Origin of the sequence: Actinomadura macrotermitis (assembly GCF_009604375.1) — a bacterium.
GTDB classification, from domain to species: domain Bacteria; phylum Actinomycetota; class Actinomycetes; order Streptosporangiales; family Streptosporangiaceae; genus Spirillospora; species Spirillospora macrotermitis.
In genome coordinates this window covers 1-56,121 of sequence record NZ_WEGH01000004.1, presented here as the reverse complement: position 1 = coordinate 56,121, position 56,121 = coordinate 1, and the positions used below count along the sequence as shown (strand labels likewise).

Here is a 56,121-nt window from a genome sequence, read left to right as displayed (position 1 = left end):
TCTCCTGGGGAGTGTGCGAGGTCCCCGGCTGGGGCCACCAGATGGAGCCCGCCCGGGTGCTCGCGGAGATGGCGGGCCTCGGCCTGGCCGCCACCGAGTCCGGGCCCGACGGCTTCCTGCCCGCCGCCGCCGCGGACCGGACCGCGCTGCTGGCCGCGCACGGGCTGAGCCCGGTCGGCGGCTTCGTCCCGGTCGTGCTGCACGATCCGGGCCGCGACCCGCTGCCCGAGGTGCGGCGGGCGCTTGAAGGCTTTGACATGGAACGTTCCAACTCGGTCCGGCCGGTGCTGGTGCTCGCCGCGGCGCACGGCCTGGACGGCTACGACGAGCGCCCGGAGCCGGACGAGGCGGGCTGGGCCGCGCTGCTGGCCAACCTGGACCGGATCGCCGGGCTCGCCGCGGCGGCCGGCGTGCTGGCCGTGCTGCACCCGCACGTCGGGACCATGGTGGAACGGTCGGGCGAGGTGCGGCGGGTGCTCGACGGCTCGGGCATCCCCCTCTGCCTGGACACCGGCCACCTGCTGATCGGCGGCACCGACCCCGCCGAGCTGGCGGCGCGCGAACCGGGCCGGATCGCGCACGTCCACCTCAAGGACGTGGACGCCGGGCTCGCCGAGGAGGTCCGGCACGGCCGGCTGTCCTACACCGACGCCGTCCGCAAGGGCGTCTACCGCCCCCTCGGCGGCGGCGACGTGGACATCGCGGGCACCGTCCGCTCCCTGGAGGCGGCCGGCTACCGCGGCTGGTACGTGCTGGAACAGGACACCGTCCTGGACCGCGAGCCCGGGCCCGGCGCCGGACCGGTCGCGGACGTGCGCGCCTGCCTGGACTTCCTCGCCGGGATCGGCGCATGACCGGCGCACTGGACGTCATCACGATGGGCCGGGTGGGGGTCGACCTCTACCCGCTGCGGTCCGGCGTCCCGCTGGAAGAGGTCGAGACGTTCGGCCGGTTCCTCGGCGGCAGCGCCACCAACGTCGCGGTCGCCGCGGCGCGGCACGGCCGCAGCGCCGCGGTGATCACCCGGACCGGCGCCGACCCGTTCGGCCGCTTCGTGCGCCGGGCGCTCGCCGAGTACGGGGTGGACGACCGGTTCGTCGCCGACGTCCCCGGCCTGCCGACCCCGGTCACCTTCTGCGAGCTGTTCCCACCCGACGACTTCCCCCTCTACTTCTACCGCTTCCCCAAGGCCCCCGACCTGGAGATCCGCGCGGACGAGCTGGACCGGGCCGCGATCGAGGCGGCCGGCGTGATGTGGGCGACGGTGACCGGGCTGTGCGCCGAGCCGTCCCGGACCGCGACGCTCGCGGCCCTCGGCCTCCGGCCGCGCAGCGCGCTGACCGTCCTGGACCTGGACTACCGGCCCATGTTCTGGGAATCGGCGGAGGAGGCGGGCCGCTGGGCGGACGAGGCGCTCGAGCACGCCACGGTGGCCGTCGGGAACCTGGCCGAATGCCAGGTCGCGGTGGGCGAGCGGGAGCCGGTGCGCGCCGCCCGCGCGCTGCTCGACCGGGGCGTGCGGCTCGCGGTGGTCAAGCGCGGCCCCGAGGGCGTGCTCGCGGTCGCCGCGGACGGCGAGACCGTCCAGGCGCCGCCGGTGCCCGTCCCGGTGGTCAACGGGCTCGGCGCCGGCGACGCGTTCGGCGGCGCGCTCTGCCACGGCCTGCTGGCCGGATGGGAGCTGCCCCGCGTCATCGGGTTCGCCAACGCCGCCGGCGCGCTCGTCGCCTCGCGCCTGGCCTGCGCGGCGGCCATGCCCGCGAGCGACGAGGTGACGGCACTGATGAACGGAGCGAAGGCATGAGCGTGGACACACGGCGCAGCGGCGACGGACAGGCCGGGCCGCCGGCCGCGCCCCCAGCCGCCGGCCGGTACGCGGAGCTGGCGGAGACCCGGGCCTTCCGCCCCGGGGCGGTCGCCGAGGCCGCCGCCGCGCGGATCCGCCGCCCGGCGCTGCTCGGGCCGTCCGGCCGGCTGATGCTGCTGGCCGCCGACCACCCGGCGCGCGGCGCGCTCGCCGCCGGCGGCGACCCGCTCGCGATGGCCGACCGCGGCGAGCTGCTCGACCGGCTGTGCACGGCGCTGGAGCGGCCCGGCGTGGACGGCCTGCTGGCCACCCCCGACGTGATCGACGACCTGCTGCTCCTCGGCGTCCTGCACGACAAGATCGTGATCGGCTCGATGAACCGCGGCGGGCTCATCGGCGCGTCGTTCGAGATCGACGACCGGTTCACCGCCTACGACGCGGACGCGATCGCGGCGGCCCGGCTGGACGGCGGCAAGGTGCTGCTGCGCATCGACCACGCCGACCCGGCCACCGCGGACACGCTGGAGGGCTGCGCGCGGGCGGTGACCGCGCTCGCCGGGCACGGGCTGATGGCGCTGGTCGAGCCGTTCGTCTCCAGCCGCGTGGACGGCCGGATCCGCAACGACCTGAGCCCCGAGGCGATGATCCGGGCGATCTCGATCGGCGCCGGGCTCGGCGCGACGTCCGCGCACACCTGGCTGAAGGTGCCGGTCGTGCCCGACATGGCGCGGGTGATGGCGGCCTCGACGATGCCCGCGCTGCTGCTCGGCGGCGAGGTCTCCGGCGACCCGCGCGCCACGCTCGACAGCTGGCGGCGGGCGCTGCGGTTGCCGACCGTGCGCGGCCTGGTCGTCGGCCGGTCCCTGCTCTACCCGGCGGACGGCGACGTCGCCGGCGCCGTGGACGCGGCGGTGGAGGTGCTGTGAACACACGACTGCACCTGCCGGCCGGCACGGCGGCGGCCCCGCCGTACGCGCTGCGGGTCACGCCGGAGGACGCCGGCTGGACCTACTGCGGGCTGCGCGTCCTGGAACTGCCGGAGGGCGGCGGCGAGCACGGGTTCGACACCGGCGACTTCGAGATGATCGTGCTGCCGCTGGCCGGATCGGGCACGGTCGGGTGCGACGGCGAGCGGTTCGAGCTGCGGGGCAGGCGGGACGTCTTCAGCCGGGTGAGCGACTTCGCCTACGTCCCGCGCGACGCCCGCGTCACCATCGGGGGCCGGGGCCGGTTCGCGCTGGCGGCCGCCCGCTGCGAGCGGCGGCTCGTCCCGCGCTACGGCGCCGCCGGGGACGTGCCGGTCGAGCTGCGCGGCGCGGGCCCGGCGAGCCGCCAGGTGAACGACTTCGGCTCGCCCGCGGCGTTCCCGTTCGCCGACCGGCTGATCGCGTGCGAGGTGCTGACGCCCGGCGGCAACTGGTCGTCGTTCCCGCCGCACAAGCACGACGAGGACCGCCCCGGCGAGTCGGTGCTGGAGGAGATCTACTACTTCGAGGTCGCCGGCGAGACCGGCATGGCCTACCAGCGCGTCTACGGCGGCCCCGACCTGCTGGCCGAGGTGCGGTCCGGCGACGTGGTGCTGGTCCCGCGCGGCTGGCACGGCCCGTCGATGGCGGCGCCGGGCCACGACCTGTACTACCTCAACGTCATGGCCGGGCCCGGCCCGGAGCGGGCGTGGCGGATCTGCGACGACCCCGCGCACGCCTGGATCCGGGACACCTGGCCGGGGCAGCCGGTGGATCCCCGGCTGCCGCTGACCTCACCGGAAGGACGATCATGAGACTGACGGCCGGGCAGGCGCTGGTGCGATTCCTGGCGGCGCAGTGGAGCGAGCGCGACGGCCGGGAGCAGCGGTTCTTCGCGGGCTGCTTCGGCATCTTCGGGCACGGCAACGTCGCCGGGATCGGGCAGGCGCTGCTGGAGTACGACGCAGACCTGCCGTACCACATGGCGCGGAACGAACAGGCGATGGTGCATACCGCCGCGGCCCACGCGCGGATGAACGACCGGCTCTCCACCCTGGCTTGCACCACGTCGATCGGGCCGGGCGCTACCAACATGGTCACGGGTGCGGCACTGGCCACCATCAACCGGCTCCCGGTGCTGCTGCTGCCGGGAGACGTCTTCGCCGGGCGCGTCGCCAACCCCGTCCTTCAGGAACTGGAGGACCCGCGGTCCTACGACGTGTCGGTCAACGACTGCTTCAAGCCCGTCTCCAAGTACTGGGACCGCGTCAACCGTCCCGATCAGCTGCCGAGCGCGCTGCTCGCGGCGATGCGCGTCCTCACCGACCCGGCGGAGACCGGCGCGGTCACGCTCTGCCTGCCGCAGGACGTCCAGGCCGAGGCGTGGGACTGGCCGGAGGAGCTGTTCCGGCGGCGTGTGTGGCGGATTCCCCGGCCGCTGCCCGAACCGGACGACCTGGCCGAGGCGGCCGCGCTCCTGCGGGCCGCCGAACATCCGCTCATCATCGCGGGCGGCGGCGTCATCTACTCCGGCGCGACCGAGGAACTGCGCGCGTTCGCCGAACGCACCGGAATCCCGGTGGCCGAGACGCAGGCCGGAAAAGGCTCGCTGCCCTGGGACCACCCGTGCGCCGTCGGCGCGGTCGGGGCGACGGGGACGACGGCCGCCAACGCGCTCGCCCGCGAGGCGGACGTCGTCGTCGGGATCGGCACCCGCTACAGCGACTTCACGACCGCGTCCCACAGCCTGTTCCAGCACCCCTCCGTCCGGTTCGTCAACGTCAACGTCGCCCGCTTCGACGCGGTCAAGCTCGGCGGCGCCACCGTCGTCGCCGACGCGCGGGAAGCGGTCCGCGCACTGGACGCGGCGCTCGGCGGCTGGACGGCCCCGGCCGGCCACCGCGCGGCCGCGGGCGAGCTGGCCCGGCGGTGGAACGCCGTCGTGGACGACGCCTACCGGCACGACCACGGCGCGCCCCCCGCCCAGACGCGGATCATCGGCATCCTCAACGAGGAGTCCGGCCCCCGCGACGTGGTGGTGTGCGCGGCGGGCTCGATGCCGGGCGACCTGCACCGGCTCTGGCGGACCCGCGACCCCAAGGGCTACCACGTCGAGTACGGCTACTCCTGCATGGGCTACGAGATCGCCGGCGGCCTCGGCGTCAAGATGGCCGACCCGTCCCGCGAGGTGTTCGTGCTGGTGGGCGACGGGTCCTACCTGATGATGGCGCAGGAGCTGACCACGGCCGTCGCCGAGGGGATCAAGCTCGTCATCGTCCTGGTCCAGAACCACGGCTACGCCTCGATCGGCAACCTGTCGGAGTCGGTGGGCGCGGACCGGTTCGGCACCCGGCACCGGGTCCGCACCGGCACCGGGCTCGACGGCGACCCCATCCCGGTCGACCTGGCCGCCAACGCGGCCAGCCTCGGCGCGGACGTGCTCCGCGCGTCCGATCCCGCCGGGTTCCGCAAGGCGCTCCGCGAGGCGATCGCCGCGCCGCGCACGACGGTCGTCCACGTGGAGACCGACCCGCTCGCCCCCGCCCCCGGCGGCGGCGCCTGGTGGGACGTGCCGGTCGCGGAGGTGTCCGGGCGCGCGGAGACGCGGCGGGCCCGCACCCGGTACGAGGACGGCAAGAAGGCCCAGCGCCGCTACCTGTGAGAGGAAACCGATGAGCTTGATTCAGCACCGGATCGGCGGCGTCCCCGTCGGCGGCGGCCGCACCCTGCCCGTCCACGACCCGGCGGCGGGCGCGCCGGCGGGCGAGGTGGTCCTCGGCCGCGCGGCCGAGGTGGAGGCGGCCGTCACCGCCGCCGCGCGCGCCTTCGCGACCTGGCAGGAGGTGTCGCTGTCCCGCCGGGCGCGGGTCATGTTCGCCTTCCGCGACCTGCTCGAACGGCACGAGGACGAGCTGGCCCGGCTGGTGACCGCCGAGCACGGCAAGGTCCTGGACGACGCCCGCGGCGAGATCGTGCGCGGCCGGGAGGTGGTGGAGTTCGCCTGCGGCATCCCGCAGGTGCTGAAGGGCGAGTACTCCGACCAGGTCTCCTCCGGCGTCGACGCGTTCTCGTTCCGGCAGCCGCTCGGCGTCTGCGCCGGCATCGTCCCGTTCAACTTCCCGGTCATGGTCCCGCTGTGGATGCACCCGATCGCGATCGCCTGCGGGAACGCCTTCGTGCTCAAGCCGAGCGAGCGGGTGCCGTCGGCGTCCGGCCTGATCGCCGACCTGTACGCCGAGGCGGGGCTGCCGGACGGGGTGTTCAACGTCGTGCACGGCGACCGGGAGACCGCCGACGCGCTGATCACGCATCCGGGCGTGGCGGCGGTGTCGTTCGTGGGGTCCACGCCCGTCGCCCGGCACGTCCACGCGACCGCGACCGCCGCGGGCAAGCGGGTGCAGGCCCTCGGCGGGGCCAAGAACCACGCGGTCGTGCTGCCCGACGCCGACCTGGAGCAGGCCGCCGACCAGATCACCGCGGCGGCCTACGGGTCGGCCGGGCAGCGCTGCATGGCCATCTCGGTCGTGGTCGCCGTGGGCGCGGCCGCGGACCCGCTGGTCGACCGGCTCGCCGAGCGGGCCCGCGCGATCAAGGTCGGGCCCGGCACCGACCCCGCCACCGAGATGGGCCCGCTGATCAGCCGGGACGCGCGGGCGCGCGTCGCCGGGCACGTCGACGCGGCCGAGAAGGCGGGGGCCAAGGTCGTCGTCGACGGCCGCGGGCTGCCCGGCCCCGGCTTCTACGTCGGGCCCTGCCTGCTCGACGAGGTCGGCCTCGGCACCGCCGCCTACCAGGAGGAGATCTTCGGCCCGGTCCTGATCGTGCTGCGCGCGGAGACGCTGGAGGAGGCCATCGCGCTGGTCAACGCCAACCCGCACGGCAACGGAACGGCGATCTTCACCTCGTCGGGCGAGGCCGCGCGCCGGTACCAGCGCGCCGTCCACGTCGGCATGGTCGGGGTCAACGTCCCGGTCCCGGTGCCGATGGCGTTCTACTCCTTCGGCGGCTGGAAGGCGTCGTTGTTCGGCGACACCCACGTCCACGGGCCCGAGGGCGTGCGCTTCTACACGCGCGCCAAGGCGGTCACCACCCGCTGGCCGCGCGAGACGGCCCTGTCCGGCGCCGGCGCGATGGCCTTCCCCACGGCCACCTGACCGCGTGCCGCCCGGCCGGTCTCTGGCATCATCGGGGGCATGCCACCACGTCCCGGGTTCGCCGCCGAGCGCCGCCGGCGGCTGCTGGAGCTGGTCCGCGCGAACGGGGCGGTGGCGCTGCGCGACCTGGCGGCGTCCCTGCAGGCGTCGGAGGCGACCGTCCGCCGCGACCTGCGGGCGCTGGAGGCCGAGGGCCTGCTGGACCGGCCGCGCGGCGGCGCGATGGCGCCGGGCGGGCTGTCGCGGGAGCCGACCCACCGGCAGAAGGCCGCGGTCGCCGCGGCGGAGAAGGCGGCGATCGCGCGGGCGGCGGTGGAGCTGGTCGACGAGGGCGACGCCATCGTCGTCGGGGCGGGCACCACCACCCGCGAGCTCGCCCGCGCGCTGGCGGGGTTCGGCACGCTCACGGTCGTCACCAACTCGCTGCTGGTCGCCGGCGAGCTCGCCGAGGCCCGCGGCGTCGAGGTGGTGGTGACGGGCGGCTCGCTGCGCGGCTCCATCCACGCGCTGGTGGGCGGCGCGGCCGAGCAGTCGCTGGCGGCCCTGCGGGTGCGCCGCGCCTTCCTGTCGGGCAACGGGCTGACCGCCGAGCGCGGGCTGTCCACGCCGAACATGATGGTGGCCGGGGTGGACCGGGCGCTCGCGCACGCCGCCGAGGAGGTGGTCGCGCTGGTCGACCACACCAAGGTGGGCGTGGACACGATGTTCCAGACCGTCCCGGTCGAGCGGATCGCGCACCTGGTGACCGATGCCCGCACGCCCGCCGCCGGGCTGGCCGCGTTCGCGGACGCCGGGGTCGGCGTCCGGGTCGCGCCCGTCAGCTGAGCCGGCGGGCGCCGGCCGCCGGCGCGACCCGGTGTGCCCGCGGCGGCTCCCAGCCCCGGCCGGCGTAGGCGGCGCGGACCGCCGCGAGCACCTGGTCCGCCCGATCGGTCCGGGCGAGCAGCAGCACCGAGCCGCCGAAGCCGCCGCCGACCATCCGGCCGCCGAGGGCGCCCGCCTCCAGCGCGGCCGCCACGGTCACGTCCGCCTCCGGCCAGGACACCTCGTACCGGTCGCGCAGCGACGCGTGCGAGGCGGTGAGCAGCGCGCCGAGCCGTGCGCCGGGGTCCCCGGCCGCGCCGCGCAATAGCCCCGCGGCCGCCTCCACGCGCGCGTTCTCGGTGACGACGTGGGCGACCCGGCGGCGCAGCGCGGCGTCCGGCAGCGCCGCCAGGGCGGCGGGCAGGTCGGTCACGTCGCGCAGCGCGGGCACGCCGAGCAGCCCGGCGGCCCGCTCGCACTGGGCCCGGCGGGCGGCGTACCCGCCGTCGGTCAGCGCGTGCGCGGCGCGGGTGTCGACGACCAGCGCGGACAGCCCCGCGAGCGGCAGCGGCACCGGCTCGGCCGCCCCGCTGCGGCAGTCGAGCAGCAGTGCGTGCCCCTCCTCGCACCGCAGGGACGCCGTCTGGTCCAGGATTCCGCAGGGCATCCCGGCGAACCGGTTCTCGGCCTGCTGCACCAGCAGCGCCAGTTCCGGGCGGCCGAGGCCGACGCCGTACAGGTCGCACAACGCGAGCGCGGCGGCGCACCCGAGGGCCGCCGACGAGGAGAGCCCGGCGCCCTGCGGCAGGTCGGCGTCCACCAGCAGGCTCGCCCCGCGCACGCCGTGGTCGCGCAGCATCCAGGCGACGCCCGCCGGGTAGGCGGCCCATCCGCCCGGCCGGCCGGGCTCCAGCCCGGCCACCGGGACGGCGACCGTCGCACCGCCGGCCTGCCGCGAGCGCAGCTCCAGCATGCCGTCGTCGCGCCGGCCGGCCGCCACCGTCACCCCGAGGCCGATGGCGAAGGGGAGCACCAGGCCGTCGTTGTAGTCGGTGTGCTCCCCGATCAGGTTCACCCGGCCGGGCGCGCGCCACACGGCCGACGGGGGCCGGCCGTGGACGGCGGTGAACTCCGCGATGAGCGACACGAAGGGCCTCCTTGGGGCGGCGGGGACGGCCAGGGGATTCTGTCAGAACCGATCAATAGCTGTCACAATAGGGGCTGCTGCCCTGCTATGGTGAGCGAAGTTGACGGAAAATGATCGATAGTGAGCGGCCAGCGCGCACCGGCCGCACGGAGGGACGGCGTCCGATGCCGACCGAGACCGACCACGCGGCGGCCGCCGCACGGCGGGGCCCCGGCCCGGCCCGCACCGCCGTGCAGCTCGCCGACGGCCGTGAGCTGCTCTATTTCGACGACGTGCCCGGCCTGGACCGCTCGGCGCCCGACCAGCGCGTCCTGCCCCCGCACGCCCCGCGGTCGGAGGTGCGGTACGACCCGGTGCAGGGGGAGTGGGTCGTCGTCGCGGCGCACCGCCAGGACCGCACCCATCTGCCCGCGCCGGGCGAGTGCCCGCTGTGCCCGTCGGCGCCAGGACGGCAGACCGAGATCCCGGCCTCCGGCTATCACGTGGTCGCGTTCGAGAACCGTTTCCCCACCCTGGGCGGCCCGCCTGCCGGCGGTCGATGCGAGGTCGTCTGCTTCACCGACGACCACGAATCGTCCTTCTCCCGGCTGACCGACCGGCGGCTGGAGACGGTAGCGCGCGCTTGGACGGACCGGACCGTGGAGCTGTCCCGGCTGCCCGGCGTCGAGTACGTGTTCGTCTTCGAGAACCGCGGCCCCGAGATCGGGGCGACGCTGCAGCACCCGCACGGCCAGATCTACGCCTTCCCCTACCTGCCGGCGCGGGTAGCGCGCGCGCTGGACATGGCGCGCGCATACCGCGCCGAGCACCGCTCCTGCCTGTTCTGCTCCGTCGTCGCCGCCGAGGAGGCCGCCGAACGGGTCGTCGCCCGCACCGACGGGTTCGTCGCGTTCGTTCCCGAAGCGGCCCGCTGGCCGTACGAGGTCCACATCTACCCGCGCCGCCACGTCGGCGGCCTCCCGGAACTGGAACCGGCCGAACAGGCAGAACTCATGTCCCTCTACCGGGACGTCCTGGCCCGTTTCGACCGTCTCTTCGACGCCCCGGCCCCCTACATGGCCCACTTCCAGCAGGCCCCGGCCGGCCCGGACGCCGGCCTGGCGCACCTGTCGGCCCGGATCTTCACCTCCCGGCGCGCACCCGGCAAGCTCAAGTACCTGGCGGCCAGCGAGTCCGGCGCGGGCGCCTTCATCAACGACGTCCTGCCCGAACAGGCCGCCCGCCGCCTACGCGAGGCCGGAACCCGCCCGCCCGGCTGACCGGGCCGACGCCGCGCCCGGGCGGCGGGGGTGCCCCGCCGCCCGGACTCGGCGATCAGGCGGAGGCGTACTCGCTGACCACGTCGACGACCCAGGTGACGCCGAACCGGTCCTTGAGCATCCCGTACAGCGGCGCCCACTGCGCAGGGGCGAGAGGCTGCAGAACGGTCGCGCCGTCGGCGAGCTTCTCCCAGTAGGCGGTGACCTCCTCGGCGGTGTCGCCGCGCAGCGAGACGAAGAACGCGTTCTGGCCCTGGTCCCAGGGCGTGTGCGAAGGCACGTCGTAGGCCATCACCCGGAAACCGCTCGGAGCGGCGACCTGGCCCCACATCACCTGGTCCGCCTCGGCCGGGTCGTGGACGTTCCCGGCGTCCTTGTAGGTGATCACGACCGCGTCCCCTCCGAACACCGACCGGTAGAACCCGAGCGCCGCGCCGGCGTCACCTCGGAAGTTCAGGTGGGTCACTGTGCTGACCGACATGGTCGGCTCCTTGTCTTTTGAAGCGTCATGGTCCAGGCGTCTTCCGTGCTGCCTAGGACTACGGTCGCAGCAGAAGAGGCCAGGTAGTGTCCGCTTCTCCGGGCACTATGGGGGCATGCCGAAGACCTCAGCGCGCCTGCTCACCCTGCTCTCGCTCCTCCAGGCGCGCCGGGACTGGCCGGGCGCGCTGCTGGCCGAGCGGCTGGAGGTCAGCCCGCGCACCGTGCGCCGTGACGTCGACCGCCTGCGCGAGCTCGGCTACCCCATCGCCGCGATCAAGGGCCCCGACGGCGGGTACCGGCTGAGTGCCGGCACGCGGCTGCCGCCGCTGCTGTTCGACGACGAGCAGGCCGTCGCCCTGGCCGTCGCGCTCCAGACCGCCGCGGCCACCGGAGCCGGCATCGAGGAGGCCGCGGCGCGCGCGCTGAACACCGTCCGGCAGGTCATGCCCGCACGGCTGCGCCACCGCGTCGACACCCTCCAAGTCACCGCCGTCCAACGGCCCGCGCCCCACATCGACGGCGGCGTGCTCACCGCGCTCGGCGCGGCCGTCCACGCCCGCGAGGTGCTGCGCTTCGACTACCGGCAGGAGCCGCGCCGGGCGCAGCCCCACCACCTCGTCACCTGGGGCGGCCGCTGGTACCTGGTCGCCTGGGACCTCGAGCGCGACGACTGGCGCACCTTCCGCGCCGACCGGATCACCCCGCGCACCCCCGCGGGGCCCCGCTTCCAGCCGCGCGAGGTGCCCGGAGGCGACGTGGCCGCCTTCGTGACCGGCAGGTTCCGGGGCGCGGACGGTGCCGGCGACTGGCCCTGCCGCGGCGAGGTGATCCTCGGCCTGCCCGCCGCCGAGGTGTCCCGCCACACCCGCGAGGGGATCGTCGAGGCCCTCGGCCCCGGCCGCTGCCGTCTCGTCCTCGGCTCGTGGTCATGGGCCGGGCTGGCCGCGGCCGTCGGCAGGTTCGACGCCGGCATCGAGGTGGTCGGGCCGCCCGAGCTCAAGGACGCCTTCGCGCGGCTGGCCCGCCGCTACGCGGCGGCGGCCGCGTCCTGACCTACGTGCCGTGCCGGTGCTGCGGGCCGAGCACGCGCAGCATGTCCAGCGCCTCGGTGCCGCCGGGCGGCGGGGTGAAGACCAGCAGCCGCTGGTCCGCCGCGGGCGTCGCCAGCACCTCGCAGTCGAACTCGATCAGGCCGAGCTCGGGATGCACGAGCCGGTACGGGTGCGACCTGCGCACCGCGACCTCGTGCCGGTCCCACAGCGCCGCGAACTCGGGGCTGGCCGCGCGCAGCCGCGTGACGAGCGCGCGGGACGCCGGGTCGTCCCCGCGGCGGGCCACCGCGGCGCGCAGGTCGGCGACCAGCTGCCGGGCCTGCTCCGGGCGCTCCTCGGCCGCGAAGTGGTTCCGCACGTCCGGCTCGGTGAACCAGCGCAGCACGATGTTGCGGTCGTCCTCGGCCACCGTGCACACGCACCCGAACAGCGCCTGCGCCATGTCGTTCTGCGCCAGCAGGTCGCCCAGGTCGCTCAGGATCTGGACCGGGACGCTGTCCAGCCGGTCCAGGAGGGCCAGCATGCCCGGCCGCAGGTACTCCCCGGCCCGCGCCCCCTCCGGGGGGCGGTGCCCGGCGAGCAGGTACAGGTGGTCGCGCTCGTCGGCGGTCAGCCGCAGCGCCCGCGTCAGCGCGGCCAGCATCTGCACCGAGGGCTGCGGGCTCCGGGCCTGCTCGAGCCGCATGTAGTAGTCGGTCGACATCCCGGCGAGCGACGCGACCTCCTCGCGGCGCAGCCCCGGCGTGCGCCGCCGCGGCCCCTCGGTCAGCCCGACGTCCCGTGGCGTCAGCCGCTCCCGGGACCGGCGCAGGAAATCGGCGAGGTCGTCGCGGTGCATCCCCATATCGGCAGTGATATCACCGTTCGCCGCGCGCATCGTCGGACCGCCGGTCCTAGGAAGAGCGCTCCGCTTCCGGACCGCCGCAGCCGAGGGCAGAGTCGGGGCCGTCCCACCACAGAGGAACGGTGATCACACGATGAAGGCAGTGCGCTTCCACGAGTACGGCGGCATCGACGTCCTGCGGGTGGAGGAGGTGGCGCGCCCGGTGCCCGGCCCGGGGCAGGCGCTGGTCGAGGTCCGCGCGGCCGGCGTCCAGCCCGGCGAGACCCACATCCGCATCGGCGCGCTGCACGAACGCTGGCCGGCGACGTTCCCCTCCGGCCAGGGCAGCGACCTGGCCGGCGTCGTGGTGGAGACCGGCCCGCAGGTGCGCGGCGTCGCGGTGGGGGACGAGGTCCTCGGCTTCACCCACAACAGGGCCAGCCACGCGGAGTTCGTCGTGGTCGACGACGTGAACCTGACGCCGCGCCCGGAAGGGCTGCCCTGGGACGTGGCCGGATCGCTGTACGTGGCCGGCACGACCGCGTACGCCGGCGTGTTCGCCGTCGACCCCGGACCGGGCGACACGGTCGTGGTGTCCGGCGCGGCGGGCGGCGTCGGCTCCCTCACCGTGCAGCTCGCACGCCGGCGCGGCGCCACGGTGATCGGCCTGGCGAGCGAGCCGAACCACGCCTGGCTGGCCGGGCACGGCGTCATCCCGGTCGCATACGGAGAAGGAGCCGCCGAACGGATCCGCAAGGCCGCCGGCGGCCGGGTCGACGCCTTCATCGACACGTTCGGCGCCGACTACGTGGACATGGCGGTGGACCTGGGCGTGCGCCCCGAGCGCATCAACACGATCCGTGCCTGGGAGGCCGCCGCGAGGGTCGGCGCAAGCACCTACGGCGAGAGCGCGGCGGCCTGCGCGGTCGTGCTCGGCGAACTGGCCCGCCTGGCCGCCCGCGGCGACCTCGAGGTGCCGATCGCCCGCACCTACCCTCTGGCGCAGGTACAGGACGCCTTCCGTGAACTGGAACGACACCACACCCACGGCAAGATCGTCCTGCACCCCTGACCGACCGGCCGCAAGGAGTGCCCATGCAGGTCACGATCGTCCACGCGTGCCTACGCGACGGCCGGGGCGGCAGCCCCACCGCCGTGATGGAGGAGGCGCCGTTGACCGACGCCGAGCGCCGCCGCGTGCCGGCCTTGGCGGGAACCTCGCACGCGGTCTTCGTCTCCGCGCCCGAGGCTGCCCTGCGCTTCTTCACCACCGAAGGGGAACTGCCCGCGTGCGGCCACGGGACGATCGCGGCCTTGGCCTTCCTCGCCGAGGCACAGGTGCACCGGACGACACTCCGCACCTCGCGGCGCACCTTCACCGGCCGGGCCGACCAGGAGAAGGACCACATCACGGCCTCCTTCGACGCGGGCCCCGTCGACCTGCGCGAACCCACCGCGGCAGAGCTGGACCTCGTCCTGCCCGCCCTCGGCGCCGGCGTCCTCACCCACGGCGCCCGGGTCGCCGCGATGGGACGGCCGCGTCTGCTGATCCCCGTCGCCACGCGAGCAGCCCTGTCCGCACTCGCCCCGGACTTCGAGCGGCTCCGCGCCGCCTGCGACGAGCTGGGCCTCCTCGGCTGCTACGTCTACTCCGCCCCGGAACACTCAGGCCGGGTCGCGGCCCGCATGTTCGCCCCCTCGATCGGCGTCCCCGAGGACGTCGCCAACGCCAACAGCACCGCCTGCCTCGCCGCGCACCTGGCCGGCCAAGGCATCACCGTGGACATGGGCGACTCCCTCGGCAGCCCGGCCACGATCACCGCCGCCACACGCCCCGGCCCGACGGTCGTCCTGGGCGGCACCGCACGGATCGCCCGTACCTTCCAGCTGCCCTGACCGCCCCGGTCAGCCCTTCTGCGAAGCCTCGCGTTCAGCGGGGTGTTCGTCGAGCATCGGCTGGCGCAGCCAGCGCAGGGCGGCGTCGGCGCAGTCCTCGGGGGAGGTGTTGAACGCGATGGCGGCGCCGGGCGCGTGCCGCCGGACCAGGTTCACCACGCGCTCGAAGAACTCCAGCAGCGGCTCGTGCGTGCGGATGCCGCCGCCGATCACCACGCAGGCGTGGTCCCCGCCGGTCAGGGCCGCCACGATCGCGCCTTCGGGATCCTCGTCCAGGTCCACCAGGCACCAGTCGGCCTCGATGCCGAGGTCGTCGAACCGGGCCCGGCCACGTGCCAGCGCCGCCTGGACCGGCCCGGGGTCCCAGCCCTGGAGCCTGGCGGGGTCGAGACCGAGCACCAGTACCCGTTCCGCTGCCATGTGCTCTCCTCTTCCGGGCCGCGCCACGGCCAACGTAACAGCCCCGCCCCGTACCGTGCGGCGGCCCCGGCCGGCCGGCCGCGCGGGTCCTCCCGTGCCCGCCGGGGCGGTCCCCGGGACCTACGATGGCCTCATGTCAGAGCGTGGTCGTCCGTCGTCTCCGGTCGTTCACCGGCACGAGCTCGTTGCGGACCGGGAGCAGCTGGAGGCGGCCAGCGCGGTGTTCGCGCTGCTGTCCGATCCGACCCGGCTGCACCTGCTGTGGCTGCTGGCCGAAGGGGAGGCGGACGTGACCACGCTGGTCGAGGCCAGCGGCGCGGCCCGGCCCGCCGTCAGCCAGCATCTGGCCAAGCTGCGCCTGGCGGGGCTCGTCCAGTTCCGCAAGGAAGGGCGGCACGCGGTGTACTCGCTGCGCGACGGCCACCTGCGCAGCCTCGTCCTGGAGGCGTTGAGCCACGCCGACCACAAGGTGACCGGCGAACCCTGGCACTCCTGAACCCCCTGCCCCGTGCGGGAATGCCGGCACGACCCTCTCGGTTAACATGTGCGCAAGTAAGCACATGAGCACGGAGAGGCGAGGCCATGTTCACCGTTCTGCGCGACCGCACCTACCGGCACCTGTTCGCCGCGCAGGCCATCGCCCTGGTGGGCACCGGCCTGGCGACCGTGGCGCTGAGCCTGCTCGCCTACGATCTGGCCGGCGCGGACGCCTCCGCCGTCCTCGGCACCGCGCTGGCCATCAAGATGGTCGCCTATGTCGTGATCTCCCAGGCGGTCGGCGCGGTCGCCGACCGGATCCCGCGCCGGGCCCTGATGGTGACAACGGACCTGGTCCGGGGCGGTGTCGCGCTGGCGCTGCCCTTCGTGACCGAGGTGTGGCAGATCTACGTGCTGATCTTCCTGCTGCAGTCCGCCTCGGCGGCCTTCACCCCGACGTTCCAGGCGACCATCCCCGAGGTGCTCCCGGCCGAGCGCGACTACACGCGGGCGTTGTCGCTGTCCCGGCTGGCCTACGACCTGGAGAGCCTGTTCAGCCCGGCGCTCGCCGCCGCCCTGCTCACCTTGATCAGCTACAACCTGCTGTTCTTCGGCACGGTGGCCGGGTTCCTGGCCTCGGCCGCACTGGTGGTCTCGGCCGTGCTGCCCAAGCCCTCGCCGGCCGGCCGCAGCGGCGGCCCGCTCGCCAAGGCGACCTACGGGGCGCGGCTGTTCGGCGCCACGCCGGCGCTGCGCGCCCTGCTCGCGCTGAACGTGGCCGTCGCCGCGGCCGGCGCCATGGTCGTCGTCAACACCGTGGTCCTGGTCCGCGAGCACCTCGGCCGCGCCGCCGGCGACGTCTCCCTGGCGCTGGGCGCGTTCGGGGCCGGGTCGATGGTCGTCGCCCTGCTGCTGCCCCGCGTCCTGGACAGGTTCTCCGCCCGCGCCGTGATGCTGCCCGCCGCCGGTGTGCTGGTCGCGGTGCCGGCCGTCCTCACCGCCGCGCTGGCCGCCGGCGCCTTCTCCTGGCCGATGCTGCCGGCCGCGTGGGCGGTGGCCGGGGCCGCGACCTCCGCCGTGCTGACCCCGTCCGGCAACCTGATCCGCCGGTCGGTGGCCCCGGCCGACCTGCCCGCCGCGTTCGCCGCCCAGTTCTCCCTGTCCCACGCCGCCTGGCTGCTCACCTATCCGCTGGCCGGCTGGCTGGCCTCCGGGGCGGGCATGACGGCCGCCGCCGGCGCGCTCACCGCGATCGGGCTCCTCGCCGCCGTCGCGGCCCGGGTGCTGTGGCCGGCCGGTTCGAGCGGCCACGGCGAGGTGCTCGCCGTCCAGGCGCCGGTGGAGACGATGAAGCGCGACGCGGACGGCGAGCACCGGCTGGCCGCATGAGGACCGCGACCGGCGCCCCGGGGGCTTCAGGGGCAGGCGGCCAGGACGACGGAGACGACGTTGCAGGTGGCGGTGGCGGAGTCGTTGCCGCTGACGGGGTCGGCGGGGGTGCTGGCGGTGCGGGTGCCGGTCACCGAGACCTGCCCCAGCGAGAGCAGGTTCAGCGGGACGCGGAAGCTCTTGTCGGCGCTGGCTCCATTGGCGATGGCGCCGTAGGTGCAGGTGACCGTCCCGGCGGCGGTGCTGCACCCGGTCGACAGCCCGGTGGCGGTCGCGCCGGGCGGCAGGGACGCCTTCACGGTGGCGGCGGTGACCGCGCCGGGACCGGTGTTGCGGGCGGTGAGGGTGTAGCTCAGGTAGGGCACCAGGATCCCCAGCTTGGGCTGGGCGGTCAGGTCCACGTCGATGTCGGCGGCGGCGGGCGCGGAGCCGGGGGCCCAGTCGGTGGCGAACTGGAAGCCGGGCACGCCCGACAGCAGGGTCTTTCCGGTGCCGTCGGCGTTCATGGTGTAGACGTCCTGGTTCGCGCTATAGGCGATCTTGGTTCCGTCCGGCGACCACAGCGGCGCGCCGGCGGGGACGGTGTCGTTGGAGACGTTGGCGAGCCCGGTGCCGTCGGCGTTGATCGTGTGGATCTGCGGGGTGCCGCCCTGCAGGGGCCCGAGGGTGAAGGCGATCTTGGTGCCGTCGGGGGACCAGTCGGGCCCCCGGGCCGCCTGGCCGGAGGGGGCGGCGGTGATCTGGGTGACGCCGGTGCCGTCGGGATGGACGGTGAAGACGTTCGCCCCCGACCCGTAGGCGATCCTGGTGCCGTCGGGCGACCAGGCCGGGACCTGCCCGTCGACGCCCAGCGCGGTGGCGCCGGTGCCGTCGGCGTTGACGGTCTTGAGGCCGCCGGGGGTGCTGTAGACGATCTTGGTGCCGTCGGGGGACCAGTCGATCCGGCTGTCGATGATGCCCTCGGGGCTGACCTGGGTCTGGCCGGTGCCGTCGATGTTCATCGTCCACAGGTGCTGGGTGTCGGTGAACCGGGTGAAGGCGATCTTGGTGCCGGCGGCGTTCACCGCCGGGTTGCCGTCGTCGACGTCGTTGTCGGTGACCTTGGCCAGGCCGGTCCCGTCGGGGTCGATCGAGTAGATCTCCTTGTCGGGGTCGGTGGCCTGGTCGACGATGTAGATCTTGCCGTTGGCGCCGGGGAACGCGGCGTGCGCCGCGGCCGGCGCGATCGCCTGCACCGCCCACAGGGACAGCGACAGCACGGTCAGCAGCGCCGGCGTCCGGCGCGGCGGGCATAAACGACAATCCACAGAGGGTCTCCGTTTCGGTTCCTCCGCGCCGCCGGGCCGGGGTCCGGCCGGGCCCCTCCCCACCGCGGACGACGCGGCCTTTCCCACAGCCGCGACACCTGCCGATGCGGAAGACCGTCCGCTTGCCAGATGCCGCTCTGCTCCACCCTGAGCCCTGTTCTCCCAGCGCGCCCGCGCGTCGTCCCGGCCGAAGGTGGCCCGGCCGGAAACGGCCCGGCCCGGCATTCGCGACCCTCGGGTCAATCGGCCGCGGGGCCGAACAGCCGGTCCAGGTGGTGGGTGAGGACGGTCTGGGCGTCGGCGCCGGTGCGCTGCCCGGCCAGGACGCTTTGGCCCAGGCCGTTGACCATGGCCAGCAGCCCGGCGGCGGCCATCTCGGGGTCGGTGCCGGCGGGGACCTGCCCGGACCGCCGGGCGCTGTGGATCTGCTTGGCGAGGAAGGACTCCAGCCCGGCCGGGTGGGCGGTGGCGTGGTGGGCCGGCAGGTCGGGATCGTTCAGGAGCAGGGTGTAGTAGGCGGTGTAGGTGCGGGCGATGCGGCGGCTTTCGTCGTCGGTGGGCAGGATGCAGCCCAGTACCGCGGTCACCACCGCACGAGGCGAGGGGGAGGGGCCGGCCGCCTGGATCCAGCTGAGCATGCGCCCTTGGATCTGGGCGCCGAGGCGTTCCAGCGCGTCGAGCAGCAGCGCCTGCTTGGTGTGGAAGTAGTACTGCACCAGCCGCAGGGAGACGCCGGCCTCGGCGGCGACCGCGCGCATGCTGGCCGCCTGCAGGCCCTGGGCGTCGGCGATCCGCAGCAGGGCCTCGGCGATCGTCCTGCGGCGCTCTTCGTGATCGACCCGGGTGGGCACGGCGCACCCCCTTTCTTGATACATATGTACCATGATACGTGTGTACCATGAAAATCGGACAGTTCAGGAACGCACGAGCCCAGGCCCGCTTCGACGCCGTCTACGCCCAGGTGCTGGAGAAGCTATGGCCGCAGCCGCGTACCGGCCTGGACATCGCGACCACCTTCGGCGCCACCCGCGTCTACCGCGCCGGCCCTTCGGCCGGACCGGCCGTCGAAGGGGGCGGCGGCGCGCCGATCGTGCTGCTGCCGGGCGGCAGCGGCAACGCGCTGATGTGGCACCGCCACATCAGCGCGCTGAGCCGGCGCCACCAGGTCATCGCCGTGGACACCGTCGGCGAGCCGGGCGCCAGCCGGCAGACCGCCCCGATCGGCGACGGCCGGGACGCCGCGGCCTGGCTGGAGGAACTGCTGACCGCTCTCCAGGTCGAGCGCGCCCATCTGGTCGGCTGCTCCTACGGCGGCTGGCTGATCCTGCACCATCACCTCCGCCATCCCGGCCGCGCCGCCACCCTCACCCTGCTGGACCCGGCCGGGCTCGCCGCTCCCGGCCGGAGGTTCTTCGCCTGGGTGATCGCCGGCGGGCTGGCGGGCCTGGCGCCGCGCCCGCTGCGTCCTCTGCTGGCCCGCCTGCTGGACAACCGCACGATCCTGGACGGCGACCTGATGCGCCTGGTGCGCCCCGCGATGACCTTCCGGCGCGGTCTGCCGCCGGCCGAGGTCCTCACCGATGACCAGCTGCGCCGGATCGGCGCTCCTTCGCTGTTCCTGCTCGGCGAGCGCAGCACCCTGCACGACAGCCGCCAGGCCGCCGGCCGCATCGCCCGGTCCGTGCCGGACGGCCGGGCGGAGGTGGTGCCCGGCGCCGGCCACGCCCTGCCCGCCGACCATCCCGGCCTGGTCACCGACCGCATCCTGGCCATGGCCGAGGCCCGCTCCGCTCTCCGCTGAAGGCGCCCTTGCCGCCGATGCGAAGTCCGGTCCGATTATCGGGATCAATAGGATATTTCATGTCGATATCGGGTACCGGTGGGTCGCGTGGCCCAGGTCGTGCGACGGCGCGACCGTGACCAGCGGACACCGCCGCCCACCCTGCGGTATCTCTCAACGGAAAGGCCGACCAGACCATGACGGCGGTATCAGAGCAGGAGCCCGAGGCCGCAGGACCGGCTCCTGCGGCGACGGCGGTGGCCGGGCAGGCGGGCGAGGAAGACCTGCGGGCCTTGTTCGGGCAGTCCACCGCGGTGTTCGCCTCCCTCACCGGCCCGGCGCACGTGGTGGAGACGGCCAACCCGGCCTTCCTCGCCGTCATCGGCGAGGAACGGGCCCGTATCGGGGTTCCGGTCGCCGAGCTGGCGCCCGAGCTGATCGACCAGGGCTTCATGGAGCTGCTGGATCAGGTCTACCGCACCGGCGAGCCCTACACCGGCCGGGACGCCCGGGTCGTGCTGGGCACCGGCGCGCGGGCGCGGGAGATGTTCTTCGACTTCACCTACGAGCCGCGCCGCGATGCCGAAGGCAACGTGATCGGGATCCGGCTGATCGGCGTGGAGACCACCCAGGTCAAGCACGCCCAGCGGCTGATGGTCGAGCACCGGGCCCTGGTGGAGCAGATCGCCCGCCAGCAGCCCCTGGCCGAGGTGCTGGAGGGCATGGCCCGCTGCATCGAGGAGCTGGCACCGGACGAGGTGCTGGTCTCGGTGCTGCTGGCCGACCCCGACGGCCGGCACCTGCGCCACGGCGCCGCCCCCAGCCTGCCGGAGTTCTACAACCAGGCCATCGACGGGATCGCCACCGGCGAAGGCGTCGGCTCGTGCGGCACCGCCGCCCACCGGCGCCGCCAGGTCATCGTCACCGACATCGCCACCGACCCCTTCTGGGACGACTTCCGCCACCTGGCCGAGCCGGCGGGCCTGGCCGCCTGCTGGTCCACGCCGATCCTGGCCCGCGACGGCAGCCTGCTGGGCACCTTCGCCATGTACCACCGCACCCCGCGCGCGCCGCAGGAGGCCGACCTGGCCCTGGCGCGGGTCTTCACCGACACCGCCGCTCTGGCGATCGAGCGCCACCACATCGAACAGGCCAAGCTCGCCGCCGAGGCCAGCGCCAGGTCCGCCCTGGAGGAACTGGCCAAGGCCGTCCGCGCCGAGCAGCGACTGCGCGCCGAAGCCGAGCAGCGCGCCTCCGCCGCCGCCGAGCTCGCCGCCCAGATGCGCGTCGCCGCCGCCGTGCAGGCCCCCGCCGCGCCCCCCGAGCACTGCCAGCTCGGCGGCACCTCCGGCTGCGAGGCGGCGGCCGAGATCAAGGTCGCCGACTCGTGGGGCGTCTCGGCGTGGGGCTGCACCGCCCACGTCGAGGAAGCCCTCATCACCGTGCGGTCGGCCTTCATCGCCAACGAAGAACTCGGCGGTCTGGCCGCCTATCTCAACCGCTGACCCGCACCCGGCCGGGCGCAGGCGCGCCCGGCCGGGACGTTGCGCAACGCCCTGGTCGAGCCGGCGGCTGTGGCCGTTGCCTGGTTCGTCGCTCAGTCGCCGGCGGCCTGGATCGCGGCGGCGATCGGCTCGAGCCCCGCGATCAGCTCGTCGAACTCGTCCGCGCTGAGCGCGTTGTAGGGCGGTGCCGCCAGTTCGACGGTGCGGGCCTCGATCCGCTCCTTGGTCTCCCTGCCGGCGTCGGTGAACCCCCCGTCGTCGTCCACGAGGCCGCGGTCGCGCAGCCCGTCGACGACGGCGGCCAGCTGCGCCTTGGGCAGGTGGTGGATCCGGCCGAACTCCTCCGCCCTCATCCCGAGGGAGAGGGCCATGAGGACGTGGGCCTCGGTCCCGCCGATGCCGTGGGCGACCAGGACGGCGTTGTGGCCGTCCCCGCGGTGTTCGCGCAGCATCGTCGCCGCGTGCCAGAGCCGGGCCACCGGCTCTTCGGGCACATCGAGGGCCCGGAGCCCGGCGTACAGGGGCCGGCCCTCGGTCGGTGCGCTGACCGCCGCCCGGGTGGCGAGGTCGGCGAGCCGCGCCAGGGCGGGGGAGTCGGCGAGCTCCCCGATCATCTGCCGCAGGGCGGCGGTGCTGCCCCGCTCGCGCACGGCGATCGCCTCCTGCGGGGAGACCTTGCCCCAGACCCAGGGGATGTGGCGCGCCACCTCGCCGTCGGCGAAGTTGTAGAAGACCGCGTGCACCACCTCGGCCGGTGCCCGCCCCAGCGGCGCGGCCCGGCCCGCGAAGTACCCGTCCCAGTAGTTGCGCATGCCGAGGGCCAGGAACGCCTCGTTCGGCACCTCGGAAAAGGTGACGGTGCCGATCGCCTCGACGAACTCGAACATACGGCGGACCTTGGCCAGTGGGTGCGTCATCGGTCGGCATCTCCTTCGGTCGCGGCAGCGCCCCCGTGGGCGGCCTCTCGTCCTAGCTACGAACACCGCGGCCCCGATCCGACACCTCCTTCCGGATTTCTTTGAAGAACTTTCCAGGGACGCCGTCTCCTGGGACCACCGTCAGCCGACGGCGGTCCTCGGCGAGCGGGTCAGGCGGTCTGCACCCAGATCGGCTGCCAGTCCGCGAGGTCGTGGTAGCGGCGGAGCTCGGCGAGCCCGGACACGTTGCCCAGCCAGCCGGCGTACGGCGGGTTCTGCTCGTCGAACCCACTCTGCACGATGGTCAGGCGGGTCTTGCCGTCGGAGTCGGCCAGCTCCCAGGTGGTGACGCCCGGGCCGCCCCAGTCGACGGCCACCCGGCTGCCCGGCTCCAGGTCGACGATCTTCGCGGCGTACCCGGACTCGAACCCGCCCATCGCGTAGCGGCCGCCGACCCACGGCTCGATGTCGATCGGGAACCCGAACCAGGTGGAGACCTGCTCGGAGTCGATCAGCGACCGGTACACCTGCTCGCGCGGAGCGTCGATGACGGCCTCGTCGCGCATGACCGGCGAGGTGAAGTCGGCCTTGGCGCTCAGCGCCCGGCCCTCCAGGTGGTCGACGAGGTTGGCCAGGGACAGGCACCAGAACGTCTGCATGACGCCCCGGATGCTGGAGCCCGTCATCTGCTCCTCACGGTCGTAGTGGCTTTGGGTCAGCGTCACGATCGTGCTGTCGGGGCCCTCCTCGGCCAGCGAGATCTCGACGGTCGTGTCGACACCGTCCAGCGGCCACACGAACCGCAGCGTGCTGTCGTCGGCGTGCAGGACCCGCTGGCGCGGGGCGTCGCCCTCGGGCGTGTGCCGGCCCCAGAACTCGAAGCGGCCCGGCAGGTCGGCCTCGGCGAACTCGGCCAGCCAGACCCGCAGCTCGGCGGCGTCGGTCAGGGCGTGCCGGACGGACTTGAGCGGCGCCGACACCCGAGCGCGCAACGTCATCGTCTCAGTCATCAGGGGTGCTCTCCTTCGGGTAGCAGGCCACGGCCAGCTTGAAGGCATCGCCTTCGGCGCCGCCGTAGCGCGTGAACAGGTCCTGCAGCACGGTCTGCAGGTCGGTCAGGAACTCCTGGCGCCGCTCGGCCGGGACCCGGATCTCCCCGGACACGCCGAGCGAGGGCAGCTCCCCGGTGGCCGGGTCGAGCGCGGCGACATCGGCCTGGACCTCTTCCATCAGGTCCAGCAGATGCCCCAGGCTCAGCGTGTCGCGGGTGCGGCGCAGCCCGATCCGGCCGACCAGCCGCGGCGACAGCCAGTACGAGCGGGCGCTCGCCTGGTAGACGCCCTCCTGGATGCCGCGGACCTTGCGTTCGGCGACCTTGGCCACCAGGCCCGCCTCCACCAGCTTGCGCACGTGGTAGTAGACCCGCTGCTGGGTCTGGTCCAGCCGCTCCGCGACCTCGGTGCAGCTGCGCGGCTCGGCCAGCTGCCGCAGCACCTCGATCCGCTGCGGCTTGAGCAGGGCCTCGGCCTGCTCGATCTCTTCCAGGTACAGGACGTCTCTCATCGCAAAAATCAGTTTGTACATAAAAATTTTCTTTGTCAATGGGGCGCGGCGTGGCGGGCCGGCTGCCGTGGCCGCGGCCAAGCCCTCGAATCCGGCCCCTCCGGGTCAGGGGCCGGGTCTGCGGGGGCCCGTTCTCTTGCGGGCGGACCTGCCGGTCTGGCTCTCGAAGCGGAGGTAGGCCGCCGTCGCCCGGTATGCCGCTTCCATATAGCGTTCGCCTTCGTCCCGGGCCCGCCCGGCGTCGAATCCGTATATCTGGCGGATCATGTTCACGCCGTGCGGAGTGTTGCGGCGTCCGATGGGCAGCAGGTGCACTTCGGTGCCCTCGGGAAGGTTGTCCAGCAGGCTGCTGAACATGATCCGGAAGGTCCCTTCCGCGATGCCCGCCTCCCAGAGGGCCCGCGGGAAGCGGCGGGCGTGGGCGAAGTCGCTCGCCTGGAGCACGTAGACGGTGCGGGCGCCGAGCTGGAGGGCCCGGTCGAGCGGGACGGGGTCGAGGAACCCCCCGTCGAGATAGACCTTCCCGTCGACCCTCGTGTGCGAGAGGATGGCCGGCGCCGCGCCCGCGGCGAGCACGGCGGGGACGAGCGGCCCGGAGCCGAACCAGTGCTCGCTCATGGTGTTCAGCTGGAGGGCGTTGCACTCGAAGCGCACCCCCAGCTCCTCGAAGGTGCGGGCGCCGATGTGGCGCTCCAGGATCGTGCGCAGGCATTCCCGCGCCCTGGCCCGCGCGGCCGGCGAGACCAGCCGGTACAGGCCGTGCGGCACCGACCACCTGAGCGGCCGCGCGGTGAGGATCTCGGTCCAGCACTCGTACACCGCGTCGAGCCCGGTGGTGTCCGCGCGGCCGGCGCGGTCGGCGAACACCGCGCCGATCATCGCGCCGGCGGAGCTGCCGAGGACGAGGTCGGGGTGTATGCCCGCCTCGGTGAGGGCGGCGAGCATGCCGAGCTCGGTGCTGGCCATCTTGCCGCCTCCGCTGAGGACGAAGGCGATCGGTCCGGATGCCATCTTCACCTGCTCCCGCCGACCGGGCGGCTCACGCCGGGCCCCCCGATCCAGTTCCCGACGGCCCGGGCCGTCGCCGCGGCGTGGGTCGTCATCATGGTCAGGTGGTCGCCGGGCACCGTGGCGGTGGAGCCCGGCCGCGCCCATCCGGCGCCCACGCTGTCCATGGCCTCCTCGGCGTGCAGCGCGAGGACGGGGCACCGGAGCGTGCGGGGCGTCCATCCCGTGAAGAGATCGGCGTAGTGCATCATGGCGGACACACCCACCTCGTCGAGCAGCGCGCGCACTTCCAGCCGCGCCCAGAGGCGGCCGGCGTTCCGGGCGACTTCGCGGGGGCCGTGCCGGGCGATGTCGGCCGGGTCGAGCAGGGCGAGCCCCGCGGGAGGGTGCCCCTCCTCTTCGCACCGCGCGGCGATGGCGTGCGCCAGCCACGCGCCGGAGGAGTGCCCGGTGAGCACGAACGGGGAGCCGTCCGCCTGGTCGAGCACCACCGCGGCCGCGGCGCGGCCGAACACCTCCAGGGTCCCGGGCAGGGACTCGCCGTCGGCATAGCCGGGCACGGTGAGCGCGAGGACGTCGCGGTCCCCGTCGAAGTGCCGGGCGAACTCGGCGTACTGGAGGGGAGTCGAGGGCGCCAGAAGCGACGGCACGCAGAACAGGCGCGGTGCGGCACACCCGTCGGAAAAGCGCACCGTTTGGACGGTGAGTCCGGCGGGGTCGTCCGCACGGGGTTCGGTGCGCGCGTTGAGGGCCTCCCGCATGAGCGCGACCTGTTCGTCGAGGTTCGTCTCCGCTCCGTCCAGGACGCGGTGGAGGCGCGTGGCGGTGCCGCCGTCGGCCGCCGCCTCCGCCGGCATTGCGAAACCGGCGTCGAGCAGGCGGGCCAAGGCCAGCGGTGTCGGATGGTCGAAGACCACGGTGGTCGGCAGTTTCAGCCCGGTCAGCTTGCCCACGCGGTTGCGCAGTTGCACCGCCGCGAGGGAGTCGAAGCCCATGTCCCGGAACCGCCGGTCGCCGTCGATCGCCTCTGCCCGGCTGTGGCCGAGCACGGACGCCGCGTGCGTCCGGACGAGCCGCAGCAGCTCGCGGACGCGGTCGGACGCGGGGAGCGCGGCGAGCCGTTCGCGCAGCGACGCGGGGTCGGCGGCGGCGGCCGGGTCGGCGCGGCGGGCGCCCGCCCGCGTCCGCTTCGGGCGGACGAGATGGCGCAGTATGGGCGGTGAGGCGTCCAGGGGCCGCCCGCCGAGGGTGGGGAGGTCGATGTGGGCCGCGACGAAGAAGGGCCCTCCGTCGGCCAGCGCGGCGTCGAAGAGCGCCAGGCCGTCCTCGTCGCTGAGGGGCAGCATGCCGTTGCCGGCGAGGCGCGCCAGGTCGGCCTGCCCGAGGCGGCCGGTCAGTTCGCTGGCCCGCTCCCAGAGCCCCCAGGCGAGGGACGTGGCGGGCAGCCCGTGCCGGGCGCGGTGGAACGCCAGGGCGTCCACGAACGCGTTGGCGGCCGAGTAGTTCGCCTGCCCGCCGTTGCTCAGGACCGAGGCCAGGGAGGAGTACAGCACGAACGCGGCGAGGTCCGATCCCCGGGTGAGCAGGTGCAGGTTGAGCGCGGCGTCGGCCTTGGCGCGCAGCACCCGGTCGTTCATCTCGGGGGTCAGCGAGGTGATGACGCCGTCGTCGACCACGGCCGCCGTGTGCACGACGGCGGTCAGCGGGTGCTCGGCGGGGACGCCGGCGAGCACCCGCCGCAGCGCCTCGCGGTCCGCCGCGTCGCAGGCGACGACGGCGACCTCGGCGCCGAGGTCCGCCAGCTCGGCGCGCAGGGCGTCCGCCCCGGGCGCGTCCGGCCCGCGCCGGCCGGTCAGCAGCAGGTGGCGCACGCCGTGCCCGGTGACCAGGTGGCGGGCGAGCAGCGCGCCGAGCGTGCCGGTGCCGCCGGTGACGAGCACGGTCCCGTCCCGGTCGAGCGGGCGCGGCACGGTGAGGACGATCTTGCCGGTGTGCTCGGCCCGCCGCATGTGCTCGAAGGCGTCCCGGGCGTGCCGGACGTCCCAGGCGGCGCAGGGGAGCGGGTGCAGGACGCCGCGGTGGAAGAGGCCGCGCAGCGGGCCGAGCATGGCGTGCAGCCGGCCGGGGTCGAGCATGCCGAGGTCGAATTCCCGGTAGGCGACGCCGGGGTGGTCGCGGGCGACGTCGTCCGGTTCGCGCAGGTCGGTCCGGCCCAGCTCGATGAACCGCCCGCCGGGCGCCAGCAGCCGCAGGCCCGCGTCGACGACGTCGCCGCTGAGGCTGTTGAGCACGACGTCCACGCCCTTGCCGCGGGTGGTCTCGCGGAAGTGCCGCTCAAAGGCGGTCGAGCGCGACGAGGCGATGTGGGCGTCGTCCAGCCCGAGCGCGCGCAGCGCCGGCTGCTTCGCGGGCGAGGCGGTGGCGAAGACCTCGGCGCCCAGGTGCCGGGCGAGCTGCACGGCGGCCAGCCCGACGCCTCCGGTCCCGGTGTGGACGAGCACCGACTCGCCGGGACGCAGTTCGGCGAGTTCGACGAACGCGTGCCAGGCGGTCAGGAACGCCACCGGGACGGTGGCGGCCTCCGGGAAGGTCCACTCCGCGGGCAGGGGGATCACCAGGCGGTGGTCGGTGACCGCGGTGGAGGCGAACGCGGTGCTCTTGGTGAACACCCCCGTCACCCGGTCTCCGGGCGACACGCCCGTCACCCCCGGCCCGGTCTCGGCGACGACGCCCGCGCCGTCGAAGCCCATGAGGGGCCAGACCCGGTGCCGGTCCACGATCCCGGCGGCGACGGCGACGTCGCGGAAGTTCAGCGCGGCGGCGCGGACGGCCACCCGGATCTCACCCGGGCCGAGCGGCGCCTCGGCCGCCGGCGTGACGCGCAGGCTCTCCATGTCCCCCGGCTCCATGTCCAGGCGCCACGGCCGCCCGTCCGCCGCCGCCCCGGTGCCGCCCGGCGCGGCCGGAAGCAGCCGCGGGACGTGGCGGGCGCCGGCGCGCAGCGCCAGCTGCGGCTCACCGGTGGCCAGGGACGGCGCGAGCGAGGCGAGCGACGCCTCGTGGCCGTCGACGTCGACCAGCACCAGCCGGCCCGGATGCTCGGTCTGCGCGGTGCGGACGGCGCCCCACACCGCCGCCTGCGCGAGGTCGGTCACGGGGTCGCGGGGGTGGACGGCGACCGCTCCCCGGGTGAGGACGAGCAGGACGCCCGCGGCCGTCCGCTCGTCGGTCAGCCAGTCGCGCACCTCGGCCAGCACATGGTTGACCGTCGCGTGGAGCGGCGCGGCGCTGTCGGGCGTCCCGGTGCGGGGGCAGACCAGCACCGAGGCGTCGGGGACGGAGCCGCCGACGGCGATCGACGCGAGCAGGGAGGCGACGTCGCGGTGGCGGGGCGGGTCGCCGGGAAGGACGGGGTCCGTCCCGTCCCGGTCGGCGCCGATCAAGGCCCACGTCCGGGCGTCGGGCCCGCCGTCGTCCGGTGACGCGGCAGGCCAGCCGAGGTGGAACAGGCCGCCGCGGCCGGTGCCCCGCACGGCGCGCAGCCGTTCGCGCTCCACGGTCCGCTGGGTCAGCGACCGGGCCGTGAGGACGGGACGGCCGGCGGAGTCGGCGACCGTCACGGCCATGGTGTCCGGCCCCGTCCGGGCCAGCCGGGCCCTCAGCATCACGGCGCCCTCGGCGTGCAGCCGGACGCCCTGCCAGGAGAACGGCATCCGCAGCCGGTCCGGCTCGCCGGTGAGGGCGCCGTGCAGCGCCGCGTCCAGCAGCGCCGGATGCAGGGAGTACGCGGCGGCCTCGTCCTGCCGGTCCTCGGCGAGCGCGACCTCGGTGAACACCTCGTCGCCGCGCGTCCAGGCGGCCTGGAGGTTGCGGAAGGCGGGCCCGTACTCGTAGCCGGCCGAGGCGAGCCGGCGGTAGAAGCCGTCCAGCGGGACGGGGACGGCGCCCGGCGGCGGCCACGCGGTGAGGTCGCCGCCGGCGTCGGCGCTCTCGGCGTCGCCGCCGGCCGCGGTGCCCGTGGCGTGCCGTGTCCACGGCTGCTGCGCCGGGGCCGCCTCCGGCCGGGAGAAGATCTCCAGGGAGCCGTGCTCCCGCACCTGCACCTGGATGCGCACCGGCTGGTCGGCGGGCAGCACGAGAGGGGCGTGCAGGATCAGTTCCTCCACGCCGTCGTACCCGGCCCGGTCGGCGGCCTGCAGGGCCATCTCCAGGAGGGCGGTGCCGGGGAGCAGGGCGGTGCCGTGCACCGCGTGGTCGGCCAGCCAGGGGTGGCTCCGCGCCGACACCGACCCGGTGAGCAGCAGCTCGGGGGTGCCGGCGAGCTCGGTCGCCGCGCCGAGCAGCGGATGGCCAGCGTCCTCGAGGCCGGCCGTCGCCAGGTCGGCGGAGCGCGAGGCGTCGGCGTCGAGCCAGTACCGCCTGTGCTGGAAGGCGTAGGTGGGCAGGTCGGCGCGGCGCGGCGAGGTGCCGGCGAAGGACCGCGCCCAGGGCACGGCGACCCCGTGCGCGTCGGCCTCGGCGACGGAGAGCCGGAACCGGCGCAGGCCGCCCTCGCCGCGCCGCAGCGTCCCCTGCGCCGCGGCGTCGGCGCCGGTGTCCTCGACGGTCTCCTGCATGCCCATGGTCAGGACCGGATGCGGGCTGACCTCGATCAGCGCCCGGTGCCCGGCGGCGAGCACGGCGCGCAGCGTCGGGTCGAAGCGGACCGGGTCGCGCAGGTTGGCGAACCAGTAGCCGGCGTCCATAGCCGTCGTGTCGAGGAGGCCGCCGGTGACGGTCGAGTAGAAGGGGATTTCGGCCGGCCCCGGCCGGATCCCGGCCAGGTCGCCGAGCAGGCGGTCGCGGATCCGTTCGACGTGCGCGGTGTGCGAGGCGAAGTCCACCGCGATCCGGCGCGCCCAGACACCCTCGGCCTCCAGTTCGGCCAGCAGGGCGGCGACGGCTTCGGTGTCGCCGGAGACCACGACCTTGGCGGGGCCGTTGACGGCCGCGACGGACAGCCGGCCCTCCCGGCCCGCGAGCCGTTTCGCCACCGCCTCGGGCGTCAGCGCGACGGCGGCCATCGTGCCCGTCCCGGCCAGCGCGCGCAGCGCCCTGCCGCGCAGCGCCACCACCCGCGCGCCGTCCTCGAGCGACAGGGCGCCCGCCACGACGGCGGCGGCCACCTCGCCCTGGCTGTGCCCCATCACCGCGTCCGGCACGACGCCGTGGGCCTGCCACAGCGCGGCGAGGGACACCATCACCGAGAACAGCGCCGGCTGGACGACGTCCACCCGCTCGTGCTCGGACGCGCCGGGCCCGGCGCGCAGGAACCCGGTCAACGACCAGTCGGTGTGCGGCGCCAGCGCGTCGGCGCACTCGGAGATCCGCCGGGCGAAGTCCGGCGACTGCTCCAGCAGTTCGGCGGCCATCCCCGCCCACTGGGACCCCTGGCCCGGGAAGACGAACACGCTCCGGGCGCCGGAGGCTCCGGTGCCGCGCACCAGGTTGGGGGCGTCGGCGCCGGCGGCCAGCGCCTGCAGGCCGTCCACCAGCTCGCCGCGGTCGCGTCCGACGACGATGCCCCGGTGCTCCAGCCGCGCCCGCGACGTCACCAGGGTCCAGCCGACGTCGGCGGCCCGCGTCTCCGGGTTCGCCCGGACGTGGCGCAGCAACCGGCCGGCCTGGGCCCGCAGCGCCGACGGCGACCTGGCCGAGATCACCCAGGGGAGCGCCTGGCCGGTCCCGGGCGGGGGCCCGGACCCGTCCGGCCGCTCGTCCGAGGGCGGCTGCTCCAGGATGAGGTGCGCGTTGGTGCCGCTGATGCCGTACGCCGACACGCCCGCCCTGCGGACCCGTCCCGTCCCGGGCCATTCCCGGTTCTCGCAGAGGACGCGCACCTGCCCGCCCGACCAGTCGACGTCCGGGTTCAGCCGCTCCGCGTGCAGGCTCCTGGGCAGCACGCCGTGGCGTATGGCCAGCACCGCCTTGATGACGCCGGCGACCCCCGCCGCCGCCATGGTGTGCCCGATGTTCGACTTGACCGACCCGAGGTACAGCGGGCGCCCGCCGGCCCGGTCGCGTCCGTAGACCGCGATCACCGAACGTGCCTCGATGGGGTCGCCGACCTTGGTGCCGGTCCCGTGGGCCTCGACGAGGTCCACGTCGCCTGCGGTGAGGCCCGCGTCCCGCAGGGCCCGCCGGATGACCAGCTCCTGCGCGCCGCCGTGGGGGACGGCCAGGCCCTGGCTCGCGCCGTCCTGGCCGAGCGCGGAACCCCGCACGACCCCGAGCACCGGGTGCCCGCGGCGCACGGCGTCCGAGAGCCGGGCCAGGACCAGCATCCCGGCGCCCTCGGCCATGCCGAAGCCGTCGGCGTCCGCCGAGAAGGCCCGGCTGCGGCCGTCCCGCGACAGGGCCTGCTGGCGGCTGAAGTCGACCAGCAGCCCGGGGGTGCCGAGCACGCTGACGCCGCCGGTCAGCGCGAGGGAGCATTCGCCCGCCCGCAGGGACGCGACCGCCTGGTGCAGTGACGCGAGCGAGGACGAGCAGGCGGTGTCGACCGTCACGGCCGGCCCGACCAGCCCGAGCACGTACGCGATCCGGCCGGACAGGACGCTGAGGGTGGTGCCGGTCAGCACGTAACCGCCGGGTCCGGCCCCGGCCTCGTGCATGCGCGGGCCGTACTCGGTGGCGAAGGAGCCGATGAACACCCCGGTGTCGCTTTCCCGCAGCGACAGGGGGTCCAGGCCGGCGCGTTCGCACGCCTCCCAGGCGGTCTCCAGGAGGATGCGCTGCTGGGGGTGCATGGCCAGCGCCTCGCGCGGGGCGATCCCGAACAGCTCGGCGTCGAACTCCGCGGCGCCGGCGAGGAAGCCGCCCTCCCGCACGTAGGCCGTCCGGGGTTTCGCCGCATCCGGCCAGTACAGCTTCTGTGTGTCCCAGCCGCGGTCGGAGGGCAGCGCGCCGATCAGGTCGCGGCCCTTGACCACCGCGTCCCACAGCTGCTCGGGGGACTCGATCCCGCCGGGGAAGCGGCAGGCCATGCCCAGGATCGCGATCGGCTCGCCGGGCGTGCCCGGCTCGTCGGGTTCGCGGACGGCCGCCGGAGCCTCCTCGGCGGGGGCCGCCGCGGCGGGGGTCGTGACGCGCGTCCCCTCGTGGGCGGTGCCGAGCGCGGCCTTCCAGTCCACGGCGACGCCGTGGCAGTACGCCTGCGCGACCGAACGGGTGAACTGGTCGAGGCCGCCGCCGTCCCGGTCGATCGAACCGAGCACGACCGCGTCCGTCCGCGCCGACGCCGCCACGGTGTCGCGCATCGCCGTCAGCAGCGCCGGGTGCGGCGCGACCTCGACCAGCGCGACCGGGCCGCCGGCCAGCGCCGACCTCGTCGCCTCCTCGAACCGGATCGGCTCGCGCAGGCTGCGGTACCAGTGGCCGCCGTCGAGGCCGGCCCCGCCGATCCGGCCCCCCGTGGTGGCCGAGTGCAGGGGGACCCGGCCGGCGCGCGGCGCGATCGGGGCGAGCCGGTCGAGCATGCCCTCGCGGGCCTTGTCCATGTGGACGGTGTGGGTCGGCGCCCCGACCCGGACGGGGATGGCGAACACGCCCTCGTCGTCGAGGCCGGTGAGGAGCGCGTCGAGCGCCTCGCGGTCGCCGGAGACCAGTGTCCACTCCGGCGCGTTGGCCCCGGCGATCCAGAGCCGCCCGTTCCACCGTTCCAGTCGCGCGGAGAGCGACGCCGCGGGCAGCCGGACCGCGCCCATGTCCCCGAACGCCGCCACCTCGGCCTGAGCCTTGGCCGCCGCGACGGCGACCAGGGCGGCGTCCTCCAGGGAGAGCGCGCCGCTCACGTACGCCCCCGCCATCTCGCCGACGCACTGCCCGAGCACGGCCGAGGGCGCGACGCCGAACGTCCGCCACAGCTCCGCGAGGGAGACCTCCACCGCGAACAGTGCGGCCTGGAAGACCTCGACGCGGTCCCACACCGGGGCGCCGGCCGGCTCCTCCAGCACCTCCTGCAGCGACCAGTCCGTGTGCGGGGCCAGCGCCTTCGCGCACTCGTCGAGGCGCCGCGCGAACGGAGGGGAGGTCTCCCGCAGCGCGCGGCCCATGCCGGGCCACTGGCAGCCCGCCCCCGGGAACACCAGGATCGGGTGCCGCGCGGACGGGGCCTCGCCGCTCACGACCGCCGGCGACGGGCGCCCGGCGGCCAGCGCGTCCAGCCCGTCGAGGGCCTGCGCCGGGTCCGCCGCGAAGACCACGGCGCGATGGCCGCCCGCCGTGTCGCGTGCGGCGAGCCCGCGCGCCAGTTCTTCCATGTTCGGGTTCCCGGCCGCGCGGATCTCACGCGCCAATGCCGACGCCGCGGACCTCAGCGGCGTCGCGCCGGAACCCGACAGCACCAGCGGTGCTCGCCGGAGGCGGCCCGCGGCCACCCGGATCTCCTCATGCATGGCATGCCTTCCACAGTGTCGTTACCGGATGTCGGTGCCGGGCCGGTCAGGTGCGCGCGAGCGGCGCCGGACGCGTCCGGGAGGCCAGGGCGAGGACCTTGCCGGCGTTCTCGTGCACGAGGCGGCCGAACGCGGGCGCGTCGGTGATCGCCGCCGGGTCGATGTTCAGGCCGAGCCCGAGCGTCTCGTCCTGGGACATGAGCACGGCGGTGCAGGCGCCGTAGGCGCGCGGTCCGAAGACCAGCGAGGACACGAGCCGCGCCCCGGCGATGTAGGCCTGGTAGGGCACCCCGGGCACGCTGCTGGCGGTGAGGTCGTGCGCGCCGCCCAGCCGGCGGGTCGCCCGGAGCAGCACCGGAAGGGGCGCCAGCGGGATCAGGGACGTCAGCGCCGCCGTCCAGCCGGCGAGCGGGCTCTCCCGCGCCTCGCGCAGCAGCGCGCCGACCCCGGCGAGACGCTCGTGGGTGTCCATGTCCTCCAGGGACGCGCCGAGCAGGAGCCCGCCGACGACGTTGTTGCCGTTCGCCTGGCCGCCGCCGCGCACGTCCACCGGCACCACGATCGACAGGGGGCCGCCGTCCTTCCCGTGGCGGCGGTGGTAGTCGGAGAAGGCGCCGAGCAGGACGGTGATGAAGGCGGCGGTGACCGACGCGCCGGCGTCCTTGCCGGCCGCCTTCAGTTCGGCCAGCGGCATCTCCACCGCCTCGAAACGGCGTTCGCGGCTGCGTCCGGCGAGCAGGGGGGACGCCTGGGGAACGGTCGCCGCCTGTCCCAGCGAACGCGCCAGCCGGCGGATCCTCATGGGCACGGCCGCCGGTGGCGCGGCCGCGCGCACGAGGTCCCCCGCCAGCCGCGCCCCGCCGCGGCCGGCCCGTCCGGGCGCGGCGCCGAGGCCGCTCGCGAACGCCTGCGCCGACAGCCTCCAGGGGGCCACCCGGCGGGGCGCGGCGGGCGCCGGGCCGAGCGGGCGCAGCGACGCCTGCCGCGAGCGGGGCAGCAGGGCGAGCATCGCCTGCCGGAGCCCGGCGCCGTCGGCGATGCAGTGGTGGAGCTTGATCACGATGGCGGCCCCGTCCGCTCCCTCGCCCCCGCCTCCCTCGACGAGCACCGCGTGCCACGGCGGGCGGGCGGGGTCGAAGACCGAGGAACCGACGCTCTCGGCGAGGTCGAGGAGTTCGCGCCGGCCGCCCGGGGAGGGCAGCCGGGCGCGGTGGACATGGCAGGAGAGGTCGAACCGCTCGTCCACCTCCCAGATCGGCGGGCCGATCCGCAGGGGCGGCTCGACCACCCGGAGCCGCAGCCGCGGCAGCACCCGGGTCAGCCATGCGCAGCAGACCAGGAACCGGTCCCATTCCGGCATCCGGTCCAGCATCCAGATCATCACGACGTCGGTGCGCAGCGCGGCGTCGGAGTCCATCCGCCACATCGCTGTCTCCATGCCGTTCATCAGGGGGTCGAGGCCCCATCCGTCGACGCGGGGTGAGAAGGCCACGGTGGCTCCGTTCCAGGATTTCGGGGGAGGACGGCCGGGTGATCGCTTCACGCCCGATCGTCTTGGTCGTTGATACCCATGGATTTCATGGCAAGTCTGGGCATTTATCCCTAATTGGCGCGGCGTCCGTATGGGTCTCGCCCGGCCATGTCGTCCACTGAATTCGGGCGCCCAAATAGCGATGACGGTGGTGAGATCGTTTTTTCTGCGGCGCGTCCTACCTGGAAGGACGCGGTGCCTGCCGGGGCGACCGTAATACGGCCGGAAGGTGCCCGGCGCGCGATACGGGCGGACAGAAGATAGTCACCAAAGACCGTTGTCGCGCACTGGGCATTGTGCCGCCGCCGCTCGTCGATAACATGAGCTTTGACAGCTAGTCATGAACAAATGAATGCCGGGACGGGAAAAGTGGTCACTGAATCTGATGCCCTCATCGCTCCGGGCCACGGTGAAAGATGAAAGATTCGGTTTCGCGTGCCGCCATGGGCGCGGTGACGGACCCGCTCCTCCGCCCGGTGTGCGGCCGCTGCCGGTCTCCGCAGGCCGGCGCGGCCGCCGAGAACATGATCGCCCAACTCGACGACGCCATCGAATCGACCCGCAAGGCGCTCTCCCTTCAGGAGCACCTGCTCGGATCGCTCGAAAGCGCGCGGTCCGGACTGGCACGCGGCGGTGCGCCGAAAACGCGGACAGAGCAGAGCTCCGCCCCCGCGGACGGCGGGCACTCCGCCGGGGCATTGACGAGGCAGGAGAGACGCGTCCTCGACCTGCTCAGCCGGGGCAGCTCCAACCGGGAGATATCCCGCGCCCTCGACATCGCGGAGAAGACCGCGAAGAACCATGTCTACTCGATATTCCGGAAGCTCGGCGTGCGCAGCCGCACCGAGGCGGCGCTCGCCTGGACGAACGACGAGGCGAGCACGCGGAGAAGGAACCAGATCGACCACGGCTGACAGGAGGGCCGAATGTACCTGACCCAGGGAATCCATCGGGCGCTGCAACAGGACCCGGACGCGCCGATGACCTTTTTCGGCGACCGGGTGCGCACCGTCCGCCAGAGCGCGGACCGGATAGCGGGACTGGCGGGAGCGCTCCGGCGGCTCGGCGTGGCGGAGGGCGACCGGATCGCGATGCTGTCGTTCAACTCCGACCGCTTCCACGAGTACCTGATGGCCACCTGGTGGATCGGCGCCGTGGTCGTTCCGCTCAACATCAGATGGGCCGTGCCGGAGAACCTCTACGCGCTTCGGCAGTCGGGGGCCCGGGTCCTTCTCGTGGACGAGGCGTTCGCCCCGCTGGTCCCGGATCTGAGCGAGGACCTTGACATCGTCGTCCACTGCGCGGACGGACCCGCGCCGCCCGGCATGCTCGCCTACGAGGACCTCGCCGGCGACGACCCCGTCCCGGACGGGCGGTACGGCGGGGACCGGCTCGCGGGCATCTTCTACACCGGCGGCACGACGGGCTTCCCCAAGGGCGTCATGCTGAGCCATGCCAACCTGCTCGTCTCGGCCATGGGCAGCCAGGCGGCGGTGGACTTCGTCGTCCCGGGCGGGCGGCTCCTGCACGCCTCGCCCATGTTCCACCTCGCCGACCTGGCCGCCTGGGTGGCCCAGTGCCTCGTCGGCGGCGCCCACGTCATCATCCCCGCCTTCGAGCCGGCGGCGGCCCTGGCGGCGGTCGCCGCGCGGCGGGCGACCTCCGCGCTCCTCGCGCCGATCATGATCCGGGCGCTCGTCGAGCACCCGGGGCTCGCGGCGAGCGACCTGTCCAGCCTCCGGACCATCGTCTACGGCGCCTCGCCCATTCCCGAGGAGACGCTGGAACGCGCCATGGCGGCGCTGCCCGGGACGGCGTTCGTCCAGGCCTACGGGATGACCGAGCTCGCGCCCGTCGCCACCCTCCTGCCCGCGGCCGACCACGCGGCGCGGCGGCGCCTGCGCTCGTGCGGGAGGGCCGCCCCGCACACCGAGGTCCGGATCGTCGACCGCGACGGCGCGGAGGTGCCGCGCGGGCAGGTCGGCGAGGTGGCCGTCCGGGGCGCCAACGTCATGCTCGGCTACTGGCGGGAACCGGAGCAGACGGCCCGCGCGGTCCGGGACGGCTGGATGCACACCGGCGACGGCGCCTACATGGACGACGACGGCTACGTCCACATCGTGGACCGCCTCAAGGACATGATCGTCACGGGCGGGGAGAACGTCTACTCCGTCGAGGTCGAGAACGTCATCGCCCGGCACCCCGCCGTCGCCGCGTGCGCCGTCATCGGCGTGCCGGACGAGACCTGGGGCGAGCGGGTGCACGCCGTGATCGTCCGCCGGCCGGGCCACACCCTCGGCCATGAGGAGATCCGCGACTACTGCAAGTACACGATCGCCGGATACAAGGCCCCCCGCAGCACCGAGTTCATCGAGGAACTGCCCTCCCTGCCCACGGGGAAGATCCTCAAGCGCGAGCTCCGGGAGCGCTACTGGAACGACCAGCCGCGCTCGGTCCGATAAGGCCGCGCCGGCGCGGCCACGTGACGCCGACCGGGCCGCGAACAGCACGGCCAGGGACCGCGCATCGGGATCCGTCGCGGATCTGCATGCGGCGTCGATGTCCTGGATGCCCTCCGGCTGCAGCTGCGGCGCATCTTCATGCACTCCTCGGCCCGTGCCCAGGCCGCGGCCACATCGCCTCCGACGATCACCCACGTGGACGGTTCCGGGTGACGGCCGCCGTTAGCCGTTGTGTTCGTGGTCGTAGGCGGCCTGGGCGGCGGCGACGTTGCCGCCGTGTCGCTTGGCCCAGTCGGTGAGCTCCAGCAGCGACGTGTGGAGCTCTCGGGCCATCTCCGTCAGCGTGTACTCGACCTTGGGCGGAACGACCGGATGGACGGTTCGCACGAGCAGGCCGTCCCGTTCCAGCTTGCGCAGCTTGAGCGTGAGCATGCGCCTGCTGATTCCCGTGATCGAACGTTCCAGCTCCGTGAACCGGACCGGGCCCTGCGCAACGGCCACCAGGATGCCGATGCTCCACTTCCCGGAAACGTGGTCGAGGACCTCTGAGACCGGGCACGCCTCGCTGGCCAGGACTGACACATCGATGTGACGCTGGGACATGAAAGTGCCTTCTTCCGCCGGCCCTGATGGTCACTGATCATGTACTCCGTATCAAATCGTGCACCCAACCGGAAGGCGGCCCGATGCTCCAGGAACTCATAGACCGCACCGCGATCGTGGACGCCGCCATCGCGTACGCGACGGCCCTGGACACCAGGGACTGGCAGGCGCTGGGCGGCCTGTTCGCCGAGGACGCCTGCTGGGAGTACAGCGGTTCGGAGGACCGGATCTTCGGGGGTGAGGCGATCGTTGCCAGGATCAGCACCAGCTTGGCGCGATTCGACGCCACTCATCACCTGAACGGCAACCATGTCGTCACCGTGCACGGTGACGAGGCCGAGCACACGTGCTACTACCAGGCCCAGCATGTCCGTCTGGGGCTGCCCGATGGCGAGAAGTTCCTTGGCGGGGGTCGCTACGACGACCGGCTGCGCCGCACACCCGACGGCTGGCGGTTCATCCACCGCAGGATCACCAGCGTCTGGAGTGAGGGAAACCCCGCTGTGGTCACGTCCTAACGACAGAACCTGGAACGCCGCCCGGTTCGGGGCTTCATTGGGCCAGGGCCAGGCGGCGGACGGTGGGGGAGGCCAGCGGTGCCAGGCTGGCTACGGCGATGACGGCGGCGCATCCGGTCTGGAGTGCGGCGGGCCCGGCGGCGTGCATCAGCGGGCCGACCGCCAGGTACAGCGGCGGGGCGAGCAGGACGAGTGCGGCGTCGCTGTAGACCGCGACGCGTCCTTGGACGCTGTGGGGGATGTGGTGCTGCATGGCGGCGCGCATGGCGATCTGGGCCATGGCCAGGCCGGTGGCGGCCAGCGCGGTGGCCGCCATCACCACCGGCAAGGGCAGGCCGGCCGCCATCGCCAGCGGCGGCAGTGCCAGGGCGGCCGAGCCGACCGCTGCGATCTGCGCCGCGCGGGGTGGCTGTGCCAGCAGGCTGATCGCCGCGCCGGTGGCCATTCCGGCGCCGAACGCCGCGGTGACCAGGCCCCAGGCGGCGGCGCCGCCGAAGTGGTCGCGGGCGTGCAGGGGCCCGGTGACGAAGAACGCGACCTGCCACAGCGGCACCACGACCGCCTAGGCCGTGATCGTCCACCGCAGCCAGCGGGCACCGGCGATGACCGCCCACCCCTCGGCCATGTCGGTCCAGAACCCGGCGGTGTCGCGGGTGAACGGCGGCGCGACGACCCGGATCAGGACCAGCACCGAGATCCCGGTGAGCGCCGAGTCGACCGCCATGGCGGCGGCCGGGCCCGCTCCGGCGACCAGGGCGCCGCCGGCCGCCGGGCCGCTCATCTTGATCGAGTACTGCGTCAGGCGGTTCAGCGCGATCGCCGCCGGCCGCTGCGCGGGCGGGACCAGGTCGCGGCTGACGCTGTTGCCCGCGCCGCCCGGTCGCCATCGTCGACCCCAGGCAGTTGATGTTGGAGGCGGTGAAGTACCGCACGAAGTCGCGGTTGCCGCGCATCGGCGCCACCGCCCGCCGCAGCCGGCCGCGCACCGACAGCCGCGCCGCCGGGGCGGTGTCAAGCACCGGCCCGCAGCACGGCGACGACCCGGCCGATCTGCGACGCGGGCAGGTAGATCTGGGCGTTGGGCAGGAGTCCGGCCGGGCCGCGCTGGGTGTAGCAGTGCCAGTGGTCGGGCCGGTCCAGCCGGGGGCGGATCAGTACGGCCAGCTCGGGATCCTGGGCGGCCGCGGCGAGGAACGCGTCGGCATGGGCGTTGGGCATTTTCAGCCACGCTCTCCCGCGCTGCAGCTCGGCGAGCGCGGGCGGCGCGGCACCGGCGCGGCCGATGGCCTCACCCATGTCCTGGCACGACCCCACGGTCGTCCAGCCGCGTGCCCAGAGCGCGCTGACCAATGGCCAGATCCCCTCGTCGACGTCGACCCGCTCACCTGCGGGCGTGGTCACCAGACGGCTGGGATGCACCTGCGGCGGCTGCTCCATGAGACACCTTCCCTGTCGGTTCGGGTTCGTTGCGTTGGAGACGAAGCGTGCGGATGGAGCGGTGCAGCAGCGGCGCGGTCGATCCCAGCGCGATGAGTGCGGCGCAGGCCGCCAGCGTGCCGCGCAGCCCGAGCGCCGCTGTGGCGGGTGCGACCAGCAGGTAGGACAGCGGTGCGACACCGATCTCGCCGAGCGTCACCCATGCCGACACCCGGCCTTGGACGTGTTCGGGGATGCGCTGCTGGATCAGGCTGCGCCAGGCCACCGCCGCGACCGACACCCCGGCGGCCGCGACCGCCACCGCGCCCACGATCACCGGCAGCGGCGCGGCGGCGGCCATGCACGCGCCGGGCAGCGCCATCGGCAGCGTGGCGGCGTTGCTGACCACGGCCGCGCGGCGCGGCGTCCACACCAGGGCGATCGCCGCCCCGGCCACCATGCCCGCGCCCAGGCCCGAGGCCACGAGGCCCCAGGCGGCCGGGCCGCCCAGCCGGGTCTGCACGTAGGTGGCGCCGGCGATGCCGTAGGCGACGGTCCAGCCGCTGACGACGACCGTGCTGCCCGCCAGCGACCACACGATCCACGGCGTGCAGACCACCAGCCGCCAGCCCTGCGCCAGCTCGTCGACGAACCCGGCCGGGGCCGGTGCGGGCGGGGCGGGGATGCGGAGCATCAACAGCCCCGAGGCCAGGAAACTGGCGGCGTTGATGCCGATGCCGGTGGCGGGACCGGCGGTGGCGACGACCAGCCCGCCGAGGGCGGGGCCGGCGGTGATGACGGCGTAGTGAGTGAGCCTGTTCAGCGCGTTGGCCTGCGGCCGGTGCCGGTCGGGCACCAGGTGGGTGAGCAGGCCGACGCGGGCGGGCTGGGCGAACGCCGAGGCGACCGCGACGGCCGCGGCGATCAGCGACAGGTACAGCACCCGCGCGTGCCCGGCGGCGATCAGCCCCGCCTGCGCCGCCACCAAGACACCGGTCGTCAGCTCCACCGCCACGATCAGCCGCACGCGCGGCCACCGGTCGGCCAGCGCCCCGGCGACCGGCAGCACCAGCACCCCGGCCAGCATCTGCCCGAAGAACACCATCGCCACGGCCCCCGCGCCGCCGCCTTGGCCAAGGACCGCGGCGGCGACCGCGCCGGTCGCCATCGCCGTCCCCGCCGAGGACGCCACCCCGGCCAGCCAGTACCGCCGGTATCGGGGGTTGCCGCGCAACGGAGCAACGGCGTCCCGCACCCTGCCGCCGACGCTCATCTGCTCTGCGGCGACTGCCAATTGCGGATGCTGAACGGCCGGCGCTGCTCGATGGCCGCCAGCACCTGCTCCACGTGCGGGATCACCCGGGGAGGAAGCGCGCCGGGATGTACCCAGACCAGCTCCGAGCACTTGTCCGGCTCGGCGATATACGGCTCACCTGCCCAGCGCGCGGCGGTGAAGTAGAAGTCACTGATCGCATGGCACGGGCCGGGCAGGCCGTCCGAGCGGCGGTGCATCACGTGGACGAAGTGCGCGTCGTCAGGGTCGACCTGGACGCCGATCTCTTCGCGAGTTTCGCGCAGTGCGGCCGTCAGCACGTCCTCGCCGGGCTCGATCCGCCCGGCCGGTGGTGCCAGCCAGCCGTCGCGGTAGCCGGTGCCGGCACGGCGGATCAGCAGCACCGCGCCGTCGAGGCGGCGCAGCAGCATGTGCGGAGCGACCCAGGAGGCGTACCAGCCCGCGTCCGCCAGCCCGGCGGCGGATGGTCCGGGGGACGGCTGGGTGGTCGTCGGTTCGGTCACGGCGATGGCTCACCTCTCTCAAGCGGTGCGGGCGTGGCGGGCGGCCAGGGCGATCAGCCCGGGTAACTCCTCGGGGAGGCCGGGCGGATCGGCGTAGGCGAAGTCGATCTGCCGGTGCGGTCCTATCCGGGCGTCGTGAACGGGCCCGTCGGTGATCGCCAGCGGTACCGGCACCGGACGGATCTTGGGGTGGGTGAACGGCGGTACGGCCGGCAGCAGGTCGATGCCGCATTCCTCCCGGACTTCGCGGACGGCCGCTTGGGCGGGGCCCTCGTCCTGCTCCAGGTGTCCGCCGGGATACAGCCGGCAGTCGCTCTTGCGGTGGTGGATCAGCAGTACCCGCTCGGCTCGGTCGTCCAGGACGACGGTGGACGCGGTGAAGTGGCGGATCATGCGCACCTCCTGAGGGGGAGCCGTTCCTGGCGGGGCAGGGGCGTGGGCTTCAGCATGGCCGCCGCGGCGCGCGGTGTGCGGGGCGCGACATGCGGCGGCGAGGTGAGGTGTCGGTGGCCTGCGCGACCGCGCGTGGTGACCTGCCGCTCGGAGCCGACCGCTACCGTCGGTCCGATGGAGATGGAGGACGTGCGTTACTTCTGGCGTGAGGCGCCGGTCCCCGACGGGCTGTCGGTCACGCAGGTGTACGGATACCTGCTGTGTCCGCGTACGGCGCGGGTGCTGGTCCAAGACGACGCCGGGGCGTTCAACCTGCCGGGCGGCAAGCCCGAGCCGGCGGACAGGGGTGATCTGGTGCGGACCTTGGTGCGGGAGGCGATGGAGGAGAACCAGGTCGTGGTCACCGATGCGGTCTACCTGGGGTACCAGGAGGTGCAGCAGCCCGGTCGCGCTCCGTACGCGCAGGTGCGGATGGTGGGGTTGATCGGGGCGTTCCAGGAGCGGGCTCCCGATCCCGACAGGGGGCGCGTCTACCGGCGGTTGATGACGTCGCTGGCCGACGCGCCGCAGGTGCTGGGGTGGGGTGAGCTTGCGGTCGCGCAGGCCAGGGCGGCGGCGCGGGTGGCCGAGACCCGGTGGGCGCTGGCGGTGCAGGCGCCGGCCGCGGCGGGCTATCAGGACTGACCGGCGGACGCGGCCGGGATGACGCCGCCGTCCTCATCCCTCCGGTGGCGGTGGAACCGGGCCATGCCGACTGGAGTGCCCCTTGAGCCGGCGCGTGCGGGCACCGTCGGCCGACCGCGACGGGGATGCGGCGGCGCTTCCTTGCCTCGTGCCGGCCGAGGTTCCCGGGTCAGAGGTAGAGGCCGGTGCCGTGCTCGGGGCGCTCGTTGGCGACGGCGTGCAGGTCGCGTTCCCGCATGACCAGGTAGTTCTCGCCCTGGATCTCGACCTCGAACTGGTCGTCGGGGTGGAACAGGACGCGGTCGCCGACCTTGACCGTGCGCACGTGGTGCCCGACGCCGCAGACCTCGCCCCAGTGCAGCCGGTTCGTCTGCTCCACCGTTGCGGGAATGACGATGCCGCCGGTGCTGCGGCGCTCCCCGCTGTCCTTCTCGCTGCGGATCATGACGCGGTCGTGGAGCATCTGGACTTCGAACTTGGCCTCGGACACGGTGGAAGTTTATCCGTCCTCGTGCCGCAGGGCCGCCCACGAGCCGGAGATGATCTCGGTGAGGGAGGAGCGCGCGGGCCGCCAGCCGAGATCGGCGCGGATCGCGGACGCGTCGCACATCAGCAGCGGCGGCTCGGGCTGCGGCGGCCGGTGCACGACCGGGACGCCGCGGCCGGTGACCTCCTGCACTGCGGCCACGACCTCGGCGACCGGCGAGCCGGTGCCGCTGCCGACGTTGTAGACGCGCTCCGCGCCGGGCCGGGCCGCCTCCAGGGCCGCGACGTACGCCGCCGCCAGGTCGTCGACGTGCAGGTACTCGCGCACCGCCGCGCCGTCGCCGTTGATCTCCAGGTGCGGGGCGTGCCCGGCGGCGACGGCGAGGGCCTTGGGGATCAGCCGGGTCGTGTCGGGGTCGGGGCGGCCGTCGACCGAGCCCGCGACGTTGAAGGTGCGCAGGATCGTCGCGCCGACCTGGCCGGCGCGGGCGGCGAACCGCAGCAGGTGCTCGGCGGCCAGCTTGGACGCCCCGTACGGGCTGGTCGGGTCCGGCACCTGCGACTCGGGGATCGGCTGCCGTTCGGGCGTCCCGTACACCGCGGCCGTCGATCCGTACACCACGACCGGCTGCCCGGTGAGCGCGCCGAGCAGCTCGACGGTGCCCTGCACGTTGGCGGCGAAGAACCCGGCGGGGTCGGCGAACGACTCGCGCACCCGGGTCCGGGCCGCCAGGTGGCAGACGCCGTCGTAGGGCTCGTCGACGGCGGCGCGCAGCGCGACCGGGTCCAGCAGGTCGCCGATCACCGGCCGCACCCCGGGCGGCAGCGCCCGGCCGGCGTCGCGCACCAGCCCGGTGACCTCGTGGCCGGCGGCGATCAGCCGCCGCCCCACCGCGTACCCGACATATCCCGCCGCGCCCGTCACCAAGACTCGCATGGGGCCAGGATCCCGGCGTCAGGGCAGGTCGGCAACGGCCGCGTACACGCCGGGGTAGCCGGGGCGGGCGCAGCCGAGCGCCCAGGACGTCAGCCCGACGACCTTGCCGCCGGCCAGCAGCGGCCCGCCGCTGTCGAACTGGCAGGTGTCGGCCTTGGGGGAGCCCGCGCACACCATGTCGCCCGCGTCGTAGGAGCCGCCGTAGGCGCGCTTGCAGGCCCGGTCGCCGGGCAGCGGGACCGCCGCGGCGCGCAGCCGGGTGTTGAGAAGGTCGTCCTCGGAGGTGGTGCCCCACCCGGCGACCTGCCCGCGGGTCGCGCGGCCGGGGGCGCCGAGCCTGGCGACGGACCGGCCGAGCCGCCGCGTCAGCGTGAGCACGGCGAGGTCGTGGTGCAGGACGGTCTCGCCCTTGAACTCGGTCTCGCGGTAGTGCGGGTGCAGCCGGATCGACCGCACCGACACCTGCTCGCCGGTGCGGTCGCGCAGGTCCGAGCGCCCGAAGGTGACGGTGAGCGCGCCGGGCAGGCCGCGCAGCATCGCCACGCAGTGCCCGGCCGTCAGCACCTTGTCGGGTGCGATCAGGACGCCGCCGCAGAACTGCCCGGCGGGCCGCAGGAAGAACAGCGGGGAGCCGACGGCGCCCAGCCACGGATACCGGGCCGCGCTCACCGGGGCGCCGCCGACGACCGCCCGCGCGGGCGCCGGGACGAGCACGCAGGCGGCGGCGAGGGAGGCGGCCGCGGCGGCCCGGCCGAGGGGGGAGAAGGACATGCCCGGCAATCTAGACGTTCGCCCTGCGCGCCGCACGGGGCCGCGGCGTCACATCGGGCGCACCGGCCCGCTCGTAGCGCGGGAACAGCACCAGCGCGGCGAGCGCCAGCGCGAACCCGGTGGAGCGCAGCGCGAGCGGCACCGGGTCGCGCGGCCACGCCTCGTCGAACAGCACGGTGCTGCTGACCAGCAGGTACGACCGGCCGATCACGGTGATGACGGTCGCCACGATCGCGATGCGGCAGCGCTGCAGCGCCACCTGGAGCTGGCCGAGCGCGATCGCGGCCAGGCCGAGCGTGAGGTAGGGGTAGGGCGAGCCGAGGACGGCGAGCACGTCGCCGGTCCGCTCGTACACGATCGCGATGCCGCGGATGCCGGCCTCGGCGAGCCCGGCGCAGGCGCCCGCGCCGATCCCGTAGGCGACGCCGGCCAGCTTGCGGGCGTGCCGCCCGCCCGCGCGCCGGTCGCCGACCAGCCACACCAGCCCCGCGACGATCACCGCCGGGGCGAGCACGGCCAGTATCGGCCACGGCTCCCGCAGCGCCGCGCGCAGCGACGGCTCGGCGCGCAGCCCGTCCTCGGACCCGGCCGACAGGCCGATCAGCACGGTGGCGAGCACGAACAGGGCGACGCTCGCCCACTCGCGGACGCCGAGGCGCTCGCCGAGGACCCACACCGCGTAGATGACCAGCAGCACCAGGCCGACGGCGAACACCGGCTGCGCCACCGCGAGCGGCATCGCGGTGAACGCGACGACCTCCCAGACCAGCGCGGGGAACAGGATGAGACCGCCGGCGAGCCACACCGGGCTGGTCAGCATGTGCCGGGCGACGTGGAAGGGGCGGCTGCCGCGCAGCGGCGGCATCCGCAGGGCGGCGGCCCGGAAGATCACGAACGCCGTGTAGTAGGTGCTGGTCGCCAGCAGCGCCAGCGCGGCGTGGCCCAGGTCATGACCCACGGGCAGCGTCCTCTCGGCGGACGGCGGGGGCGGGCGCGCCGGCACGCCCGCCCGCCGGCGCGACCTGTCACCCTGCCGTGCCGGGCACTCCCGCACAAGGGCCCCAGGACCGCATCACCGCTCAGTCGTAGCGGCGGCCGGTCCGGGACGACAGGCGGCCCGCCAGACCCGCCGGGATCAGCTTCGCCGCCGCCACCAGCGCCTTGTACTGCGGCCCCGGCACGCTGACGACGACGCCGCGCCGCAGGTCGCGCAGGGCGTGGTCGACCAGGTAGTCCGGCTTCAGCCACATGAACGACGGGACGCCCGACACGTCCATCTGCGCGCGCTGGTGGAACTCGGTCGGCACGAATCCCGGGCAGAGCGCCATGACCCGCACCCGGCCCCCGGCGCGGCCGGCGATGTCCTGCGCGACGCCCTGGCTGAAGCTGACCACCCACGCCTTGGACGCGCCGTAGGTGCCGCGCGTCGCGAACGCCGCGACCGACGAGACGTTGACGATCCCGCCGCGGCCGCGCTCCAGCATGCCGGGCAGCGCCGCCGAGGTGATCCGCAGCACCGCCTCGCAGTGCACCTTCAGCATGGTGGTCTCGTCGCCGACCGGCACGTCCAGGAACGCGCCCTTGTTGCCGAAGCCGGCGTTGTTGACGACGAGGTCGACGCCGGCGCGGACGCGTTCCTCGACGGCGCCGATCCCGGCGTCGGTGGACAGGTCGGCGGCGAGCACCTCGGCGCGCACGGCGTACCGGTCGTGCAGGCCGGCGGCGCTTTCGGCCAGCCGGTCCTTGTCGCGGGCGACGAGCACCAGGTCGAATCCGTCGGCGGCCAGGCGGCGGGCGAAGGCGGCGCCGATCCCCGCCGTGGCGCCGGTGATGAGAGCAGTGGGCATGCCCCGAGACTAGGACGCCCGGCGGGCCCGGAAGTGGCGGGGGTCGGGGCGCCGGGTCGCGCGCCGGTAGGCGAAGGTGAACCCGGGCCAGTTGTTGACGACCTTCCCCTCGGCCGTCATGTACCAGCTCTCGCAGCCGGCCTCCCACACGGTGCCGCGCAGCCGCTCCTGCATCTCGCGGCCGAACGCGTCCTGCACGTCTGGCCGGACCTCGATCCACTCCAGCCGGTGCGCGCGCAGCGCCTCCAGGCAGCCGAGCACGTACCGGAACTGCGACTCCAGCATGTAGATGATCGAGTTGTGGCCGAGGTTGGTGTAGGGCCCGTACAGCAGGAACAGGTTCGGGAAGCCGCTGACGGTGATGCCGAGGTGGGCCTCGGCGCCGCCTCGCCACGCCTCGCTGAGCTCGCGCCCGTCCCGGCCGGTGATGCGCATCGGCGCCAGGAAGCCGGTGGACTCGAACCCGGTCGCATAGATGATCACGTCGGCGGGGTGGGTCCCGTCCGTGGTGACGATCCCGTCCGCGGTGATCCGCTCGATCGGCGCGGTCACCACGTCCACGTCCGGGCGGGTGAGCGCGGGGTAGTAGTCGTTGGAGATGAGGATGCGCTTGCAGCCCATCGGGTAGTCCGGGACGAGCGCCTCGCGCAGCGCCGGGTCGCCGACCTGCGCTTTCAGCGACCTGAGGAACTGCCGGTTCATCACCGACATCAGCCTGGGGTACTTCACGAACGCGAGCGCGCGCGACTCGTACAGCGCGTAGACCTTGGCGCGGCTGAGCGCGTGCGCGCCGGGGACGGCGGCCAGCAGCGCCTTCTCCCACTCCCGGTAGGGCCGGTCCGGCTTGGGGATCACGTAGGGCGCCGAGCGCTGGAACAGGGTGAGCGACGCCGCCGTCCCGGCGATCTCCGGGACGATCTGGACCGCGCTCGCGCCCGTCCCGACGACCGCGACGCGCTTGCCGGCCAGGTCGGCGCCGTGGTCCCAGCGGGCCGAGTGGAAGGACTCCCCGGCGAACCCGTCCCGGCCCGGGATCGGCGGCAGCGCGGGCCGGTTGAGCTGCCCGCACGCCGAGACCAGCACCCGCGCCGTCAGCTCGCCGTCCTCGGTCGACACCCGCCAGAGCGCGGCGTCCTCGTCGAACCGCGCGCCGAGCACCTCGGTGCCGAACCGGATGTGCGGCAGCACCTCGTACTTGCGGGCGCAGTGCCACAGGTACTCCAGGATCTCCGGCTGCTGCGGGAAGCGGCGGCTCCAGTCGGTCCGCGGCTCGAAGGAGAAGGAGTACAGGTGCGAGGGGACGTCGCAGGCCGCGCCGGGGTAGGTGTTGTCGCGCCAGGTGCCGCCGAGGCCGCCGGCCTTCTCCAGCACCACCAGGTCGTCGACGCCGGACTGCTTCAGCCGGATCGCCATGCCGATGCCGCCGAATCCCGCCCCGATGATGACAACGCTGTGCGCAGTGCCCATCTGCCGTCCCCGAGTGATCGCCGTGTGCCGTCGGTCCGAGCGTAAGTGACCATTGGGTCAGCGGGCCAGATGTCCGACCCCGCTGCCAGGATCGTTCCATGCTGCACGAACTGCTCGCCCGCGAGACGCTCCGCGGCGACGGCCTCGACGACCTCCGCCTGGCCGCCCTGGACCGCACCCGCTGGCTGTCGTCCCTGCTGGACCTGCAGCGCGAGACGTCCGCCCGGCGCGACGCCTGCTACCCCCTCACCGGGCGGCGCCGCGCCCGCTGGGAGGAGCTGACCGAGGTCATGCGGGTGCGCGCCGCCGAGATCGACGAGCGCCTCATCGAGGGCGGCGACGCCGACCGCAAGGCCGCGCTGCTGTTCCTGGTCCTGGCCGACCACATCTTCGACCTGCAGGGCGACTGGCCGCATCCGGCCGCGGGGCCGCTGATCGACCGCGTCGGCGGCTGGACGCCCCGCGAGATCGCCCTGCTGCTCCGCCGGATCGCCGAGCGCGACGACGGCTCCTGGTCCTACCGGCTCCCGCTGAACGTCGCCCGCTCCGCGCTGCGCACCGCCGACACCGCCACCCTGCGCGAGCTCGCCGCACCCCTGCGCGCCGCCCACGACGCGATCCGCGATGACGCCGCCGCCAAGGAGCTGCTGAAACTCCGCGTCATCGCCGAGGGCACCGACCTGCCGGACGGGTTCGTCGCGCCGCGCAGCCCGTGGGCCGAGCCGCTGCTCGCCCTCACCGGCGCCGCCGACCTGCTCTGGCACCTGAAGTCGCTCACCTCCCCGCGCCCCTCGCAGCGCTGGCGCGCCCGCTGCGCCGACCTGATCGAGGAAACGGGCGCGGCGGAGGCGCTCACCGAGGTCGTGCGGCGCCTCGCCGAGGACGAGCCGCGCTCCTCCGTCACCGACGGCGTCGACAAACCCTGGTACGGCGACCACGAGTACACCTACCTCGTGCACGACGCCGACAGCGATGTCGCGCGCGGCGCCATCTGGGCCGCCGCGCTCGGCACCGCCCCGGTGGAGCTGCTGCACGCCCTGGTCGTCCGCGCGGGCACCCCGCCCTACGTCTACACCGACCCCAAGCTCGCCTCGGCCGCCGCCAACGCGCTCGGCGCGATCGACGACCCGGCCGCCCTCGCGGCGCTGACGCGGCTGGCCGGGACGCTCCGGCACCGGGGCGTCCGCAAGCAGGTCGACACCGCGATCCGGGCGGCGTCCGAACGGCAGGGCATCACGCCCCGCCAGCTCGCCGAACGCAGCGTCCCCACGCACGGCCTGGCCGCGGACGGCACCCTGACCAGGCAGGTCGACGGCCACCAGGCGACCCTCGCGATCGCCGACGCCCACACCGTCCGCCTCACCTACACCTCGGCCGAGGGCCGCACCACCCGCACCCCGCCCGCCGCGATCAAGGACTCGGCCGGCGTCCGGGAGCTGAAGGCCCTCGCCAAGCAGGTCCGCGGCACGCTGTCGGCGGCCCGCGCCCGCATCGAGGCCGTGCTGTCCACCGCCCACACCTGGACCTACGACGAATGGCGCCGCCACTACCTGGAGCATCCCGTCGTCGGCGCCGTCGCCCGCGCGCTCATCTGGGAGATCGACGGCGAGGCCGTCCTGCCCGCCCTCAAGGAGGTCCCGCCCGGCGCCGAGGTCCGCCTGTGGCACCCGATCCGCGCCACCACCGACGAGGTCCGCGCCTGGCGCACCATCGTCACCGTCCACGAGGTCCGCCAGCCCTTCAAGCAGGCGTTCCGCGAGATCTACCTGCTCACCCCCGCCGAGGAGGCGACCCGCGTCTACTCCAACCGGTTCGCCGCGCACATCGTCCGCTACCCGCAGCTCTACGCACTCATCAAGGGCCGCGACTGGCAGACCAACCACCTCGGCAGCTACGACGGCGGCCATGACGGCACCGCGCGGGGCGTCTTCGGCGACGGGCAATGGCGCGCCTGCCTCCACCACGAGGCGGCCGAACAGGACGAACGGGACTGGCGCCCCGCCTACGCCGTCACCGACCAGGTCCGCTTCGAGCGCGCGCACGGCAACCGCTGGGCGGAGGCGCCCCTCGCCGACGTCCCGGCGGAGGTGTTCAGCGAGGCGATGCGCGACATCGACCTGTTCATCGCGGTCACCTCCATCGCCACCGACCCCGACTGGATCGACCGGGGCGAGCGCCGCCACCACGACTACTGGCGGACGGCGTCGTTCGGGCCGCTCACCCCGTCCGCCGAATCCCGCCGCGACGTGCTGGCGCGTCTCCTGCCGCGCACCCGCATCGCCGACCGCTGCACCCTGGACGGCCGGTTCCTGGTGGTCCGTGGCGACCTGCGCACCTACCGGATCCACCTGGGCTCGGCGAACATCCTGATGGAGCCCGACGACACCTACCTGTGCATCGTCGAGGCGCCCGGCCGCAAACCCGGCAAGGTCTTCCTGCCGTTCGAGGACGAGCGCCTGTCGCTGATCCTCAGCAAGGCGTTCCTGCTCGCCGCCGACACCACGATCACCGACGAGACGATCCTGACCCAGCTGAAACGAGGCGCCTGATGCCCGCCGTGACCTTCCGCGACGAGACCCCCTCCGGCAAGCCCCTGGCCGAGTTCCAGGTCGCGGACCTGCCCGCGGCGATGACCGTCCGGGAACTCATCCGGCTGCGCGTCCGCGAGGAGGTCGCCCGCGCCAACGCGCACCGGCTCGTCCAACCGGACCCGCACCGCGTCGACTGGGAGCGCCAGGCCGACCTCGCCGAACGGGCCTTCGAGGGCAACGGTTTCTTCATGCTCGTCGGCGACCGCCAGGCCGAGTCCCTGGACGAGACCGTCGACCTCACCACCGACCCCGAGCTGGTCTTCATCAAGCTCATCGCCCTCGCCGGAGGCTGAGGTCACAGCAGCCGGGCGAGGGCCGCCTCGGACGCGCTTCCCGGCTCCGCCTGGTAGACGATGATCACTTGCTGCTCGGCGCCGCCGACCGTGAGCGACTGCCGCCGCAGGGCGAGCTCTCCGACGACCGGATGCGCGAACCGCTTCAGCTCGTCGCGGGAGGGGCGCGCGTCGTGCCGCGCCCACAGCCGGCGGAAGTCCTCGTCCGCCTCCAGTTCGGCGACGAGCCGCGCGGTTTCCGGATCACGCGGGCCGGCCTCGGCGCGCAGGGCCGCGGCGGTCTGCGCGGCGATCGCAGGCCAGTCCGGGAACAGCCGGCGGGCCTCCCGATCGAGGAACACGCCGCGGGCCAGGTTGCGTCCGGGCTCGTACATGGGGGCGAGCGCGCGGGCCCGCTTGTTCGCGGCCAGCACGTCGAGCCGCCGGTTGCGCACGTACGCCGGGCTCTCGGCCCAGGTGTCGAGCAGCCGCCGGACGTCCGGGGCGACCTCGTCGCCGGGGAGCCGCACCGGATCGGGGTCGGCGAGCGCGAACAGGTGCGCCGTGGCGTCGGCGTCCAGCTCCAGCGCCCGCGCGAGCGCCCGCAGCACCTGCGGCGACGGGTGCCGGTCGACGCCCTGTTCCAGCCGGGTCAGATACGGCTCGCTGATCCCGGCCAGCAGGGCCAGCTCGTCCCGGCGCAGCCCCGGGACGCGGCGCCGCCCGGACGCGGGCAGGGCCGCACGCGAGGGCCGGACCCGTCCTCGCCGGGCCTTGAGGAACTCTCCGAGAAGCCCGTCGGTCGCCATGGCCCGAGGGTAACCCTGGGAGGGTGCTGGTCCCGGGACGGAGGCCCGCGCAGGGTTGAGGCATGAAGACCTGGACGATCACGCCGGAAAGCGGGCGCATGTCCGGCCTCGGGCTGTGCGGCGCCTCCAAGGAGATGAGCAAGGCGCTCGCCCAGAGGGCCGGCCGACCGGCCCGGAGCCCTCTTCCCCCAAGGCGTGACCGGTGAGCAAAGGAGCGGACATGCACAATCCCGGACCGGTGCACATCGTCGGCGCGGGCCCCGGAGTGGGTGCCTCGGTGGCGCGGCGCTTCGCCCGCGCCGGCCACGCCGTCGGGCTCGTCGCCCGCCATCCCGGCCGGCTCGCCGCCCTGGCCGAAGACCTGGCCGGGGACGGCATCCCGGTGGAGTCGCACCCAGCCGACGCCGGCGACCCGCCCTCTGTCGAACGGGCGCTGGCGGCGCTCGCCGAACGGCAGGGCCCGGCGGAGGTGCTGTGCTTCAGCCCGCTGCCGGACATCGGCCTGATCAAACCGGTGCTGGAGACCGGAGCCGGCGACCTGGCAGGAGCACTGGCGCTGAACGTGGTCGGCGCCGCCGCAGCGGTGCGGGCCGTCCTGCCGGCCATGCGCGCGGCCGGACGCGGAACGCTGCTGTTCGTCACCGGCGGGGCCGTGGAACGCCCGAACCCCGACCGCGCGGCGAGCGCCGTCGCCGGGGCGGCGGAGCGGGCCTACACCGCGCTGCTGTCCCAGGCCCTCGCCGGCACCCCGCTGCACGCCGCCCACCTCGTGGTCGTCGGCGCGGTGGGGGACGGGCTCCACCACGAACCCGGCACCGTCGCCGATCGCCTCTGGCGGATGCACGACACCGCCGAGCCGTACGGGGTGCTGGCCTAACCCGGCGATGTGTCGAGCGACTCGTCGGCGATCACCGGTGTAAGAAGGCGCTTTCTGGTGGAATGTGCGGCACTGGTGTTCGCGACGGGTGGAGACACGGTGCAGCAGGGATGGGAACTGGCCGGCCGGTATCGCCTGGAGGCGGTCCTCGGCCGGGGCGGGATGGGCGAGGTCTGGCGGGCGGTGGACCTGCGCCTCGGCGGGCGCCCCGTCGCCGTGAAGATCCTGCCGGTGACGGCCGGGGCGGGCACCGCGGGGGTGGCGCGGTTCCGCCGCGAGGCCGAGATCGCCGCGTCCCTGAACCACCCGGGGATCACCACGGTGTTCGACATCGACGAACACGAGCAGGACGGGCACCGCCTGCTGTTCCTGGTCATGGAACTGCTGGAGGGACGCGACCTGGCGCAGGTCCTCGCGGCCGGCGACGCCCTGCCGGTGGAGCAGGTGGCGGACCTGGCGGCCCAGCTCGCGGACGCCCTCGCCGCCGCGCACCGGCGGGCCGTGGTGCACCGCGACATCAAGCCGGCCAACCTGTTCCTGCTGCCGGACGGGAAGGTGAAGATCTGCGACTTCGGCATCGCCCGGCTGGCCGACGCCACCAAGATCACCGCTACCGGGAGCATCGCGGGCACCCCCGTCTACATGGCGCCCGAGCAGATCCAGAGCGGCGACGTGGACCAGCGCACCGACCTGTACTCCCTCGGCTGCGTGCTCTACGAGCTGCTGACCGGCGAGACCTGGGTCGACCGCGGGACGGGCGCCGGGGCGATCCTCTACCAGCACCTGGAGCAGACGCCGAAACCGCCGCGGTCGCTGCGGCCGGAGATCCCCGAGCACCTCGACGCGCTGGTGATGGACCTGCTGGCCAAACAGCCCGGCGACCGGCCCGCCGACGCCGCCGCCGTCTCGGCCCGCCTGCGCCCCGGCCCCCGCGAACCGCAGCCGGCCGCTCCGCCGGCCTCGCCGGCCGAATCCACCCCGCCGTCCTCCCCGGCCGAGCCGCCGCACCTGCCCCCGCCATCGCGCATGCCTCCGCCCCCACCCGCGGTGTTCGCCGAACCGCAGCCCTGGATGGCCGCCCACGCGCCGTATCCGTATCAGCCCGGCACCCAGCCCGGCGCCGCACCCGCGCGGACCAGGCCGGCCGGCGGCGCCACCGCGCACGTGGCCGCCGCACTCGCCTCGCTGTGCTTCCTCTGGGCGTTCTACGGCATCGCGATGAACGTCCAGTTCATCCTGAAATACCCGCGGGACTCGATCGCCTGGACATGGTGGCTGCACGGCACGGTGTGCGTGGTCGAGGGGGTCCTCTTCGGCGTGGGCATCCCGCACCTGCTCCAACGCCGCGAGGACGGCCGCTGGCTGGTCTTCTACGGCGCCCTCCTCCTGGCGCTGCAGGCGACGATCTCCGTCGTGGTGTTCATGATCATCACCGGCGGGTCATGGAAGCACGCCTCCAGCGCGATCACCTACCTCGTGATCGGCCCGCTCATGACCCTTCCGGCAGTGGGCGCGCTGGTACTGGCGATGCTCCCCGCCACCCGCCGCTGGTGCGCCCAAGAGAACTGAGCGAGGGAGCGGACCGCCCTGCTCACCGCCGACCGCCCTGACCTACAGCTGCCTCACCGGCTTCCGCTCATCCTGCCCGTCAGACGGTCCACCGGCCTTGGAAGTGCCGCCATAACGCGGTCGCGCGTGCATGCCGCTGACCTGGCAGACCGGTTCGACGCCGTACTCGTAGGTTGAGCGGCATGTCCACCGAGGAACTGATCCGCGGGCTCCCCGGCATCCCCGCGGTTCGAGATCGCTCCCGCGCCATGGCGACGCTGGACGCCATCCTGTGCCCGGACTGGGAGTTCCGCTTCTTCTCCTTCGACTCGCGCTGGTCGCCGACGGAGGAGATAGCCTCGATGCGCGACGGATGCGGCAACGATTACTCGATCGTCTTCTCACCGGCGGGCGCCTACGCCCGTGGCTTCGACCACGAGTCGCCGATGAGCCCGTATCGGGTGACGCCCCTGGCGCCATGGCCTGGCCTGTTCGACGCAGTGCCTGAGGCGTTCCGCGCCCATGTCACCGAGCCCGCCTTCTGCGAACCGGACGGAACACCGCTGGCAACGGTGTGCTTCTGGCGCGAACACGCCGACACCGAGTGGAAGTCCAGCCCCATGGAGGCCCTGCCGGACGACGACGAAAGCGCCGAGTGGCTGTTCGACGTCCTGGCCGACGGCCGGCCCGAGGCATACCAGCGATACGCCGAGGAGAACTACGAGGTCACCGTGGACATCGAGGCCGTGCACCACGTCTACGCCTTGCAACCGCTCACTCAGCGCATCGTGGCATCGCTGAACCCGGACATCACCCTCTCAGACCTCAAAGAGGACACCGCTCGAATCGGCTACCCGCATGAAGCGAACCCCTGACCCGCCATCCCGCCCAGGCCAGGCCACCTTCACCGGCACGGGACGCTCGACCTGAACCATCACCTTCCGAAGCCGGTGCTGCCGGTCCTAAGTGTGCTCTGGGACCAAGGCGCTCACCTGGCTGTCCCTGACGGCGGGCGTGCGCAGTGCACAGGGCCGATCTCTGCACGGCAGGAAGCGCCGCCACGCCACGAGCTGCCTGTCGGCCGGCACCCCAACGGTCCGAAGGGAGAGAGGGATACGCGCGGCATGGCCGGGATGCCCCCAGTGGCGTGGAACACAAGATGGCGTTTCATGTGCAAGAGGGCTGCAGGGCAGGTAACCTCGCTCAAGCAGGGGAGATGACCGGCTCTGTGGATCCCGGCCCGTCGATTTGACGGGCGCTCCGCGAAGGCATAGTTTGTCTCCTCGTCCCCGGAGGGATGCAGGACGCCGTTGGTGGTGGCCGGCCCATGGGGAACCCTCACTGTCTCAACCGACACGGATTTCGCCGTGCCTGTTGTGCTGTGCCGGGACCAGAAAAAGCCCGATTTTGCGAAACGGGCCGGATCTGGTGAAATAGCGACACCGCTCCGAAAGGCGCCGCGAAAGCGAACGTCGGCCGGGGCGGATCAGGGAAAAGCCGGTGAAATTGACAGACCGGCCGGAACTGATAAAGTAAATGAGTCGCCCCGGAGCCTGGGGCCGCGTAAGCGGAACAGGCGCGGTGGGTGTCCGTTTCTTGAGAACTCAACAGCGTGTTAAAAGCCAGTGCCTTTAACGATCGAGCACAGACTCGATCACCCCGTGCCGGCGCTTTCGAGTGTCGGTGGGGATTTCTTTGAGGCAAGTCGGCCACCATATCGGTGGTCGCATTTGCTGGGATTTCGATCCTTTCAAGGTTTGGCGGTTCCGGGGTTCGCCCCCTGGGCTGTCGCGATGGACCTTAATGGAGAGTTTGATCCTGGCTCAGGACGAACGCTGGCGGCGTGCTTAACACATGCAAGTCGAGCGGAAAGGCCCCTTCGGGGGTACTCGAGCGGCGAACGGGTGAGTAACACGTGAGC

Annotated in this window: 50 protein-coding genes and 1 rRNA gene (1 of these 51 only partly in view); 25 read left to right on the top strand and 26 right to left on the bottom strand. The window is 74.1% G+C overall.

The window, feature by feature from the left end; genetic code table 11:
* The 7 genes in view from ACRB68_RS28825 to ACRB68_RS28795 are tightly spaced (at most 39 nt apart) and all read left to right on the top strand, a layout consistent with a single transcriptional unit that may run on beyond the window.
* A protein-coding gene (locus ACRB68_RS28825) for a TIM barrel protein (protein WP_153538094.1) crosses the window boundary here: on the top strand, nucleotides 1–854 show its 3' portion. It extends 31 nt beyond the left edge of the window; the window shows 854 of its 885 coding nt (coding positions 32–885); its start codon lies beyond the left edge, outside the window; its stop codon occupies nucleotides 852–854.
* Entirely contained in the window at nucleotides 851–1,804 is a 954-nt protein-coding gene (iolC, locus tag ACRB68_RS28820; RefSeq protein ID WP_153538092.1) for a 5-dehydro-2-deoxygluconokinase, read from the top strand. The genes ACRB68_RS28825 and iolC overlap by 4 nt, the downstream gene beginning before the upstream one ends.
* A complete protein-coding gene (locus ACRB68_RS28815) occupies nucleotides 1,801–2,733 on the top strand; it encodes a Cgl0159 family (beta/alpha)8-fold protein (RefSeq protein WP_235960386.1) in 933 nt (310 codons plus the stop codon). The genes iolC and ACRB68_RS28815 overlap by 4 nt, the downstream gene beginning before the upstream one ends.
* The gene (iolB, locus tag ACRB68_RS28810; protein WP_328594918.1) at nucleotides 2,730–3,587 is read left to right on the top strand and encodes a 5-deoxy-glucuronate isomerase; all 858 of its coding nucleotides are present in this window, start codon (nucleotides 2,730–2,732) and stop codon (nucleotides 3,585–3,587) included. Before ACRB68_RS28815 ends, iolB begins: the two co-directional genes overlap by 4 nt.
* A complete protein-coding gene (iolD, locus tag ACRB68_RS28805) occupies nucleotides 3,584–5,434 on the top strand; it encodes a 3D-(3,5/4)-trihydroxycyclohexane-1,2-dione acylhydrolase (decyclizing) (protein ID WP_153538090.1) in 1,851 nt (616 codons plus the stop codon). Before iolB ends, iolD begins: the two co-directional genes overlap by 4 nt.
* 10 nt (nucleotides 5,435–5,444) lie before the next feature.
* Nucleotides 5,445–6,926, top strand: a complete 1,482-nt coding sequence (locus ACRB68_RS28800) for a CoA-acylating methylmalonate-semialdehyde dehydrogenase (RefSeq protein ID WP_153538088.1) — start codon at nucleotides 5,445–5,447, stop codon at nucleotides 6,924–6,926.
* Nucleotides 6,927–6,965: 39 nt separating this feature from the next.
* Nucleotides 6,966–7,751 carry a DeoR/GlpR family DNA-binding transcription regulator gene (locus tag ACRB68_RS28795; RefSeq protein ID WP_153538087.1) on the top strand — a complete coding sequence of 262 codons (786 nt, stop codon included), beginning with the start codon at nucleotides 6,966–6,968 and terminating at the stop codon, nucleotides 7,749–7,751.
* Here ACRB68_RS28795 and galK read toward each other — a convergent pair.
* Nucleotides 7,744–8,877 carry a galactokinase gene (gene galK, locus ACRB68_RS28790; protein WP_328594917.1) on the bottom strand — a complete coding sequence of 378 codons (1,134 nt, stop codon included), beginning with the start codon at nucleotides 8,875–8,877 and terminating at the stop codon, nucleotides 7,744–7,746. The genes ACRB68_RS28795 and galK overlap by 8 nt on opposite strands.
* 164 nt (nucleotides 8,878–9,041) lie before the next feature.
* On the opposite strand from galK, the gene galT reads away from it, so the two are divergent.
* On the top strand, nucleotides 9,042–10,136 hold the full coding sequence (gene galT, locus ACRB68_RS28785; protein ID WP_153538083.1) for a galactose-1-phosphate uridylyltransferase: 1,095 nt from the start codon (nucleotides 9,042–9,044) through the stop codon (nucleotides 10,134–10,136).
* Between the two features lie 55 nt (nucleotides 10,137–10,191).
* Here galT and ACRB68_RS28780 read toward each other — a convergent pair whose 3' ends face one another.
* Complete coding sequence (locus ACRB68_RS28780; protein ID WP_153538081.1) at nucleotides 10,192–10,617, bottom strand: VOC family protein; 426 nt, start codon at nucleotides 10,615–10,617, stop codon at nucleotides 10,192–10,194.
* Between the two features lie 115 nt (nucleotides 10,618–10,732).
* Between ACRB68_RS28780 and ACRB68_RS28775 the strand changes: the two genes are divergently transcribed.
* On the top strand, nucleotides 10,733–11,671 hold the full coding sequence (locus ACRB68_RS28775) for a helix-turn-helix transcriptional regulator (protein ID WP_153538079.1): 939 nt from the start codon (nucleotides 10,733–10,735) through the stop codon (nucleotides 11,669–11,671).
* 1 nt (nucleotide 11,672) lies between these two features.
* On the opposite strand, the gene ACRB68_RS28770 is transcribed toward ACRB68_RS28775, so the two are convergent.
* Nucleotides 11,673–12,515 (bottom strand): helix-turn-helix transcriptional regulator, encoded by an 843-nt coding sequence (locus ACRB68_RS28770; RefSeq protein WP_153538077.1) that lies wholly within the window; start codon nucleotides 12,513–12,515, stop codon nucleotides 11,673–11,675.
* A 133-nt stretch (nucleotides 12,516–12,648) separates the two neighbouring features.
* Here ACRB68_RS28770 and ACRB68_RS28765 point away from each other — a divergent pair, with 133 nt between their 5' ends.
* Nucleotides 12,649–13,566 (top strand): NADP-dependent oxidoreductase, encoded by a 918-nt coding sequence (locus tag ACRB68_RS28765; RefSeq protein WP_153538075.1) that lies wholly within the window; start codon nucleotides 12,649–12,651, stop codon nucleotides 13,564–13,566.
* A gap of 23 nt (nucleotides 13,567–13,589) precedes the next feature.
* Complete coding sequence (locus tag ACRB68_RS28760) at nucleotides 13,590–14,390, top strand: PhzF family phenazine biosynthesis protein (RefSeq protein WP_153538073.1); 801 nt, start codon at nucleotides 13,590–13,592, stop codon at nucleotides 14,388–14,390.
* 9 nt (nucleotides 14,391–14,399) lie between these two features.
* Here ACRB68_RS28760 and ACRB68_RS28755 read toward each other — a convergent pair whose 3' ends face one another.
* On the bottom strand, nucleotides 14,400–14,810 hold the full coding sequence (locus ACRB68_RS28755) for an MDR/zinc-dependent alcohol dehydrogenase-like family protein (RefSeq protein WP_153538071.1): 411 nt from the start codon (nucleotides 14,808–14,810) through the stop codon (nucleotides 14,400–14,402).
* 133 nt (nucleotides 14,811–14,943) lie between these two features.
* Here ACRB68_RS28755 and ACRB68_RS28750 point away from each other — a divergent pair, with 133 nt between their 5' ends.
* Together ACRB68_RS28750 and ACRB68_RS28745 are read left to right on the top strand one after the other, a co-directional pair.
* Complete coding sequence (locus ACRB68_RS28750; protein ID WP_153538069.1) at nucleotides 14,944–15,306, top strand: ArsR/SmtB family transcription factor; 363 nt, start codon at nucleotides 14,944–14,946, stop codon at nucleotides 15,304–15,306.
* An 86-nt stretch (nucleotides 15,307–15,392) separates the two neighbouring features.
* Entirely contained in the window at nucleotides 15,393–16,676 is a 1,284-nt protein-coding gene (locus ACRB68_RS28745; RefSeq protein ID WP_153538067.1) for an MFS transporter, read from the top strand.
* A gap of 26 nt (nucleotides 16,677–16,702) precedes the next feature.
* Here ACRB68_RS28745 and ACRB68_RS42610 read toward each other — a convergent pair whose 3' ends face one another.
* Together ACRB68_RS42610 and ACRB68_RS28735 are read right to left on the bottom strand one after the other, a co-directional pair.
* Nucleotides 16,703–17,983, bottom strand: a complete 1,281-nt coding sequence (locus ACRB68_RS42610) for a DUF11 domain-containing protein (protein WP_194293498.1) — start codon at nucleotides 17,981–17,983, stop codon at nucleotides 16,703–16,705.
* 239 nt (nucleotides 17,984–18,222) lie between these two features.
* Nucleotides 18,223–18,834, bottom strand: coding sequence for a TetR/AcrR family transcriptional regulator (locus ACRB68_RS28735; RefSeq protein WP_328594916.1), 612 nt, complete (start codon nucleotides 18,832–18,834; stop codon nucleotides 18,223–18,225).
* A 47-nt stretch (nucleotides 18,835–18,881) separates the two neighbouring features.
* On the opposite strand from ACRB68_RS28735, the gene ACRB68_RS28730 reads away from it, so the two are divergent.
* On the top strand, nucleotides 18,882–19,784 hold the full coding sequence (locus ACRB68_RS28730) for an alpha/beta fold hydrolase (RefSeq protein WP_153538061.1): 903 nt from the start codon (nucleotides 18,882–18,884) through the stop codon (nucleotides 19,782–19,784).
* A gap of 176 nt (nucleotides 19,785–19,960) precedes the next feature.
* Nucleotides 19,961–21,268, top strand: a complete 1,308-nt coding sequence (locus ACRB68_RS28725; protein ID WP_153538059.1) for a GAF domain-containing protein — start codon at nucleotides 19,961–19,963, stop codon at nucleotides 21,266–21,268.
* A gap of 92 nt (nucleotides 21,269–21,360) precedes the next feature.
* Here ACRB68_RS28725 and ACRB68_RS28720 read toward each other — a convergent pair whose 3' ends face one another.
* The 6 genes from ACRB68_RS28720 to ACRB68_RS28695 form a co-directional block, all read right to left on the bottom strand.
* Nucleotides 21,361–22,185, bottom strand: a complete 825-nt coding sequence (locus ACRB68_RS28720; RefSeq protein ID WP_153538057.1) for a MarR family winged helix-turn-helix transcriptional regulator — start codon at nucleotides 22,183–22,185, stop codon at nucleotides 21,361–21,363.
* A 170-nt stretch (nucleotides 22,186–22,355) separates the two neighbouring features.
* The gene (locus ACRB68_RS28715) at nucleotides 22,356–23,195 is read right to left on the bottom strand and encodes an SRPBCC family protein (RefSeq protein WP_153538055.1); all 840 of its coding nucleotides are present in this window, start codon (nucleotides 23,193–23,195) and stop codon (nucleotides 22,356–22,358) included.
* Complete coding sequence (locus ACRB68_RS28710; protein WP_153538053.1) at nucleotides 23,188–23,748, bottom strand: winged helix-turn-helix domain-containing protein; 561 nt, start codon at nucleotides 23,746–23,748, stop codon at nucleotides 23,188–23,190. Before ACRB68_RS28710 ends, ACRB68_RS28715 begins: the two co-directional genes overlap by 8 nt.
* A gap of 105 nt (nucleotides 23,749–23,853) precedes the next feature.
* A complete protein-coding gene (locus ACRB68_RS28705; protein ID WP_194293497.1) occupies nucleotides 23,854–24,759 on the bottom strand; it encodes a patatin-like phospholipase family protein in 906 nt (301 codons plus the stop codon).
* 2 nt (nucleotides 24,760–24,761) lie between these two features.
* Nucleotides 24,762–33,191, bottom strand: coding sequence for a type I polyketide synthase (locus tag ACRB68_RS28700; protein WP_153538050.1), 8,430 nt, complete (start codon nucleotides 33,189–33,191; stop codon nucleotides 24,762–24,764).
* 46 nt (nucleotides 33,192–33,237) lie between these two features.
* Nucleotides 33,238–34,683, bottom strand: coding sequence for a wax ester/triacylglycerol synthase domain-containing protein (locus tag ACRB68_RS28695; protein ID WP_153538048.1), 1,446 nt, complete (start codon nucleotides 34,681–34,683; stop codon nucleotides 33,238–33,240).
* 455 nt (nucleotides 34,684–35,138) lie between these two features.
* Between ACRB68_RS28695 and ACRB68_RS28690 the strand changes: the two genes are divergently transcribed.
* The gene (locus ACRB68_RS28690) at nucleotides 35,139–35,636 is read left to right on the top strand and encodes a response regulator transcription factor (RefSeq protein WP_153538046.1); all 498 of its coding nucleotides are present in this window, start codon (nucleotides 35,139–35,141) and stop codon (nucleotides 35,634–35,636) included.
* A gap of 12 nt (nucleotides 35,637–35,648) precedes the next feature.
* Nucleotides 35,649–37,184, top strand: coding sequence for an acyl-CoA synthetase (locus tag ACRB68_RS28685; protein WP_153538044.1), 1,536 nt, complete (start codon nucleotides 35,649–35,651; stop codon nucleotides 37,182–37,184).
* Between the two features lie 222 nt (nucleotides 37,185–37,406).
* Here the strand turns inward: ACRB68_RS28685 and ACRB68_RS28680 are convergent, their stop codons facing one another.
* Complete coding sequence (locus ACRB68_RS28680) at nucleotides 37,407–37,787, bottom strand: winged helix-turn-helix transcriptional regulator (protein ID WP_153538042.1); 381 nt, start codon at nucleotides 37,785–37,787, stop codon at nucleotides 37,407–37,409.
* Nucleotides 37,788–37,870: 83 nt separating this feature from the next.
* Here ACRB68_RS28680 and ACRB68_RS28675 point away from each other — a divergent pair, with 83 nt between their 5' ends.
* Entirely contained in the window at nucleotides 37,871–38,305 is a 435-nt protein-coding gene (locus ACRB68_RS28675) for a nuclear transport factor 2 family protein (protein ID WP_153538040.1), read from the top strand.
* Nucleotides 38,306–38,339: 34 nt separating this feature from the next.
* Here the strand turns inward: ACRB68_RS28675 and ACRB68_RS28670 are convergent, their stop codons facing one another.
* The 6 genes from ACRB68_RS28670 to ACRB68_RS28650 all read right to left on the bottom strand — a co-directional run bounded on the left by ACRB68_RS28670 (nucleotide 38,340) and on the right by ACRB68_RS28650 (nucleotide 41,911).
* Nucleotides 38,340–38,858: an MFS transporter gene (locus ACRB68_RS28670; RefSeq protein ID WP_153538038.1), complete on the bottom strand. Its 519-nt coding sequence runs from the start codon at nucleotides 38,856–38,858 to the stop codon at nucleotides 38,340–38,342.
* Between the two features lie 9 nt (nucleotides 38,859–38,867).
* Nucleotides 38,868–39,086, bottom strand: a complete 219-nt coding sequence (locus tag ACRB68_RS42605) for a hypothetical protein (RefSeq protein ID WP_328594915.1) — start codon at nucleotides 39,084–39,086, stop codon at nucleotides 38,868–38,870.
* A 230-nt stretch (nucleotides 39,087–39,316) separates the two neighbouring features.
* A complete protein-coding gene (locus tag ACRB68_RS40320) occupies nucleotides 39,317–39,724 on the bottom strand; it encodes a hypothetical protein (RefSeq protein WP_194293495.1) in 408 nt (135 codons plus the stop codon).
* Complete coding sequence (locus tag ACRB68_RS28660) at nucleotides 39,687–41,015, bottom strand: MFS transporter (RefSeq protein WP_153538034.1); 1,329 nt, start codon at nucleotides 41,013–41,015, stop codon at nucleotides 39,687–39,689. The genes ACRB68_RS40320 and ACRB68_RS28660 overlap by 38 nt, the downstream gene beginning before the upstream one ends.
* Entirely contained in the window at nucleotides 40,991–41,518 is a 528-nt protein-coding gene (locus ACRB68_RS28655; protein ID WP_328594914.1) for an NUDIX hydrolase, read from the bottom strand. The genes ACRB68_RS28660 and ACRB68_RS28655 overlap by 25 nt, the downstream gene beginning before the upstream one ends.
* 18 nt (nucleotides 41,519–41,536) lie before the next feature.
* Nucleotides 41,537–41,911: an NUDIX domain-containing protein gene (locus ACRB68_RS28650; protein WP_153538032.1), complete on the bottom strand. Its 375-nt coding sequence runs from the start codon at nucleotides 41,909–41,911 to the stop codon at nucleotides 41,537–41,539.
* Between the two features lie 174 nt (nucleotides 41,912–42,085).
* On the opposite strand from ACRB68_RS28650, the gene ACRB68_RS28645 reads away from it, so the two are divergent.
* On the top strand, nucleotides 42,086–42,595 hold the full coding sequence (locus tag ACRB68_RS28645) for an NUDIX domain-containing protein (RefSeq protein ID WP_235960373.1): 510 nt from the start codon (nucleotides 42,086–42,088) through the stop codon (nucleotides 42,593–42,595).
* 169 nt (nucleotides 42,596–42,764) lie between these two features.
* On the opposite strand, the gene ACRB68_RS28640 is transcribed toward ACRB68_RS28645, so the two are convergent.
* The 6 genes from ACRB68_RS28640 to ACRB68_RS28615 all read right to left on the bottom strand — a co-directional run bounded on the left by ACRB68_RS28640 (nucleotide 42,765) and on the right by ACRB68_RS28615 (nucleotide 48,103).
* Nucleotides 42,765–43,085, bottom strand: a complete 321-nt coding sequence (locus ACRB68_RS28640; RefSeq protein WP_328594913.1) for a GroES family chaperonin — start codon at nucleotides 43,083–43,085, stop codon at nucleotides 42,765–42,767.
* A 9-nt stretch (nucleotides 43,086–43,094) separates the two neighbouring features.
* Nucleotides 43,095–44,018, bottom strand: coding sequence for an NAD-dependent epimerase/dehydratase family protein (locus tag ACRB68_RS28635; protein ID WP_153538030.1), 924 nt, complete (start codon nucleotides 44,016–44,018; stop codon nucleotides 43,095–43,097).
* An 18-nt stretch (nucleotides 44,019–44,036) separates the two neighbouring features.
* Nucleotides 44,037–44,789 carry a serine protease gene (locus tag ACRB68_RS28630; RefSeq protein WP_153538028.1) on the bottom strand — a complete coding sequence of 251 codons (753 nt, stop codon included), beginning with the start codon at nucleotides 44,787–44,789 and terminating at the stop codon, nucleotides 44,037–44,039.
* A gap of 10 nt (nucleotides 44,790–44,799) precedes the next feature.
* Nucleotides 44,800–45,747, bottom strand: a complete 948-nt coding sequence (locus ACRB68_RS28625; RefSeq protein WP_194293494.1) for a DMT family transporter — start codon at nucleotides 45,745–45,747, stop codon at nucleotides 44,800–44,802.
* A 121-nt stretch (nucleotides 45,748–45,868) separates the two neighbouring features.
* Complete coding sequence (locus tag ACRB68_RS28620) at nucleotides 45,869–46,636, bottom strand: SDR family NAD(P)-dependent oxidoreductase (protein WP_153538024.1); 768 nt, start codon at nucleotides 46,634–46,636, stop codon at nucleotides 45,869–45,871.
* A gap of 9 nt (nucleotides 46,637–46,645) precedes the next feature.
* Nucleotides 46,646–48,103, bottom strand: coding sequence for a flavin-containing monooxygenase (locus ACRB68_RS28615; protein WP_153538022.1), 1,458 nt, complete (start codon nucleotides 48,101–48,103; stop codon nucleotides 46,646–46,648).
* A 98-nt stretch (nucleotides 48,104–48,201) separates the two neighbouring features.
* On the opposite strand from ACRB68_RS28615, the gene ACRB68_RS28610 reads away from it, so the two are divergent.
* Nucleotides 48,202–50,652, top strand: a complete 2,451-nt coding sequence (locus ACRB68_RS28610) for a DUF4132 domain-containing protein (RefSeq protein ID WP_153538020.1) — start codon at nucleotides 48,202–48,204, stop codon at nucleotides 50,650–50,652.
* On the top strand, nucleotides 50,652–50,987 hold the full coding sequence (locus ACRB68_RS28605; RefSeq protein ID WP_153538018.1) for a hypothetical protein: 336 nt from the start codon (nucleotides 50,652–50,654) through the stop codon (nucleotides 50,985–50,987). The genes ACRB68_RS28610 and ACRB68_RS28605 overlap by 1 nt, the downstream gene beginning before the upstream one ends.
* Nucleotides 50,988–50,989: 2 nt before the next feature.
* Here the strand turns inward: ACRB68_RS28605 and ACRB68_RS28600 are convergent, their stop codons facing one another.
* Nucleotides 50,990–51,775: a helix-turn-helix domain-containing protein gene (locus tag ACRB68_RS28600; protein ID WP_153538016.1), complete on the bottom strand. Its 786-nt coding sequence runs from the start codon at nucleotides 51,773–51,775 to the stop codon at nucleotides 50,990–50,992.
* A gap of 220 nt (nucleotides 51,776–51,995) precedes the next feature.
* Between ACRB68_RS28600 and ACRB68_RS28595 the strand changes: the two genes are divergently transcribed.
* The 4 genes from ACRB68_RS28595 to ACRB68_RS28580 all read left to right on the top strand — a co-directional run.
* On the top strand, nucleotides 51,996–52,652 hold the full coding sequence (locus ACRB68_RS28595; RefSeq protein ID WP_153538014.1) for an SDR family NAD(P)-dependent oxidoreductase: 657 nt from the start codon (nucleotides 51,996–51,998) through the stop codon (nucleotides 52,650–52,652).
* Nucleotides 52,653–52,751: 99 nt separating this feature from the next.
* A complete protein-coding gene (locus tag ACRB68_RS28590) occupies nucleotides 52,752–54,221 on the top strand; it encodes a serine/threonine-protein kinase (protein WP_207709850.1) in 1,470 nt (489 codons plus the stop codon).
* A 182-nt stretch (nucleotides 54,222–54,403) separates the two neighbouring features.
* Entirely contained in the window at nucleotides 54,404–55,075 is a 672-nt protein-coding gene (locus ACRB68_RS28585) for a hypothetical protein (protein ID WP_153538012.1), read from the top strand.
* Between the two features lie 925 nt (nucleotides 55,076–56,000).
* Nucleotides 56,001–56,121: ribosomal RNA gene (locus tag ACRB68_RS28580) — 16S ribosomal RNA — on the top strand; the annotation flags it as partial.

Coding starts and splice junctions, on each gene's coding strand:
- ACRB68_RS28800 (WP_153538088.1), top strand. CDS start 5,445: ATGAGCTTGATTCAGCACCGGATCGGCGGCGTCCCCGTCGGCGGCGGC.
- ACRB68_RS28675 (WP_153538040.1), top strand. CDS start 37,871: ATGCTCCAGGAACTCATAGACCGCACCGCGATCGTGGACGCCGCCATC.
- ACRB68_RS28595 (WP_153538014.1), top strand. CDS start 51,996: ATGCACAATCCCGGACCGGTGCACATCGTCGGCGCGGGCCCCGGAGTG.
- ACRB68_RS28755 (WP_153538071.1), bottom strand. CDS start 14,810: ATGGCAGCGGAACGGGTACTGGTGCTCGGTCTCGACCCCGCCAGGCTC.
- ACRB68_RS28730 (WP_153538061.1), top strand. CDS start 18,882: ATGAAAATCGGACAGTTCAGGAACGCACGAGCCCAGGCCCGCTTCGAC.
- ACRB68_RS28700 (WP_153538050.1), bottom strand. CDS start 33,191: ATGCATGAGGAGATCCGGGTGGCCGCGGGCCGCCTCCGGCGAGCACCG.
- ACRB68_RS28635 (WP_153538030.1), bottom strand. CDS start 44,018: ATGCGAGTCTTGGTGACGGGCGCGGCGGGATATGTCGGGTACGCGGTG.
- ACRB68_RS28645 (WP_235960373.1), top strand. CDS start 42,086: ATGGAGATGGAGGACGTGCGTTACTTCTGGCGTGAGGCGCCGGTCCCC.
- iolC (WP_153538092.1), top strand. CDS start 851: ATGACCGGCGCACTGGACGTCATCACGATGGGCCGGGTGGGGGTCGAC.
- ACRB68_RS42605 (WP_328594915.1), bottom strand. CDS start 39,086: ATGAGCGGCCCGGCGGCCGGCGGCGCCCTGGTCGCCGGAGCGGGCCCG.
- ACRB68_RS28705 (WP_194293497.1), bottom strand. CDS start 24,759: ATGGCATCCGGACCGATCGCCTTCGTCCTCAGCGGAGGCGGCAAGATG.
- ACRB68_RS28600 (WP_153538016.1), bottom strand. CDS start 51,775: ATGGCGACCGACGGGCTTCTCGGAGAGTTCCTCAAGGCCCGGCGAGGA.
- ACRB68_RS28710 (WP_153538053.1), bottom strand. CDS start 23,748: ATGAGAGACGTCCTGTACCTGGAAGAGATCGAGCAGGCCGAGGCCCTG.
- ACRB68_RS28615 (WP_153538022.1), bottom strand. CDS start 48,103: ATGGGCACTGCGCACAGCGTTGTCATCATCGGGGCGGGATTCGGCGGC.
- ACRB68_RS28725 (WP_153538059.1), top strand. CDS start 19,961: ATGACGGCGGTATCAGAGCAGGAGCCCGAGGCCGCAGGACCGGCTCCT.
- ACRB68_RS28770 (WP_153538077.1), bottom strand. CDS start 12,515: ATGGGGATGCACCGCGACGACCTCGCCGATTTCCTGCGCCGGTCCCGG.
- ACRB68_RS28620 (WP_153538024.1), bottom strand. CDS start 46,636: ATGCCCACTGCTCTCATCACCGGCGCCACGGCGGGGATCGGCGCCGCC.
- ACRB68_RS28745 (WP_153538067.1), top strand. CDS start 15,393: ATGTTCACCGTTCTGCGCGACCGCACCTACCGGCACCTGTTCGCCGCG.
- ACRB68_RS28815 (WP_235960386.1), top strand. CDS start 1,801: ATGAGCGTGGACACACGGCGCAGCGGCGACGGACAGGCCGGGCCGCCG.
- ACRB68_RS28585 (WP_153538012.1), top strand. CDS start 54,404: ATGTCCACCGAGGAACTGATCCGCGGGCTCCCCGGCATCCCCGCGGTT.
- ACRB68_RS28610 (WP_153538020.1), top strand. CDS start 48,202: ATGCTGCACGAACTGCTCGCCCGCGAGACGCTCCGCGGCGACGGCCTC.
- ACRB68_RS28750 (WP_153538069.1), top strand. CDS start 14,944: ATGTCAGAGCGTGGTCGTCCGTCGTCTCCGGTCGTTCACCGGCACGAG.
- ACRB68_RS28685 (WP_153538044.1), top strand. CDS start 35,649: ATGTACCTGACCCAGGGAATCCATCGGGCGCTGCAACAGGACCCGGAC.
- ACRB68_RS28690 (WP_153538046.1), top strand. CDS start 35,139: ATGAAAGATTCGGTTTCGCGTGCCGCCATGGGCGCGGTGACGGACCCG.
- ACRB68_RS28630 (WP_153538028.1), bottom strand. CDS start 44,789: ATGTCCTTCTCCCCCCTCGGCCGGGCCGCCGCGGCCGCCTCCCTCGCC.
- ACRB68_RS28765 (WP_153538075.1), top strand. CDS start 12,649: ATGAAGGCAGTGCGCTTCCACGAGTACGGCGGCATCGACGTCCTGCGG.
- ACRB68_RS28720 (WP_153538057.1), bottom strand. CDS start 22,185: ATGACGCACCCACTGGCCAAGGTCCGCCGTATGTTCGAGTTCGTCGAG.
- ACRB68_RS28715 (WP_153538055.1), bottom strand. CDS start 23,195: ATGACTGAGACGATGACGTTGCGCGCTCGGGTGTCGGCGCCGCTCAAG.
- ACRB68_RS28780 (WP_153538081.1), bottom strand. CDS start 10,617: ATGTCGGTCAGCACAGTGACCCACCTGAACTTCCGAGGTGACGCCGGC.
- ACRB68_RS28680 (WP_153538042.1), bottom strand. CDS start 37,787: ATGTCCCAGCGTCACATCGATGTGTCAGTCCTGGCCAGCGAGGCGTGC.
- iolD (WP_153538090.1), top strand. CDS start 3,584: ATGAGACTGACGGCCGGGCAGGCGCTGGTGCGATTCCTGGCGGCGCAG.
- galT (WP_153538083.1), top strand. CDS start 9,042: ATGCCGACCGAGACCGACCACGCGGCGGCCGCCGCACGGCGGGGCCCC.
- ACRB68_RS28605 (WP_153538018.1), top strand. CDS start 50,652: ATGCCCGCCGTGACCTTCCGCGACGAGACCCCCTCCGGCAAGCCCCTG.
- ACRB68_RS28650 (WP_153538032.1), bottom strand. CDS start 41,911: ATGATCCGCCACTTCACCGCGTCCACCGTCGTCCTGGACGACCGAGCC.
- ACRB68_RS28760 (WP_153538073.1), top strand. CDS start 13,590: ATGCAGGTCACGATCGTCCACGCGTGCCTACGCGACGGCCGGGGCGGC.
- ACRB68_RS28775 (WP_153538079.1), top strand. CDS start 10,733: ATGCCGAAGACCTCAGCGCGCCTGCTCACCCTGCTCTCGCTCCTCCAG.
- ACRB68_RS28795 (WP_153538087.1), top strand. CDS start 6,966: ATGCCACCACGTCCCGGGTTCGCCGCCGAGCGCCGCCGGCGGCTGCTG.